The sequence below is a fragment of the Acetomicrobium thermoterrenum DSM 13490 genome (assembly GCF_900107215.1).
In the GTDB taxonomy this organism is placed as follows: domain Bacteria; phylum Synergistota; class Synergistia; order Synergistales; family Acetomicrobiaceae; genus Acetomicrobium; species Acetomicrobium thermoterrenum.
The window spans coordinates 1-57384 of record NZ_FNPD01000006.1 but is presented as its reverse complement, the minus strand read 5'-3'; the positions used below and the strand labels follow the sequence as shown (position 1 = coordinate 57384).

General features: G+C 48.9%; 57 protein-coding genes and 1 pseudogene (1 of these 58 only partly in view). 37 read left to right on the top strand and 21 right to left on the bottom strand.

Features of this window, described 5'->3' with window-relative positions; genetic code table 11:
• From cobS to BLU12_RS05925, 4 genes are all read right to left on the bottom strand, one after another.
• Positions 1-92, bottom strand: the 5' end (the start) of a protein-coding gene (cobS, locus tag BLU12_RS05940; protein ID WP_234945499.1) for an adenosylcobinamide-GDP ribazoletransferase. The gene continues 655 nt to the left of window position 1, outside the view; the window shows 92 of its 747 coding nt (coding positions 1-92); the start codon lies at positions 90-92; its stop codon lies off the left edge, out of view.
• A gap of 114 nt (positions 93-206) precedes the next feature.
• Positions 207-761 (bottom strand): bifunctional adenosylcobinamide kinase/adenosylcobinamide-phosphate guanylyltransferase, encoded by a 555-nt coding sequence (locus tag BLU12_RS05935; protein ID WP_091461332.1) that lies wholly within the window; start codon positions 759-761, stop codon positions 207-209.
• Positions 758-1756, bottom strand: a complete 999-nt coding sequence (cobT, locus tag BLU12_RS05930) for a nicotinate mononucleotide-dependent phosphoribosyltransferase CobT (RefSeq protein ID WP_091461330.1) — start codon at positions 1754-1756, stop codon at positions 758-760. The genes BLU12_RS05935 and cobT overlap by 4 nt, the downstream gene beginning before the upstream one ends.
• A 21-nt stretch (positions 1757-1777) precedes the next feature.
• Positions 1778-2863, bottom strand: a complete 1086-nt coding sequence (locus BLU12_RS05925; RefSeq protein WP_091461329.1) for an HD-GYP domain-containing protein — start codon at positions 2861-2863, stop codon at positions 1778-1780.
• A gap of 195 nt (positions 2864-3058) precedes the next feature.
• Here BLU12_RS05925 and BLU12_RS05920 point away from each other — a divergent pair, with 195 nt between their 5' ends.
• Complete coding sequence (locus BLU12_RS05920; RefSeq protein ID WP_091461327.1) at positions 3059-4027, top strand: threonine ammonia-lyase; 969 nt, start codon at positions 3059-3061, stop codon at positions 4025-4027.
• Between the two features lie 26 nt (positions 4028-4053).
• Here BLU12_RS05920 and BLU12_RS05915 read toward each other — a convergent pair whose 3' ends face one another.
• Positions 4054-7668: a translocation/assembly module TamB domain-containing protein gene (locus BLU12_RS05915; RefSeq protein ID WP_091461325.1), complete on the bottom strand. Its 3615-nt coding sequence runs from the start codon at positions 7666-7668 to the stop codon at positions 4054-4056.
• Between the two features lie 206 nt (positions 7669-7874).
• On the opposite strand from BLU12_RS05915, the gene larE reads away from it, so the two are divergent.
• The 11 genes from larE to BLU12_RS05860 all read left to right on the top strand — a co-directional run bounded on the left by larE (position 7875) and on the right by BLU12_RS05860 (position 19404).
• Positions 7875-8678, top strand: coding sequence for an ATP-dependent sacrificial sulfur transferase LarE (gene larE / locus BLU12_RS05910; RefSeq protein WP_091461324.1), 804 nt, complete (start codon positions 7875-7877; stop codon positions 8676-8678).
• Between the two features lies 1 nt (position 8679).
• Positions 8680-9795 (top strand): nickel pincer cofactor biosynthesis protein LarC, encoded by a 1116-nt coding sequence (larC, locus tag BLU12_RS05905; RefSeq protein WP_091461322.1) that lies wholly within the window; start codon positions 8680-8682, stop codon positions 9793-9795.
• Between the two features lie 408 nt (positions 9796-10203).
• Positions 10204-11811 (top strand): ABC transporter substrate-binding protein, encoded by a 1608-nt coding sequence (locus BLU12_RS05900; RefSeq protein WP_407638649.1) that lies wholly within the window; start codon positions 10204-10206, stop codon positions 11809-11811.
• A 65-nt stretch (positions 11812-11876) separates the two neighbouring features.
• Positions 11877-12803 (top strand): ABC transporter permease, encoded by a 927-nt coding sequence (locus BLU12_RS05895; protein ID WP_091461318.1) that lies wholly within the window; start codon positions 11877-11879, stop codon positions 12801-12803.
• Positions 12804-12815: 12 nt separating this feature from the next.
• Complete coding sequence (locus tag BLU12_RS05890) at positions 12816-13697, top strand: ABC transporter permease (protein ID WP_091461317.1); 882 nt, start codon at positions 12816-12818, stop codon at positions 13695-13697.
• 9 nt (positions 13698-13706) lie between these two features.
• Entirely contained in the window at positions 13707-14693 is a 987-nt protein-coding gene (locus BLU12_RS05885) for an ABC transporter ATP-binding protein (RefSeq protein WP_091461315.1), read from the top strand.
• The gene (locus tag BLU12_RS05880) at positions 14690-15667 is read left to right on the top strand and encodes an ABC transporter ATP-binding protein (protein ID WP_091461313.1); all 978 of its coding nucleotides are present in this window, start codon (positions 14690-14692) and stop codon (positions 15665-15667) included. The genes BLU12_RS05885 and BLU12_RS05880 overlap by 4 nt, the downstream gene beginning before the upstream one ends.
• Before the next feature lie 124 nt (positions 15668-15791).
• Entirely contained in the window at positions 15792-16499 is a 708-nt protein-coding gene (locus BLU12_RS05875; protein WP_091461312.1) for a cytochrome c biogenesis CcdA family protein, read from the top strand.
• Between the two features lie 28 nt (positions 16500-16527).
• Positions 16528-17028, top strand: a complete 501-nt coding sequence (locus BLU12_RS05870) for a TlpA family protein disulfide reductase (protein ID WP_234945498.1) — start codon at positions 16528-16530, stop codon at positions 17026-17028.
• A gap of 91 nt (positions 17029-17119) precedes the next feature.
• Positions 17120-17803: a nitroreductase family protein gene (locus BLU12_RS05865; protein ID WP_091461310.1), complete on the top strand. Its 684-nt coding sequence runs from the start codon at positions 17120-17122 to the stop codon at positions 17801-17803.
• Between the two features lie 17 nt (positions 17804-17820).
• A complete protein-coding gene (locus BLU12_RS05860; RefSeq protein WP_091461308.1) occupies positions 17821-19404 on the top strand; it encodes an MBL fold metallo-hydrolase RNA specificity domain-containing protein in 1584 nt (527 codons plus the stop codon).
• An 81-nt stretch (positions 19405-19485) separates the two neighbouring features.
• Here the strand turns inward: BLU12_RS05860 and BLU12_RS05855 are convergent, their stop codons facing one another.
• From BLU12_RS05855 to BLU12_RS05840, 4 genes are all read right to left on the bottom strand, one after another.
• Positions 19486-22803 carry an AsmA-like C-terminal region-containing protein gene (locus tag BLU12_RS05855; RefSeq protein ID WP_091461306.1) on the bottom strand — a complete coding sequence of 1106 codons (3318 nt, stop codon included), beginning with the start codon at positions 22801-22803 and terminating at the stop codon, positions 19486-19488.
• 35 nt (positions 22804-22838) lie between these two features.
• Entirely contained in the window at positions 22839-23327 is a 489-nt protein-coding gene (locus BLU12_RS05850) for a hypothetical protein (protein ID WP_091461304.1), read from the bottom strand.
• Between the two features lie 91 nt (positions 23328-23418).
• Positions 23419-24246, bottom strand: a complete 828-nt coding sequence (locus tag BLU12_RS05845) for a thermonuclease family protein (protein ID WP_091461302.1) — start codon at positions 24244-24246, stop codon at positions 23419-23421.
• Positions 24247-24253: 7 nt separating this feature from the next.
• Positions 24254-24697: a PPC domain-containing DNA-binding protein gene (locus BLU12_RS05840; protein ID WP_091461301.1), complete on the bottom strand. Its 444-nt coding sequence runs from the start codon at positions 24695-24697 to the stop codon at positions 24254-24256.
• A gap of 142 nt (positions 24698-24839) precedes the next feature.
• Between BLU12_RS05840 and rsmG the strand changes: the two genes are divergently transcribed.
• Genes rsmG through BLU12_RS05815 form a run of 5 tightly spaced genes read left to right on the top strand, consistent with a single transcriptional unit; the run spans position 24840 to position 28232 of the window.
• Positions 24840-25547, top strand: a complete 708-nt coding sequence (gene rsmG / locus BLU12_RS05835) for a 16S rRNA (guanine(527)-N(7))-methyltransferase RsmG (RefSeq protein WP_091461299.1) — start codon at positions 24840-24842, stop codon at positions 25545-25547.
• Positions 25535-26326 (top strand): ParA family protein, encoded by a 792-nt coding sequence (locus BLU12_RS05830; RefSeq protein WP_091461298.1) that lies wholly within the window; start codon positions 25535-25537, stop codon positions 26324-26326. Before rsmG ends, BLU12_RS05830 begins: the two co-directional genes overlap by 13 nt.
• Positions 26302-27171 carry a ParB/RepB/Spo0J family partition protein gene (locus tag BLU12_RS05825; protein ID WP_234945497.1) on the top strand — a complete coding sequence of 290 codons (870 nt, stop codon included), beginning with the start codon at positions 26302-26304 and terminating at the stop codon, positions 27169-27171. The genes BLU12_RS05830 and BLU12_RS05825 overlap by 25 nt, the downstream gene beginning before the upstream one ends.
• Before the next feature lie 6 nt (positions 27172-27177).
• On the top strand, positions 27178-27420 hold the full coding sequence (locus BLU12_RS05820) for a hypothetical protein (RefSeq protein ID WP_009202086.1): 243 nt from the start codon (positions 27178-27180) through the stop codon (positions 27418-27420).
• A 20-nt stretch (positions 27421-27440) separates the two neighbouring features.
• Positions 27441-28232, top strand: a complete 792-nt coding sequence (locus tag BLU12_RS05815) for an SDR family oxidoreductase (RefSeq protein ID WP_091461296.1) — start codon at positions 27441-27443, stop codon at positions 28230-28232.
• 17 nt (positions 28233-28249) lie between these two features.
• Here BLU12_RS05815 and BLU12_RS05810 read toward each other — a convergent pair whose 3' ends face one another.
• The 6 genes from BLU12_RS05810 to BLU12_RS05785 form a co-directional block, all read right to left on the bottom strand.
• Positions 28250-28888, bottom strand: coding sequence for a histidine phosphatase family protein (locus BLU12_RS05810; RefSeq protein ID WP_234945496.1), 639 nt, complete (start codon positions 28886-28888; stop codon positions 28250-28252).
• Positions 28889-28890: 2 nt separating this feature from the next.
• Positions 28891-30525, bottom strand: coding sequence for a phosphoglycerate dehydrogenase (gene serA, locus BLU12_RS05805; protein ID WP_091461293.1), 1635 nt, complete (start codon positions 30523-30525; stop codon positions 28891-28893).
• A 272-nt stretch (positions 30526-30797) separates the two neighbouring features.
• Positions 30798-31616, bottom strand: coding sequence for a metal ABC transporter permease (locus tag BLU12_RS05800; RefSeq protein ID WP_091461292.1), 819 nt, complete (start codon positions 31614-31616; stop codon positions 30798-30800).
• Complete coding sequence (locus BLU12_RS05795) at positions 31609-32382, bottom strand: metal ABC transporter ATP-binding protein (protein ID WP_091461290.1); 774 nt, start codon at positions 32380-32382, stop codon at positions 31609-31611. Before BLU12_RS05795 ends, BLU12_RS05800 begins: the two co-directional genes overlap by 8 nt.
• Positions 32383-32394: 12 nt before the next feature.
• Positions 32395-33291: a metal ABC transporter solute-binding protein, Zn/Mn family gene (locus BLU12_RS05790; RefSeq protein ID WP_091461288.1), complete on the bottom strand. Its 897-nt coding sequence runs from the start codon at positions 33289-33291 to the stop codon at positions 32395-32397.
• Positions 33257-33736, bottom strand: a complete 480-nt coding sequence (locus BLU12_RS05785) for a Fur family transcriptional regulator (protein ID WP_091461286.1) — start codon at positions 33734-33736, stop codon at positions 33257-33259. The genes BLU12_RS05790 and BLU12_RS05785 overlap by 35 nt, the downstream gene beginning before the upstream one ends.
• A 111-nt stretch (positions 33737-33847) precedes the next feature.
• Here BLU12_RS05785 and BLU12_RS05780 point away from each other — a divergent pair, with 111 nt between their 5' ends.
• On the top strand, positions 33848-34930 hold the full coding sequence (locus BLU12_RS05780; protein WP_091461285.1) for an AI-2E family transporter: 1083 nt from the start codon (positions 33848-33850) through the stop codon (positions 34928-34930).
• Between the two features lie 28 nt (positions 34931-34958).
• Here the strand turns inward: BLU12_RS05780 and BLU12_RS05775 are convergent, their stop codons facing one another.
• Together BLU12_RS05775 and BLU12_RS05770 are read right to left on the bottom strand one after the other, a co-directional pair.
• Entirely contained in the window at positions 34959-35939 is a 981-nt protein-coding gene (locus BLU12_RS05775) for an electron transfer flavoprotein subunit alpha/FixB family protein (RefSeq protein WP_091461283.1), read from the bottom strand.
• A complete protein-coding gene (locus BLU12_RS05770; protein ID WP_091461281.1) occupies positions 35936-36718 on the bottom strand; it encodes an electron transfer flavoprotein subunit beta/FixA family protein in 783 nt (260 codons plus the stop codon). Before BLU12_RS05770 ends, BLU12_RS05775 begins: the two co-directional genes overlap by 4 nt.
• 231 nt (positions 36719-36949) lie before the next feature.
• Between BLU12_RS05770 and BLU12_RS05765 the strand changes: the two genes are divergently transcribed.
• The 3 genes from BLU12_RS05765 to BLU12_RS05755 are packed head-to-tail and all read left to right on the top strand — an operon-like array spanning position 36950 to position 38662.
• Positions 36950-37435 carry an HIT family protein gene (locus tag BLU12_RS05765; RefSeq protein WP_200778723.1) on the top strand — a complete coding sequence of 162 codons (486 nt, stop codon included), beginning with the start codon at positions 36950-36952 and terminating at the stop codon, positions 37433-37435.
• Positions 37436-38068, top strand: coding sequence for an IMPACT family protein (locus BLU12_RS05760; RefSeq protein WP_091461278.1), 633 nt, complete (start codon positions 37436-37438; stop codon positions 38066-38068). It begins immediately after the preceding gene.
• A 21-nt stretch (positions 38069-38089) separates the two neighbouring features.
• Positions 38090-38662 (top strand): biotin transporter BioY, encoded by a 573-nt coding sequence (locus BLU12_RS05755; protein WP_091461276.1) that lies wholly within the window; start codon positions 38090-38092, stop codon positions 38660-38662.
• A 1-nt stretch (position 38663) separates the two neighbouring features.
• Here the strand turns inward: BLU12_RS05755 and gpt are convergent, their stop codons facing one another.
• Entirely contained in the window at positions 38664-39152 is a 489-nt protein-coding gene (gene gpt / locus BLU12_RS05750; protein WP_091461275.1) for a xanthine phosphoribosyltransferase, read from the bottom strand.
• A 314-nt stretch (positions 39153-39466) separates the two neighbouring features.
• On the opposite strand from gpt, the gene BLU12_RS05745 reads away from it, so the two are divergent.
• The 7 genes from BLU12_RS05745 (at position 39467) to BLU12_RS05715 (ending at position 47225) form a co-directional block, all read left to right on the top strand.
• Positions 39467-40549, top strand: a complete 1083-nt coding sequence (locus BLU12_RS05745; protein WP_091461273.1) for a BMP family ABC transporter substrate-binding protein — start codon at positions 39467-39469, stop codon at positions 40547-40549.
• Between the two features lie 65 nt (positions 40550-40614).
• Positions 40615-42165 (top strand): ABC transporter ATP-binding protein, encoded by a 1551-nt coding sequence (locus BLU12_RS05740; protein WP_091461272.1) that lies wholly within the window; start codon positions 40615-40617, stop codon positions 42163-42165.
• A complete protein-coding gene (locus tag BLU12_RS05735; protein ID WP_111089559.1) occupies positions 42158-43219 on the top strand; it encodes an ABC transporter permease in 1062 nt (353 codons plus the stop codon). Before BLU12_RS05740 ends, BLU12_RS05735 begins: the two co-directional genes overlap by 8 nt.
• Positions 43220-43225: 6 nt before the next feature.
• On the top strand, positions 43226-44155 hold the full coding sequence (locus BLU12_RS05730) for an ABC transporter permease (RefSeq protein WP_009202104.1): 930 nt from the start codon (positions 43226-43228) through the stop codon (positions 44153-44155).
• Positions 44156-44711: 556 nt separating this feature from the next.
• Complete coding sequence (sfsA, locus tag BLU12_RS05725; RefSeq protein ID WP_091461270.1) at positions 44712-45899, top strand: DNA/RNA nuclease SfsA; 1188 nt, start codon at positions 44712-44714, stop codon at positions 45897-45899.
• Positions 45900-45961: 62 nt separating this feature from the next.
• Positions 45962-46528 (top strand): uracil-DNA glycosylase, encoded by a 567-nt coding sequence (locus BLU12_RS05720; RefSeq protein WP_234945495.1) that lies wholly within the window; start codon positions 45962-45964, stop codon positions 46526-46528.
• A complete protein-coding gene (locus tag BLU12_RS05715; protein ID WP_091461267.1) occupies positions 46521-47225 on the top strand; it encodes a queuosine precursor transporter in 705 nt (234 codons plus the stop codon). Before BLU12_RS05720 ends, BLU12_RS05715 begins: the two co-directional genes overlap by 8 nt.
• Here BLU12_RS05715 and BLU12_RS05710 read toward each other — a convergent pair.
• The gene (locus tag BLU12_RS05710) at positions 47222-47884 is read right to left on the bottom strand and encodes a TenA family protein (protein ID WP_091461265.1); all 663 of its coding nucleotides are present in this window, start codon (positions 47882-47884) and stop codon (positions 47222-47224) included. The two genes, BLU12_RS05715 and BLU12_RS05710, sit on opposite strands and share 4 nt — an antisense overlap.
• A 127-nt stretch (positions 47885-48011) precedes the next feature.
• A complete protein-coding gene (locus BLU12_RS05705; RefSeq protein WP_091461263.1) occupies positions 48012-49289 on the bottom strand; it encodes a Glu/Leu/Phe/Val family dehydrogenase in 1278 nt (425 codons plus the stop codon).
• A 208-nt stretch (positions 49290-49497) separates the two neighbouring features.
• Between BLU12_RS05705 and BLU12_RS05700 the strand changes: the two genes are divergently transcribed.
• Both BLU12_RS05700 and BLU12_RS05695 read left to right on the top strand, forming a co-directional pair.
• Positions 49498-50133, top strand: coding sequence for an HAD family hydrolase (locus tag BLU12_RS05700; RefSeq protein ID WP_234945494.1), 636 nt, complete (start codon positions 49498-49500; stop codon positions 50131-50133).
• Between the two features lie 82 nt (positions 50134-50215).
• On the top strand, positions 50216-51421 hold the full coding sequence (locus BLU12_RS05695; RefSeq protein ID WP_200778722.1) for an FprA family A-type flavoprotein: 1206 nt from the start codon (positions 50216-50218) through the stop codon (positions 51419-51421).
• Between the two features lie 74 nt (positions 51422-51495).
• On the opposite strand, the gene BLU12_RS05690 is transcribed toward BLU12_RS05695, so the two are convergent.
• A complete protein-coding gene (locus BLU12_RS05690) occupies positions 51496-51900 on the bottom strand; it encodes a hypothetical protein (protein ID WP_091461260.1) in 405 nt (134 codons plus the stop codon).
• A 252-nt stretch (positions 51901-52152) separates the two neighbouring features.
• Between BLU12_RS05690 and BLU12_RS05685 the strand changes: the two genes are divergently transcribed.
• From BLU12_RS05685 to BLU12_RS09870, 7 genes and pseudogenes are all read left to right on the top strand, one after another.
• Positions 52153-53835 (top strand): acyl-CoA mutase large subunit family protein, encoded by a 1683-nt coding sequence (locus BLU12_RS05685; RefSeq protein ID WP_091461258.1) that lies wholly within the window; start codon positions 52153-52155, stop codon positions 53833-53835.
• A gap of 19 nt (positions 53836-53854) precedes the next feature.
• Entirely contained in the window at positions 53855-54274 is a 420-nt protein-coding gene (locus BLU12_RS05680) for a cobalamin B12-binding domain-containing protein (RefSeq protein ID WP_091461257.1), read from the top strand.
• 45 nt (positions 54275-54319) lie between these two features.
• Positions 54320-54721, top strand: coding sequence for a methylmalonyl-CoA epimerase (gene mce / locus BLU12_RS05675; RefSeq protein ID WP_091461255.1), 402 nt, complete (start codon positions 54320-54322; stop codon positions 54719-54721).
• Between the two features lie 21 nt (positions 54722-54742).
• Complete coding sequence (locus BLU12_RS05670; protein WP_091461253.1) at positions 54743-56302, top strand: acyl-CoA carboxylase subunit beta; 1560 nt, start codon at positions 54743-54745, stop codon at positions 56300-56302.
• 13 nt (positions 56303-56315) lie between these two features.
• The gene (locus BLU12_RS05665; RefSeq protein WP_091461252.1) at positions 56316-56720 is read left to right on the top strand and encodes an OadG family protein; all 405 of its coding nucleotides are present in this window, start codon (positions 56316-56318) and stop codon (positions 56718-56720) included.
• Between the two features lie 29 nt (positions 56721-56749).
• The gene (locus BLU12_RS05660) at positions 56750-57205 is read left to right on the top strand and encodes a biotin/lipoyl-containing protein (RefSeq protein ID WP_091461250.1); all 456 of its coding nucleotides are present in this window, start codon (positions 56750-56752) and stop codon (positions 57203-57205) included.
• Between the two features lie 22 nt (positions 57206-57227).
• Positions 57228-57384: pseudogene (locus BLU12_RS09870) on the top strand (sodium ion-translocating decarboxylase subunit beta); the annotation flags it as partial.

Genomic DNA, 57384 nt, shown 5'->3' with positions numbered 1-57384 from the left:
TAGGGTGGTTCTTTTTCGGGCAAAAGGATTTTAGGCACGGGAATTCTGCTGAAAAAAGCAAATGAAGCCGCTATCAACTCCAATATGCGCAAGGCCAGCCCCCCTTTTGGAATTTGTGAATTACCTCTACATTATCTTGAAAAGATATTTTATATGCAAAATTTTTTTGCGGCCAGCATCGCTCGTCTTTTGTCAAATCACTGAAGTCAAAAGAGTGGTTTGCCTTTAAGCCACAGGGGCAATCCGGCCATGATCATGGCGACCCTTTCCGCTCGCGAGGCGACAATTTGATTGGCTCTGCCGTGGAGGTCCCGAAATCTTCGTCCCATTAACGAGAGGGGTGTAATTCCGCAACCTAACTCGTTGCTAACTATGACGAATACTTCCGGTCCTCTGACTCCACATAAATCCTCTACATTGGAGAGAAGCTCTCCTTCGGCCCTTTTCCACTCCCCTTCGGAGAGGTTTTCGATATCGTAATTGTCGAATATGAGTTCCGACAGCCACGTGGTGAGACAATCCATCAAAGCGGCCCCTTTGATCGCGTCGGCGAAATCTATGAGATCCTTGGGATTGCCCTCCCAGGTGCTCCATGAGGCAGGCCTTTCTCTTTTGTGAAAAAAGATGCGCCTCCTCATTTCTTCGTCACCCGGTTTTGCGGTGGCCAGAAAGGTGACGGGCCCTTCATATTTCTCCAATATAGCTTTAGCGAAGCTGCTCTTTCCGCTTCTCGCCCCTCCTAGGATAAATATCAGTCTCATTGAAGAGCACCCTTGATTAAGTTGTCGTATAGTTTCTCTATTTTGTCGGTCAACCTATCAAGGGAAAGGCCCAGATAAGTTGCATACCACAGGGCGCCTCCGGCGCCAACGCCCTCCTTTACGTAACCTCTTTCGTAATCCGAAAGCCCTTTGAAGGCTGAGCGGGATAGGTCGACGGGAACGACATGAATTTTGATTCCCAGGCTTTCAGCCAAATCGGCGAAGTTTGCCGTCTTGTCCGTGGCCACGTATTTCGTTGTGGCTATCTCGATTTCCCCATTGTACCCTTCATGCCTCAAGATGGCTGCTACGGCAAGCATTTGAGTTCCGCCTGCAAGGACAACGCGAGACCTGTTAAAGGATCCCATGGCAATCCCTGCTACCGCTGCCTGCATAGGATCTCCCAAAAGAGAGAGGGCATCTAGCCCTTTATGTCGAAGCGAACCTTCGCTTATGCCGTAGACCTCACAACATTTTTTCCAAATCTCTACTTTCAGGTTCGTCGGGTTTTTGGGGCTTGCCGAGGAGACCATGCCGTCGTAGCCCAGGGCCTTAAGAACGAGAAATGCGGAGGTGGTCCCTCCAGGTATGGATTCTCCTATGACCACAAGGGGCTCAATTGCCGATATGTTATGTCCCAAGGTTTTTGCCCAGGAATATATTCTCTTCGCTTCAATTACGGCAGGTCTTTCTAGGGGATTTGCGCCGGGCGTCGACGATATCTCTACATAGGGACAGGCGGGAGGGATGAAGCTTCCTGTCCTTACGACCATAACGGGAAATTGGGCCTCTTCGTAAGCTGCCCTTGTAAGTATTGCAGGTGTGGGATGTCCTTCAGGGTCGACCGGCAGGAAAGAGCTTGTGAGGCATTTTCCCCAATAGACGAGTTCTGCATCGGAAGGCACTGTGTACTTTATGGCTTCGACGTTTTCTCCTGCGGCAGAAAGGCTAGGTATTTTGCTCAATTCGGTGTTGGCAATGCAAAGCAAAAACATTCAGCGATCCCCCTTCGTATGTTATTCTGATGGTTCCTCTACAACTTCATCTATAGATAATATTGAGTTTTCGGACAAGGATATTGTGGTTGGGTTTTTCATAGGCTTTAAATTATTATCGTAAAAGATCTTGACCACGGGATAGGCTACTTTCCCTGGCTCTATCGACGTGACCAATCCAATCTCGCCGGAGTTTAGTTTGACCCAAGTGCCAATCGGATAGGGGGCTACTATATCTAGGAATTTTTCTACCACGAGGGGGTCGAACAACAAGCCGGCTTTTCCCTTTATGTAATAATAGGCTTGATGAGGGAGCATGGATTCTCGATAGGGCCTTTTCGATATCAAAGCATCGTAAACGTTCACTGGGGCTACTATGCGAGAATAGATGTGGATGTCCTCTCCTGCAAGGCCTCGGGGGTAACCCGAGCCGTCCCATTTTTCATGGTGCTGCAGGACGACGGCCCTGGCCGTGGGCCAAACTAACGGGCAATCCTGCAGCAATTCAAAACCTGTTTTGGGGTGTTGTCTTACTATATTTCTCTCTTCCTCCGTCAAAGGCCCTTCTTTGTTCAAGATTGACTTAGGAATTCCGACCTTCCCTATGTCGTGCAGGACCGCGCCCATGCCCAGATTATGAAGCTGGTTTTTGGTCATGTCCAGGCTCTTGCCGATCATGAGAGAGATGGTCATAACTTGGAGGCTATGTTGGAAGGTGTAGGAATCGGCGTTTTTAATGTCAATTAGGTGAACGATCAGGTCATTTTGTCTTGAAATGATTTCCACGATGCCTGAAACTATATCATTCAGAAGTTCCAGGTTCATCTGTGAGGAACGCCTGAGGCTGCTTTGAAGGGCTTGGTCAAAAGCTTTTTTGATGACGTATACTGCCTTTGCCGTATCCTCAGGCGCTATGAGGGGTTTAAGGTCTGTATCTATCCTATCGTCCTTGACGTAAAGAAAGGGAATGCCCCTTCTTTTTATGAGCTCTATCAGGCTATCATTGAGTGTTACATCACTATTAAGCAAGAGGATACCTACATCCGATATAATAGGACGCGCTACTATCATCCCCGGTTTCAGCTTTTCCGTGCTTATTAGCTTCATTGGGCTGAAGTCACCTCTACAAAATATCAATTTTTAAAACGGCGCACCCAAAAGGCCATTTCTGCCTCAAAGAGGACAGGAGCAGACGGTATCCTGCTGCTTTGACATGGAATTATTAATATTATAATATTACCATGAAGTGTTGTAAAAACCTTTATAAAATTAAAGCACACAAAGGAGAATCGTAAAAAAATTATGATATGGCCTGAAATGAGGGACGTATTGAGGGCGGCAAAATTTTTAGAAGGCAAGGCGAGGCGCACTCCAACGGAAGAATCGGCCGATTTGAGCGAGATAGCGGGAGGAAGAGTTTTTCTCAAGTGGGAGAACATGCAACCTTGCGGATCCTTTAAGATCAGAGGATCTCTTAATAAAATGTTTCACATGTCCGAGGGCGAGAGAAAGCGGGGAGTCGTGACCGCTTCAAGCGGCAATCACGCTCAAGGGGTGGCCATGGCTGCCAAAATGCTTGGCGTCAGGGCGGTAGTCTTTGTACCGTCGGTATGTCCTATAACCAAACGAAAGGCTATTAAAAGGTTGGGCGGCGATACAGTAGAGCTTAGGGTGACCGAAGGCCTGTACGACGAAGCGGAGGCGGCTGCAAAGGAGCTGTCGAGAACCGAAGGTTTGACCTATGTCTCTTCCTATGAGGATCATTACATCGTAAGTGGCGCCGGTACCGTGGGGCTTGAGATGTTGTTGGACGAACCTGAGCTCGATATGATCGTTGTGCCGGCAGGGGGCGGCGGTTTAATAACCGGCATCGCTACCGCTGCTAAGGCCCTTTCTCCCCGTATAAGGATCGTCGGAGTTCAATCGGTGGCATCCATGCCCTGGGTTGCATCTTGGCAGTCGGGAAGGGTCGTAGATGTATCCTATTCAGACACATTGGCCGATGGCCTGACGGGCGGAATACCGCAGTCTTTGCTCGATCTTGCCAGGGTTCGCGTTGATGATTTCATTGCCGTAGAAGAAAAGGACATTGCCGGGGCAATCTCTTTCCTTCATAAAAAACACCATCAGGTAGTTGAGGGAGCGGGGGCTATCGGTGTTGCTGCGTTATTATCGGGACGGATATCGGCTGTGGGGCGTAATGTCGGAGTGGTCATATCGGGAGGCAACATCGATCACGAAGTTTTGATGAGAGTCCTGTCCGAAAATTGAGGCTAATCTCGACGTAAAGCGGGATCTTAATGATTTCCCTTGATTTCGTCCGCGCTGGAGAAGGTGCCTTTTTTACTGTTATTCTCTGAGGTGGGGTTGAAAATGCCGTTTAAAAGTCCTTCCAGGATCTGTGAAACGAACTGCTCCCCGAAATCCCCCTCAGAAGGTTTGCCGCTGCCCGTCTGGAAGTTAAAATGGAGGTTGAATCTCCACTCATCTTCGTCATCATCGAATTGGTAATATGATGGGCCTTTGGCCATGAGAGGTTCGTTTACCCTTAGATTTGAGATCGTCAGAGATGGCCAGTTGCCTTTTATGTACAGAGAAACGTCTTTAAAGTCGTTGAGGGAAAATCCGCCGATGAAGCCCTTTAGTAAATTTTGGGCAAGTTCTTGTTCCGTCGGATTTTCAAGTATCGCTACTTCCTTTAAGGCCCTGGTCAGGGCATTTAAAGCTTTGACATTTATATTTCCCGAGCAGAACAGATCGATCATCCCGTCTAAAGTTAGAATACCGTCAATGGAGATATATCGGTACAGGGAATCGTTGGGTTGAGAGGTTATCATGCTTCCCGGCAAAATGTAAAGTGACGGACCGTTGATATAAAAGTCCAGTGAGGCCTTCTGAAAATTCAGGCTATCAAGTCCAATACTTTTCAGCCCGTCGTTTTTTCCAGCAAATCCTACGATTTTACCGTCTGTCACATCTAATTTGCCGTAGCCCGACAGGTTCACCAATCGCGTACCTTCGCCCTTCAAATTGAGTGAAAGGTTTAAGGCGCCATCCGATGAAACTGATTCCGCCAGAAAATTTTGCAAAAATACGTTCAGTGGAGCGTTTTTTATATCTATATCGCTTTGCCACGTTAGGAGCTTTCCAATTTGAGCGAAATAGTTCATATTCAAGGTTCCTCCAAATAGCGAGGCCTTCAAGCCATCGATCCGAAGGGAATCGGAGCTAAAAACAAGGGGAATTTCCACGTCTTGGAACTTTACGTCGAAAAGAGAAAGCTCCTCTGATCGGATATGGCCCCGATAGGTTAAGGCTCCGTCGTATTCGCCGGCAAAACTCATCTTGGCCCTGCCTTTAAGCTTTCCTTTTAGATTTGGCGAAAGCAGTTGGGAAAACATATCTATGGGGACGTTGTCTCCGCCGACGTCGAATTCGAAGGACGGATCGGGCTTGATGTTGCCCTTAGCTTTCCCCTTTATTGTCCAATTTTCACCGCTGGCCTCCGTGACGTCTAATGCAAGATTGACCGTATCGCTTTTAGCCTTGAATTTTACGGTTTCAAAAGTTAAGCCGTTTATTGCTGCCTCTTTGATCACCCCATCTATCTCAATCTGAGGAGAGGTCAACTCACCTTCTATGACCAATTTCCCGCCCGTTATACCCCGAACAAACCAAAGAGAAGGAAAGGGAAGTCCCGAGAGATCGACGGCATTGAAATCTCCCGTTAAATGCAAGCTATTCCCCTCAATTATTCCGCCCAAGGAGACAATGCCATTGCAGAGACCGAAGGAGAGGGACTGCACTTCCATCGAAGAATTCTTTCCGCCCACGGCCAATTTTAGGTCCCTTAGTGGGATGTCTTTTACCGTTATATCCTGGCCGTACATCTCTGCATAGAAATTTAGATCTCCGCTGCGTTCTTCCGCTTTGAAATTTCCTCTTAACATACCATGAATAGGCCATGTTTTCGGCTCGAGGCGCAAATCGGAAATCGTCCCTGAGATGTCCGTAAAAAGCTCGCCCCTTTCATCTTTTATTTTTCCCAGAAACTCCACCTTTCCGCCATTGCACAGGGCCCGCCCCTTTAAGTTTAAGCCGCCTTCAAAGGAAGTTGCCTCGGCGTGCAGGTCTTGTAGCTTCAACAAATCGCCAAAGACTAAAGCAGGTGCGTCGGCCTCTACCGAAAAAATGGCCCCCTCCTTTTCCTTTGAAATGCTCCATTTCACTTCGGTTTTTCCCTTTATCTTTGGATTGATGGAGTCGAATATTCCGCCTAACTCGATATCTCTTGCAATTCCCGATAGGTCAATGTTAGGGCTCGGCGAAAAGAGATCTGAGACAGTCCCCTGCCCTGTCACTTTGCCATCGTAAAGTTTTGCCTGTAAAGACGAGATCTTTAATCCGTCCTTTTTAAGGGTGAATTCCATCTTTAGATCTCTCAAATCGGCGAAGCCTGCTTTGAGTTGATTAGATTTCGCGACCCCTTCTAAGGCCAATTCGTCAGGTTTACCCTGTACTTTGACGGTAATGTCGCATTGGCCCTCGAGGTTCACGTCCGAAAGGGAATTGAAAAGTCGGCCCAACTTACCGATTTCTAACCCTTCGGTAGAGACCAAGGCATCGAGCATCAAGGAGCCGTTATGCAGAGCCGATCCCTCCACAGCGATGGGGATTCCCTGCCAATATCCCCTGCCTTTGAAGGAAACCTCCTTACCGGATATATCTGCGGCAATTTCAGCATCCTTTAAGGTTAACCAAGTGGCGGTAAATTCGTCGGACGTGAAATGAATCCTTCCCGAGAGCTTCTTCGGATGTCCCTCCAGATGCAGGCGGACATCGTCTGCCGTTCCGCCAAAGGATGAAAGCCAGGGAAAACGACCCTGCCACATTTCTGTTGAAGCTTTATCTGAGAATAAGTCTAACTTCAAAATCAAAGGGTTAAAGGCGACTTCTATGTTTCCCGTAACTTCCGTCTCGAAAGACCTATTTTCGAGCAGCTCAAAGTTAAGTTTGCCTTCTTTGTAGATCATGGTGAATGAAGCGCTGTTTAAGGGTATATCGACAATTTCGCCGGAAGGCACGTAAAAACGTCCTTCAACGGCGAAGGAACCGCTATCGTCGTAAGATATAGCCATAGTGCCCGAAAGGAAGCCCCTAGGTTGTGCCGCTTTGAATTTTGGAAATAGGGCCACTATCTCTCCGGCGCCCAACTCCTCGACTTCACCGGTTAGATTGATGCGAGGTGCCAACGTCCCTTCAAGTTTTAGGTTTGTATCATTCACCTTAACATGGCAGTCTTCTAAAATTACCTTTTCGTCGGCCCTCAAAGCCCTGAATTTACCGGAGATTTTTAAGGAATTAATCTCACCGCGAAAGTCGACGTCGATCGAATCGTCATGAGGCTTAAACCTGGCTTGGCTTATGCTGTAGTTTCTTTTTCCTGAGATCTCCACATCTTTCAAGACGATCTCTTCTATCGGTGGAGGGGGCGATGCATTTGTTTCTTTGATTGCAGAGATAACAGTTGCTAATCTCGAAGCTTCATCCTTCGATATATCTATAGAATTTATTTCGATGCTTTTGACGGCGGGTTTCCCTTTGATAAGCGATTTGACGGATGGTTTGATTTCTATAGATTTGGCGAGCAGCAATTCATTGCCGTCCAGGATTATCTCGACGCCGCTACCTACGTATCCGGTGATAGGGTTGCCGGAAAAGGAGACAAAGCGAAGGTCAAGACCTGCGGCATTTTTCAGGGCCTTTTCTATCTCTTCAACGACAAAGGCCGACCCGAAGTCGCCTCCCCTTTTTAAAACCACCGAGGCGACCAATACCAAGGATAAGAGAAAAAGACAGAACAGGAATGCTATGGTTTTGAGCGTTCTTTTTGTCAAAAATTTTTTTGACATTTAAATAAAATCCTTCTAGAATGTCATAGTTTTTTTAAATATTAATTCATGACCCCGAAAAGGGATAAGGGTAATTTTGCCTACCTTTTTCAATCAATGGCTAAATGCATCAACCTAAAGACTGGACCGGCAGACTTTCTACACTTATTATAAGCCAAAATGTATAATAAACTGCGAAGCACTCTACGGCGAAAAGAGGTAATAGGATGTCCAAATGGACAAAGTTGTTGGAATACATAAATAAATACGACAACATCTTGATATTGTTGTCGGGCGGATTGGATAGTTCTTTTTTGGCCTATGCCTGTTCGAAGGCTGAAAGCAATGTCGTGGCAGTGACCTTCTCCTCTCCCTTGATTCCCGACGACGAAGTGGAAGAGGCCAGAAAAGTGGCAGAAACATTCGGGCTTGAACACCATGTGATATATTCAGACGACCTGAGCGTAAGCGAGATCAGGCAAAATCATCTGAGGCGGTGTTATTTCTGCAGAAAAAACAGAGACGCTTCGGTTATGAAATGGCTTGAAAAGTCTGTTTTAAAAGGGTATGTGGTAATGGATGGGGTGACGGAATCGGACACGATGGAATACAGGCCCGGCCTTGAAGCTGCAAAAGAGGATGGTGTGCTTCATCCTCTGAAGGAAGCAGGTTTAAGGAAGGAAGATATCAGAAAGCTTGCCCGTGAATTTGATTTGAAATTTTGGGACAAACCTTCTTCTCCCTGTCTTGCAACGCGTTTTCCCTATTACACAACCTTGTCTGAGGAGGAGATAGGTCAGGTCTCAGGGGCGGAAAAAGAGCTGGCTTCCTTGGGCCTCAGGGAGGTCAGGGTCAGGTGTTATCGTCCGAAAGTTGCAGTGGTTGAGGTATCTCGTGAAGATATGGGAAAGGCTTGGGCAGTCAGGGACGAACTGAGAAGCCTTCTGCAGGGACTTGGCTTTGTAGTCGTTGCACTGGATTTGGAAGGTCACAGAAGCGGCAAGATGGATTCTTTGGCGGGAGGGGTATAAAGTGATAATATTCGAACCTAATTTCTCGGGAGTTAGCGGAGATATGCTTTTGGGAGCGTTGGTTGACCTTGGGGCCGATTTTGCCCTCCTCGAACGGTTTAATGCCGTTGAAGGCGTAAAGGGCCTTTCCGGCGTAGAGATAAGAAAGGAAATAACAAAAAGGGGGAGCATAGAGGCGATAAAGATCAACATATCCCTCGACGAACACTTTCATGGTAGGCACGGGCATGAGATGTTGGAAATTTTAGATCGGACCTCCTATTCTGTTGGAGCTTCCAATTGGGCCAAGGACAGGGCGAAGGAGGCCATACTATGTATTCTTGAGGCAGAGGCCGAAGTGCACGGAGCAGAGGTCGAGGAAGTCCACCTTCATGAAGCGGGAAGTTTTGACACGATCATCGACTGTCTTGGTTTTTTTATGCTCCTTGAAAGTTTGGGAGAAAAAAGAATTGCCTCTACTCCCGTTTGTACGGGAAGCGGAAAAGTTAAAACTTGCCACGGCTTATTACCCGTTCCTGTACCTGCCGTGACGGCGATAGCATCGAAAAGAAGGGTTCCCCTTTTGGGGAGCGATATCGAAGGAGAGCTGGCTACTCCGACGGGCGTTTCCCTTTTGGCGGTATCTGCCACCTTTTACAGAGTCCTTCCTTCTTTCGTTCCTGCCAAAGTAGGATATGGTGCAGGATCTAAAGATTTCGAAGTGGCAAATGTCTTAAGGGCGACCATGGCCGAGGAGGAAGATCTGGAAGAGACGATCCTTATCGAAACATCGCTGGATGATATCACCGGAGAGGAAATCGGATATGCCATTTCTAAGTTGCAGGAGACATCGAAGGAAGTTCATCTTCTGCAGGGATTGGGAAAGAAAAACAGGCCCCTCTTTATCCTGAGGCTTTTGGTCGATGCTGAGAATTTGGATCGAGCTATCGAAGGCCTCTTCGAACATACCACTACCATAGGAGTGAGATATTGGCCGGTTTCAAGGGTTAAAATGAAACGTACGATCGAAGAAGTCCCCCATGAAGGCGGTTTTGTGCGAGTGAAGGTCTCTCGGCACGGGGACCTGCAAAAGGAGAAGATCGATTTTGACGACCTTACGGAAAATGCCGGGAGTTGATTTATTTTAGATAAGTTTAGCATCATTTTTGTTAGATTTATTTATCTATTAATAATTGTTGCTCAACTTGTGATGTTATGATAAATCGTTGCATATTATATTATTCGTTTATTTGAATTAGTAAACCGTCAGTTGTTATAATTATCTAAATGTCTTGACTTTTCTTCCGAGACTCAATTAATATAAATATGCCAAACATAAAAAATTATTCGAACAATCCCAGGATGTTCATGGTATTTTCGGATATCTCGACTTTGGGTTTTTCAAAATTCATAAAAGCATTATACCTTTTAGGCGTGTTTCTTATGTTTTGTCACCACCCTTATTACGTGAGGCTTTAATGCGACAAGCATTAAAATAAACGAAAGGTGGCGAAGAGTTGTGAAGAGACGGTTGGTTTGGTTCGTTATGGTCGTGATACTTCTTTCCCTGGTTTTTGTGGGGCAGAACGCGGCAGTTGCCCAGGAGCCGAAGTATGGTGGCGTGTTGAGGTGGCGTGCGGTAAACGATCCTCCCAAGCTCGATCCGGCGATGGCAACTGACACCAGCTCCTCGAGAAACGTGTACCTAATGTTCGATATGCTGGTAGATAACGATCCCGACGGAAAGAGCATAGTTCCCAGGCTGGCCGAAAGCTGGGAAGCAAGTCCCGACGGAAAGACATGGACCTTTCACTTAAGGAAGGGTGTCAAATTCCACAAAGAATCCCTCGGCAAGCCCACCGAAAACGGCGGACGTGAGGTAACTGCCCACGACTGGAAATATTCCTTCGAGAGGTTGGTTAAGGTCAATTCCCCAAGAGCTTATTTCATCGATATGGTCAAGGGATATCAGGATTTCGTCGACGGCAAGGCCGATGAATGGGTTGGAATCAAGGTAGTTGACGACTACACCTTGCAATTCGAACTGGACTACCCCTTTTCTCCCTTCCTCAGCGTACTGGCCTACAACTCCTTTGTGGTGGTTCCCAAAGAGGATGCCGAGAAGTGGGGCAAGGAGTTCAACTTCCATCCTGTAGGTACGGGAGCGTTCATTCTGGAGCGCTGGGATCACGATCAACGGTTGGTCTACAGGAAAAATCCCGATTACTGGAAAAAGGACGAAGCCGGCAGGCAACTACCCTACCTGGACGGTATCGAGATCGTCATAATACCTGATAACACGATTGCCTACGAGGAGTTCAAGAAGGGAAACATAGACGTCCTGCCTGCGCCTCCGGACGAATATTACGAAGAGATAAAGGCCCAGTACTCCCATCTGCTGCAAGAAAGGCCTGAACTTGGGACTTATTACTACGGATTTAACAACTCCAAACCTCCCTTTAAGGACAATTTGAAACTGAGGCAGGCATTCAACTACGCCGTAGACAGGGAAGCCATAAACGAACTCGTTATACACGGGCGTTATTACCCGGCTAAGGGAATCCTTCCTCCCGGCATACCGGGATACAATCCCAATTTGAGGGGATATGAGTACAATCCTGAAAAGGCAAAGCAGTTATTGGCTGAGGCAGGCTTCCCCGACGGAATAACCGTCGACCTGAACGTCAACAACGACCCCCGCCACACCCTTATATCGGAAGCAATTCAGGCACAACTCAAGAACCTTGGCATCAACATAAACATCAAGGTTCTCGACTGGGGAGTGCATCTGGATCTCTGCGAACGGGGAGAGACTCAGATGTTTAGAATGGGTTGGGTAGCCGATTACGCCGATCCGGATAACTTCCTATACGTATTGCTCCATTCCGAAAACCACGGTTCCAAGGGTAACTATTCCTTTTACAGCAACCCAAAGGTGGATGAAATGTTGGCTGCGGCGCGCGTGGAAACGGATTGGGATAAGCGAATGAAGCTTTATCAGGAGGCAGAACAGATGATAGTTGACGATGCTCCTTGGTTGTTCCTGTTTCACTACACGACGAGCTTGCTGGCTCAGGATTGGCTGAAGAACATGCATCTTCCCGCCTTTGGAGACTACACTACTCCCCTTGAGGTCGTATGGATCGAAAAGTAAATTAATTGACAAATGTGGGCTAGTCGCAACTAGCCCACATTTGATCGAAGATGGGAGGCAAATGTATGTTTTCCTACATCGTGAGAAAAATGCTTTATGCAGTCCCCGTCATATGGGGAGTTGTGACCATAGTATTTATTCTGATGACGATAGTTCCCGGCGATCCTGCCAGGCTGATGATGGGCCAAAGGGGCGATCCCGAAACGCTGGCCCGCATCAGGGCCGACCTGGGGTTAGACCTTCCGATTCATAAGCAGTACACGAGGTTTTTGAAGGACCTGGTAAAGGGCGATTTGGGAGTGTCCTATAGGAACAATGAAAAGGTCGTAGACGCCTTGATGACCCGCTTCGGAGCTACTCTAAAGCTCGCCTTTTGGGCCATGGTCTTGGCGGCCCTTTTGGGAATACTGGCTGGAGTGGTTTCCGCCGTAAAACAATATTCAATATTCGATTATTCGGCCATGTTCATAGCGATATCGGGTATCAGTGCTCCCGTCTTTTGGGTGGGGCTTTTGCTTTTGTTGATCTTTGCCTATACGCTTCATCTAGTACCGGGGGTTGGTTACGTTCCAGGGGATTGGCGTTACTTCATACTTCCTGTGATCACATTGGGAGTAAGGCCGGCCGCCCTCATAGCGAGGCTCACGCGATCCTGTATGCTGGAGGTCTTGACGCAGGACTACATTCGTACGGCCAGGTCAAAGGGATTACGCGAAAGGATTGTAATAATGCGACATGCCTTGAAAAACGCGCTAATTCCCGTCGTTACAATCATAGGTACTCAGGTGGCCGAACTGCTTTCAGGTGCAGTTTTGACCGAGACCATCTTTGCCTGGCCTGGAGTGGGAAGGCTGGCCGTTGAGGCCCTGATAGCCAGAGATTTTCCCATGATTCGGGGCACGGTCATATTTATGGCGGTGATATTTTTGGTAGCCAATTTAATAGTCGACATTTCCTACGGGTTCATAGACCCCAGAATCCGTTACGATTAAGGTGGTTCTAAGATGGCTAAGAAGAGCAGATCCAGCGGTCTTTGGTATGAGGCATGGCTCAGGTTTAAGCGGAACAAGCTGGCGTTGCTGGGGCTTTTTATGGCTGCCTCCGTTATTTTAATTGCCATATTCGCTCCGCTTATAGCTCCCTACGATCCCGTCGAACAGCTCATATGGACGGAGGGTAGAGAGGTGCGGTTGGCTCCCCCCAATGCAAAACATTGGATGGGGACCGACATATACGGTCGTGATATATTAAGCAGGATTATCTTCGGGGCCCGAATTTCGCTGCAGATAGGCATCTTTGCGACCATAGTGTCTCTTCTCATCGGGGTGCCGCTTGGGGCCATAGCAGGATATATGGGAGGATGGGTCGACGACCTCATATCTTGGTTGATCAACGTCGTCTTTGCCTTTCCTTTCCTGCTTTTCGTGCTGGCTGTAATAGCAGTATTTCAAAGTCCTAGCCTGCGGGTCGTTTATATTGCGATAGGTCTGGTTAACTGGGTTGGCATAGCCAGAGTGGTTAGGGCGCAATTCATTTCACTGCGCGACAGGGAGTTCGTCGAAGCGGCCAAGGCCTTGGGGTTGCCCAGAGGGAAGATAATATTTAAACATATCCTTCCGAACGCCCTTGCCCCCGTAATTGTGCAGGCCACGCTTGGCATGGGCAGCATCATAATGACAGAAGCGGGATTGGCCTTCCTGGGCTTTGGCGCTCAACCCCCGACTCCAAGTTGGGGATTGATGATCTCCGAGGGCCAGAAATATCTAAGCATGGGCAAGTGGTGGTGGGCTATTTTCCCCGGGCTGGCGATCATGTATACCGTACTTGCCTTCAACTTCCTCGGAGACGGCTTGCGAGATGCCCTCGACGTAAGGCTCAAAAGGTAGGTGGGGTTGTTGAGCTTATTGGAGATAAAAGATCTTAAGACCTATTTCGATACCGACAGAGGCCTGGTGAAGGCCGTAGAAGGAGTGACCTTCCACATCAATTCGGGCGAGACCTTGGGCGTGGTAGGAGAGTCCGGCTGTGGCAAAAGCGTTACCGCTCTTTCTGTAATGAGGCTTCTTCCAAGGCCCATTGGAAGGATAGCGGGAGGGAACATACTCTTTAAAGGCGAAGACTTAACCAAAGCTTCTGAAGCGAGGATGCGCCAAATAAGGGGCAACAAGATCTCCATGATATTTCAAGAACCGATGACGAGCTTGAACCCCGTTTTGACTATAGGGTTTCAGATTATGGAGCCTTTGATGCTCCACCAGGGAATGGACAGTAAGGAGGCCAAAGAGAAGGCCGTAGAGTTGCTTCAGCTCGTCGGAATTCCCGACCCAAAACAAAGGGTTGACGAATATCCGCATCAGCTTTCGGGAGGACAGCGCCAAAGGGCCATGATAGCCATGGCCTTGGCCTGCAAGCCTGAATTGTTGATAGCGGACGAACCCACTACTGCTTTGGACGTTACGATTCAGGCCCAAATACTAGACCTCATGAACGATCTGCAAAGAGAATTCAATGCGGCCATCATGCTCATTACCCATGATTTGGGCGTCGTTGCCGAGATGGCCCAGCGAGTGGTGGTCATGTATGCCGGTCTTATAGTTGAAGAAGCGCCCGTGGCCTCTCTCTTTTACGAACCTTTGCATCCCTATACACAGGGGTTGCTTGCTTCAATACCGAGAATTGATAAAGACCTCGATAAACTTCACGTAATCCCTGGGTTTGTGCCCAACCCCTTTGAATTTCCCGAGGGATGCCGTTTTCATAACCGTTGCGAAAGGGCCTTTTCGAGGTGCTCGCGGGAAATGCCTCCTCTCTACTCCCTTGGCGACGGGCGTATGGTCAGATGTTTCCTCTACGGTTCCGACTCCGGGGGTGGGGCCAGATGACGCAAGCCTCCCATTTCTTAGAGGTCAAAAACATGAGACAGTATTTTCCCATTCGCAAGGGAGTATTCAAGAGAACGGTAGGTCATGTTCGAGCCGTCGATGACGTATCCTTCTTCATTGACGATCAGGAAACACTGGGGTTGGTCGGCGAATCGGGATGCGGAAAGACTACATTGGGGAGGACCGTGCTCCATTTGCTGAAGCCTACCGAAGGAAAGGCCTTCTTTATGGGACAAGACGTGGAAACAATGCTTAGCGATAACCCGCGCGGCATCAGACAAAAGATGCAGATAATCTTTCAAGATCCCTACGGCAGCTTAAACCCTCGCATGACCGTCAACGAAATTGTGGGCGAGGCCGTGAGGTATTATGGCCTGTGCTCTAAAAGAGAGCTGGACGATTACATATCCGAGGTGTTGTCGAAATGCGGAATGCTCCCAGAGCATCGCTTCAGGTATCCCCATGAGTTTTCCGGCGGGCAACGCCAGAGGATAAGCATTGCTCGAGCTTTAGCTTTGAAGCCAAAGTTCGTAGTCTGCGATGAGCCGGTGTCGGCTCTGGACGTCTCCATCAGGAGCCAAATATTAAATTTGTTGAATGAACTAAAGGAGCAGCTGAAGCTGACCTATCTGTTCATTTCCCACGACTTAGCCGTGGTGAGACATATATCGGATAGAGTCGCCGTAATGTATTTGGGTAAAATAGTCGAGAAGGCGCCAAAGCTTGAGTTCTTTGGCAACCCCTTGCATCCCTATTCCCATGCCCTACTTTCTGCCATACCAGTTCCCGATCCGAAGCGCCAACGTCAGCGCATTATTTTGGAGGGCGACGTGCCTTCGCCTGCCAATCCACCTTCTGGTTGCCGGTTTAATCCAAGGTGTCGTTACGCTATGGAAAGGTGCAAGAAGGAGGAACCCCCATTGGTGGATGTGGGTAACGGCCACTTTGTCGCCTGCTTCTTGCATTCTAAATAGAATACAGCGGGCGCCTTTGTACCTGTCGTTTCAACAGGAGCCGGGAACTTTCGGCTCCTGTTTTTTAAAAAGACGCGGTATTCGATGTTATAATATACATATACGGGTATAGGGGGTCTAAGATATGTCTGAGATATCGCTAACGATCGCTTTCGCTGCAGGATTGCTTTCCTTCCTTTCTCCCTGTCTTTTGCCGATGATTCCCATTTATATCGCCTATTTGGCCGGCGACGCTCTCCCGCTATCGGGTAAAGCCGAGGCAAAGAAGAGCTTTAGGGTCTTTCTTCACGCCCTGTTATTTGTTTTAGGCTTTTCTGTCGTTTTCGTTTCCTTCGGAGCTTCTGCCACGGCATTGGGGAGTTTTCTGATCAAAAACCAAGCTCTCGTTAAGAAAGCGGGAGCGACGATAATAGTCATATTTGGGCTTTATATGATTGGACTGTTTGATATAGCATTTCTTGAGCGGGAGCGCCGATTGAAGGCCGGATCGGGAGGTCATTCCTGGATAAGGGCTCTTCTTGCGGGGATGGCCTTTTCAGCCGGATGGACGCCCTGCGTCGGTCCCATCTTGGCGTCGATACTGGTCATGGCAAGCGGCAGTTCAACTGTAAGGGACGGAATGCTCCTTCTTTTTGCCTATTCCATGGGATTGGGGCTGCCTTTTTTAGCTGTAGCCCTATTCATGGAGTGGTTCGAGCGCTTTATACAAGCTAACGCAAGTAAGTTGGAATACGTTAAAAAAGTAGCTGGAGCCGTTCTTATAGCGGTCGGGCTTTTAATGTACTTCGATCTTTTCTCGAGATTCGCATATCTATGGACCCCTCCTATGTAAATTTCGAATAAAGGTGAGGTGTTGTTAAGTGAAAACGAAGAAAACCTTAATATTGACAATATCTTTAGCTTTCTTGGTCATCTTTGCTTTTGACATTTCACCCCTTTTGGCCATGGAAAGGGGTGAAACCGCGCCGGATTTCGAAGCGGTGGACTTCGACGGAAGGCAGGTCAAACTCTCCGATTTCAAAGGCAAACCCCTTTTATTGAATTTTTGGGCCACCTGGTGCCCTCCCTGTCTCAAGGAGTTGCCCGAATTTCAGCGATTTTTCGACGAACATGGCGAAGATGTGAATATCGTAGCCGTCAATTTGACTACCTCGGAAAGGTCCATACTTCACGTTAAAAATTTTGTTCTCGAAAATAAGCTCGCCTTTCCTGTCTATCTTGATGAAGATGGATTGGCGGCTCAAGCATATCTTGTGAGGTACATTCCCACAAGTTACTTCTTGGACGAAAATTTGAAGATTCTCGAAGTGCATGTTGGCCCGCTGACGTATGAACAAATAAAAGATAAATTCGGTTTATAGCTTATCTTATACAAACTGTGAAACTGGGTGTCGATGCAGGATATGTTATACTTTCTATGAGAAATAGCTTGAAAGAGGAGATGATGAATTGATGAAGGGGTTGCTTCCCGAGATAGAAAGTTGGGCTAGCATAAGAAGGTATGATCCCCGTCCAATTCCAGATGATGTTTTAATGAGAATTCTAGATGCGGCAAGACGAGCGCCCAGCTGGGCAAATGTACAGCCCTGGCATTTTATCGTCGTGCGGGAAAAGACGATGAAGTCGAAATTGCGCCGGTTGGCGGTGGGCCAGCGTTTCCTAGAGACAGCCGACAGCGTCGTCCTTTGTTTAGGCGAGCGAAGCGCCTGGTCAGAAGAGCAGAGGGTAAGGCAGATGAAGGCCCTATCTCAAGCCCTGGGACAGAGCTTTGACGAGGAAAGGGCCAAGAAATCCCTTAATGATCCTGCATACAACCCTCTTTTAAGAGGCGAGGAAATATTGGTTGCAAGGCTATACGAGCAGTTGTCTCTGGCCATTGCTTTCATGATACTCCAGGCCAAACACGAAGGCGTGGGAAGCTGCATAGTCGGAGCCTTCGCAAATGAGGTTACGGCTGTGAACGAGGAACTTTACGAGGAAGTTCGCCGCGATCTGGAGATCCCGCAAGATGCCATGATTTTAACCCTCGTAACATTAGGATATCCTGCCGAAAATCCCAAACCCAGGCCACGGAAATCCTTTGAAGGTGTCGTGTCCCTGGAAAAATACGGGAACCCCTTCCCGGCATCTCTCTGAGAAGGGAGGGATCTTTATTGCGACTGGGTATTTATGGTGCTGCAGGAGAAGTAACGGGGTCCAATTATTTACTCGAACACGACGGGAAAAGGGTGTTGATCGATTGCGGTATCTTTCAGGGGCGGGACGAGGACAGGAAAAACAGCGAGCCCTTCCCCTTCGATGCCTCCACGGTGGATGCTCTTTTGTTGACCCATGCCCATCTGGATCATTCTGGACGCGTTCCCCTTCTCGTGAAGAGAGGATTTCGAGGAAAAATTTACGCAACTACTCCGACCCTCGAGCTGTGCGAAATATTGTGGAGGGATTCGGCCCGTTTGATGAAGGAGGAGGCGGATTGGAAGAGCAGAAAAAACAGGCGAAAGGGGCTTCCGCCCGTATATCCTCTGTTTTCGGAAAAGGAGATAGAAAGGGCATTGGAAATGTTCGTACCCGTCTCCTACGATGACGTCATCGAGGCGGCGTCTGATATCAAGGTGCGCTTTCGCGACGCCGGACACATTTTAGGAAGTGCCATCATCGAAATTTGGGCCGGTAAAGACAGCATTAAACTGGTCTTTTCAGGCGATCTTGGCCAGCAGGTTACCGTCCTGGACAGGAATCCGGCCGTCATTGAGGACGCCGATTACGTGATAATAGAGTCCACTTACGGAGACCGAAATCACAAAAGCCTGGATGAGACGAGGGAGGAGTTCGCCTCAGTCATAGCGGAATGTTTGAGGGACCGCTCCAAGGTCTTGATTCCTACTTTCGTTGTGGACAGAGTGCAAAGAATACTCTACGAACTCAACATCCTTCAGGAAATGGGCATATTGAAGGACAATGTGCCCATTTACTTCGACTCCCCCATGGGCGTCAAGACTACGGAGATATATAGGAAATATTCTTCCCTCCTTTCGGCGGAAATACAGGACAGACTCTTCAAAAATCAGGACCCCTTCGCCCCCATGGGTTTGAAGGAGGTCACCTCTCCCGAGGAGTCGAAAAAAATCAACGACGTATCTTTCGCCATTGTCTTGGCGGGAAGCGGCATGGCTAACGGAGGTCGGATTGTCCATCATTTGAAACATAATCTGTGGAACCCAAAGGCTCACGTGATATTTGCAGGATATCAGGCGGCCGGTACTCTGGGGCGCAAGATCATAGATGGAGCGAGGTTCGTCAAGGTCGCCGGCGAGGAGGTGGCCGTGAAGTGCAAGTTTCATACGATAGGTGGCTTTTCTGCCCATGCCGACAAGGACGACCTCCTTACCTGGGCGTCCAACTTCAAGACGAATCCGACTTTCATAGTTACCCATGGAGAAGAGAGGTCATCTAATTCTTTGGCGGATGAGTTGAGAAAATTGGGCAGTCAAGCCCTTGTGCCTCAAAGGGGATATGAGATGTCCCTTGATCGTGGACGTTCCACCGTCGAAAAGAGGGTCGAAATTCCGGCGGAAAGACCTCCCGTTGAAGTGCAGTCTATCTTAAGGGACATGGATCTCTTGCTGGCTAACATTAACGAAGCCCTTAAAGAGGAGGAAGTTGCGGAAGAGATCGGACCTCTCCTTATGTCGGCCAAATTGTTACTGGAGATAGCAAGCCAAAGGGTCGTTCGTTAACATCTTTATGGACTGTTTGAGAATATCAAAAAAGGACCATCGCTAAAAATGCGATGGTCCTTTTTTCGTCGTCGTTTGCCTTTAGTTATCCTTATTGAATATCCTTTCAAGTATCGTCTTTTTGATCACATCTTCGGGACTCGATTGACTCGATTGTGTATCCGTCTGGTCTTGAGTTAGGCCTTGCGGCGTCTCTTCCGTGACGGGTTTAGAAACCTCCAGATTGGATATCTTCGGAGACTTAAAAGTGCCCGTGACGTTAAAGCTGACGTCCCTGAAGTCCGTCGTCTGAGAGCCCTGCAGCAAGCCGCCTAAGAACCCCTCGAGAGTTGACTTGAGCGATTCCCCTCCGGAAAGAATGCCGCCCTTTATGCCGCCCACCAGGGCGTTAATGGCCTGTACGTTCAAATTGCCGTAACATGAGAGATTGAGGTTGCCGTTGTATTTAATCATGCCGTCGGCACCAAAGTAGGTATACATCGGATCTCCCTTGGGGGCATAAGCCTGAGTCCCCGGAAGGAGGGTTAACGCCATGGTATCCAAGACGAACCTTCCCTGAATCGACTTGTAGTCTATGGTGCTTTTACCGTATGCTGCTGCAATGACCTTAACCATTTTGAAATCGGACACTTTGCCGCTTCCGACATTAAAGGAACCATTGCCTTCCAGATTCTTGCCCAGCGTGCCGCTGCCGTTAAACTGTAGCCCCGCCTTTCCGGTGATGTGTCCCTCCATGGGAAAGAGATCATGAATGAGCGGATCCAAGTTTGCCTCGGAAACGCTTAGGGACGTCGTCCATTTCAAATTAGACAAAGTGATGGATCCTTTGCCCGATGCGCTCCCTTCGTAAAAGCGGGCTTTCATGTCTTGGCTTGTTATTGTGCCATCCTTCATGACGAAGGGGACTTTTATGTCACTGGCTTTAAGCCCGTAGACGCCGGCTTCCGGAGATGTGATTTCTCCGTCGCCCTTAAGGCCTTTGTCGTCGTAGGAAATCGTCGCCCTAAGGTTTACGAGACCCTGCATATTCAGTTTATTTGCCTCGTCCAATTTCTTGGATATTTCCTTCAGGTCGAGGTTGTTTCCCTGCACGTCAAAGTTTAGACTTAACGCTTTATCATAAGCGATTATTCCGCTGCCTGTTAGCGCCCCTCCGCCAGCCCTGGCGTTGAAGGATTTGATTTTCAGGGAGTTCCACGGGCCTTCCGCGTCTAAAGCTGCATCGGTTAACGTGAAGCCGGCCACGGTTATCTCGGGCGACGAAGCCTTGGCTGCGATTATGACGTCCGGCAGCAAGCCGTCTGCTTTCGCCTCAAAATCGACCAAGCCCTCTATCGGCAAAGTCAACCCAAGGTTTTGCAGGTTTGACAGTCTGGCGCCCTTCGCTGAGGCCGTCAAAGATAGGGCAGGTTGTTTATCCTTGATGGCAATTTGGCCCGTGGCATTGAAGTTTCCGCCCAGAAGCAGGCCCTTGATCTCGGTCAAGTTGATCTTGTTAGCCTCACCTTTTATGGAAGCTGACAGGTCATTTATCAACGGGAAGGCCGTCGTCCCTACCGAAGAGGCCTTTATTTGAGCCGAAATTCCGGACAAAGGGTCTTTAGCCAAAGGTTTCAAAGAAGTTGAACCGGTGATGCCTTTTGCTGCTATGCCGGAGAAGGTTATCCTGTTTGAATTAAAATCCAGAGAGAGATCTGGAGAGCTCAAAGGTCCAACTATATGCCATTCCGATGAAACGGTGCCTGCCAACTCATACTGCTCGAGCTTGGGAACGAGTTGTCCCATGCTGGTCAAATTCAATCCCTCAACTTTTCCTTTTATGTCCAGAGTTGGGGCCTTTGTCACGTTCACGATCTTCCCTGCGCCGTGGAATTTAGCTCCTTGCCATAATGCGGAAAAGCTCTTGATGTCCAGGGCGTTTTCTTTAAATTCGAAATTCACGGTGGGAGACTTTATCTCCTGGTCTAAAAGCGTGATGACATCAGACCATACTTTGCCCGAAGTCGAAAGGGAAGCAACGTCCTTGAGAGAACCCTTGATCTGCACTTCTCCCGAGGCATTTCCCTTTGCTGGCAGATCCTTTAGGGATGGCACAAGGGTTTTTATCTTATCGATGGAAGCTTTTTGGCAGGACACGACCATGCTAACAAAAGGACCCGCCGGAAGATCTACATAACCCGTCGCCTTAAGAGGCATTTCGTTCCATCGGGAAGTTGCGTCGATATCTATCCTTTTCCCTTTATCGATGTTCGCCTTAATATTGATAGCCTGAAGGGGTTGATTCATGACTGAAAGTTTTGACGCGGAAAGAGCGACCTTTCCCGATAACTCCATGGCCATTCCGGAGATATCAGCCTTGACGCTGTCCACAGTGCCGGATACCTTTCCCGCCAGTTGGGGAAATTCCTTCGACAGGAGGCCAACGTCGAGGTTTTTGCCCTCCAAAGAGAGGTTTATGTGTGGCGGCAATGTCCTGAGAATCATGGTCAGGGTTCCGTGGACGTTGCCGTTTAAGACGTCAGCATCTATGTTTCTGAAGTCGAGGGTATTTTCCTCGTAACGCCAGTCGGACCTCGCCCGTTCGACGGATATGCCGACGATCGTACCCTTTTCGAAGCTCAAATCGCCCTCGCCGCGAATGTCGGGCAGCTTCCCCGATAACTTGATGGTGCCGCCGAAGGCCCCGGCCAGCTTTTGTTTCTCGAGGGGAGGCCAAAGAAGTTTCAACTCCTCTACCTGTATATTTCCGGCCCTTCCTTCGATATTGAGCTCGGGCATTATCTCGCCGCTAAAGGAGATCTCACCCTGGGCGATCTTAAGGTTCATCTCATCTATTGCGACGCCTTCCTTTAGCGATATGACTGCATCTCCCCTCGCGGGCAGCCCGTTGTATGAAGCATCGATTTTTGCCTTGATGGTGGTCGCCTCGGGCTTTACCTCGATGCTCCTCAAGTCTATAACTCCGAAGGGGCCCTTTACCGTGCTGGACTTAACTTCTATTGTCTCTAAAGGCAAACCCTCCCCCGCACCTGATGGTTTAAAGTTCTTTACCAGCTCGAGCGTTCTCTCGAAATCGATTAAGGCTTCGTTCACAACCAGGGAATCGAGATAGACCTTCCCGCCTATCAGCGCGAACAAGCTTGGCTTGACATCCAGCTGTTTTATGGAAAGGACTTCCTCTCCTTCCTTCGAGAGCGCGACATCCCTCAATTTGTAACCCCTTATGGGGTTGCCCGAAACGTTCCCAAGGGCCAAGTCGGCTCCAATGGCATCCTTCGCGGCCTGGGGAGCCATTTCTCGGATCATGCCCGTGCCGACGTCGATATTTGCGATGACCAGCAGAAGGATCACTATTATCGCTGCAACGCCTATCAAAATGTGTTTCTTTTGCACTTTCACCTTCAATCACCACCTAACAATTGCAACAGGCCCATTTAGAAAGCAACGTTTTTAACGGAGACCATTATCTTTTTGTTCTTTTGGACTTTCACTTTGGGGCCGTTGAGCTTTTCTCCCTTATTGCCCACTATCTCCTTGACCTTCTTGGGTTGATCGTCGGGATCGAATATCGCCTTAAGGGACAGAAATTTTATCCATCCACCGTTTTTCCATTCCTTCGGAAGGTCGATCATTACGAAGAATTTACCCGGGGTTATCTGGACTTTTACATCGTGGTCCTTTCCCTTGTCGTCGTCCAGCTTAGGGATCGATAGCTTTATTTGCAGGGTGGACCCTGGGGGCAGGTCCGTATCCCCGCGAATGTGCAATTTGTGTCCCTTAAGAGAGATCTCATCGATGTCGAGTTTGCTGAAAAACTGGTCGGCGTAGAGATTTGTAACGGATGTAAGGAAAAAAGAAATGAGCACAAAAGACGATAGAATGAAAAGAAGGCCCTTCCTTTTAGGTAATATTTGTTTAAACATGGTTCACCGCCTCCATAATAATATTTTACCATAATTTTTCACTCTTAATTTGTATCTTATCACTATAAATCGTAAAACCAGAACCGCTCTTTTACTTACTCGGCTCTTTCGCCTTTACCTCGATTTCTATTTGAGATGTATCGGAGATGATCATCTCGGCGCCGTTGTAGGAGGCCGTTACTTTGCCGATCGCCCTTATCTTCCTGCCTACGATGAAATCTTTTGCTCCAAGAAGGTGTTCATTGTTATCGTATATAACCAGTTGACATCTGCTTTCCCTTTCATACAGCAGCCATCGGGAGCCCGATTTTTTGGCCTCCTCGACTCTCATGACAAGCGTTATATAACGGCCTGCAATATATGGCAGTGCCGCGTAGACCTGGTCGGGAGTGTAAACCCTCTTCCGGGCGATCTTCCAAAGCCCGACGTCTCTGTCTTTTGCCCTTTTCGCGGCCTCCGAAATCCTGTCGAGATATTTCCCGTTTGGTGGTATGAAATAGGGGAGAGCCAAACCTTCCTCGACAAGCATCTCGTTTACCATCTTTTCTTCTCCCTTTTCCTCTATCCATGCGTAGGCTAGCAGCCTTCCGTACCTGTCTCTTTTTTCTGCGTCCGGCTCAAACTTTACCTTTCTGCCGGCTACCAGTGAAGCGTTGAAAGCTTTGGCTTCTCTTCCTAGCTCTTCCTCTCCGCGGCTGGGATGATGAAGCTCCGGGGTATCTATGAGCAGGTATCTTACGGTTTCTTTTTCGCCCGATTCCGTCACCGCTACAACAGTATCGCCATCGATGACATTGATTACCAGAGCTTCCTTTTCTCCTAAATTGACCGAAAAGAGGTAAAGACATATTAAAAAAGCGGCAAGAAGCGCCTTTCGAATCAAGCGCTTCTTGCCCTTCGGCGAAACCAAGCTCTTCATGGTCTTGTTATTTCTTGCGCTCGGGGAAGAGCCTGAGCAATCCCTCTCCCTCTCTCAGCCGCTTCAAATTTATATTTGTCGGCAGTAGGAATACCAGTTCGTTCGTCTGGTGCACTGTAGCCTTGAACAAATGCCCCCCCGCAGTCGTCAAATCCGAAGATCCTAACACCGCATGGAGGTGTAAGAATATTTTTCCTTCCTCCGTCTCGTTTACGGAACCCGTGAGCGAAAGAAGCTCCATCGGCTCTTCGAAGGATTTTTTTATGTACTCTTCCCCGCTAAACCAGCCCAACTCTACGTCTCTCATCATTCCTACGGAAGAGACTAAAACGGCTGATTTAATGTCCTCTTTTTTGAATAGGGACAGAAGCGTTTCAAAAAAATCATCGCCGTCTCTCAGGCGGACTATAAGATAATTATCGTTTCTGGCGTAGATAATTTTATCGGACATGTCGATCTCCCCTTTCCCTTCGTCTTCTATTCCTCGATAATTTTGTCACGCTATAATAATGATAACATAAATTACGGAGGCATCGCAAAAAGATCGCTTGTTGTTAGGGCTTTGGAAAATAGTATATCATCGATAGGAGGTGATGGAAGATTTGAAAGTTATGACGAAAGAAGTAGCATCGGACATCTTAGAGGGCATAATAAATGCTAACAGAGATAAATTGATGGACTATGCAAAGCTTCTGGGATTGGCAAACAGCCGTGCCCGTTTGACGGGGCCTGCCGACCCAAAGTGCATATTCGACGAACATATCGTGGACTGTCTCGCGGCCCTACCGCTTATTCCTTTCAATGTCCGAATAGTGGACATCGGGACGGGAGGGGGATTGCCGGGGCTCGTCTGGGCTGTCTGCAGAAGCGACGTATTCGTCGATCTCCTGGACAGCGTCAGGAAAAAATGTCTCGTCCTGGAGGAAATGGTTCGCAGCTTAAACCTAGAAAATGTCAGGGTCCATTGCTCCAGGGCGGAGGAATTCGCATCTTTAAATAACGGTCTCTACGATTTGGCTGCTGCCCGCGCCGTCTCCCATCTGGGCATCCTTCTCGAATATTTTTCCCCCCTCGTCAGAAGGGGCGGCAGCTGCATGGCCTTCAAGGGGCCAAAGGGATTTGAGGAGCTGGAAGAATTCGAGGGAAAAGAGGAGAAATTGGGGTGGTCGGGGCTTGAGATATGGAGCTATGAGGTGGCGGGCAAGAAGCTTTATTTATTTACATGGAAGAAGGTAAAGGACGCACAAATAAGCGTTCCGAGAAGGGTTGGCATCCCCGAGAGAAGGCCATGGTGGAGGTGAGCTTTTTGCGTATTATAGCCGTAGCAAATCAAAAGGGAGGTGTGGGCAAGACTACCTCCTGCGTGAACCTGGCGGCAGCCCTGGGAGACAGAGGAAGAAGGGTGCTCGTAGTGGATCTTGACCCTCAGGGGCACAGTACCAGCGGATTGGGGATCGATAAGGGAAAGTTGTCTCTAAGCGTGTATGACGTGTTGATCAACGACTCGTCTCCCGATGAGGCGATCTCTTCGACGCCGTGGAAGGGGGTTTACCTCTTGCCGGCCAGGCTGGAATTGGCGGGGGCGGAGGTCGAGCTGGTGGGACTTTTGAGCAGAGAGACCAGATTGGCTAGGGCCTTATCGAAGCTTAAGGATTTTGACCTGATCCTGATAGATTGCCCGCCCTCCTTAGGGCTTTTAACCGTGAACGCGCTGGTTGCTGCCGAAACGGTGGTAGTCCCCATACAATGCGAGTATTACGCACTGGAGGGGCTGTCTCAGCTCGTAGGAACCGTCGAACTGGTGCGACGCCACCTCAACGAAAGGTTGCATATCGGGGGTGTCATCCTGACCATGTACGACAGCCGCACAAATCTCTCTAAAGAGGTGGCGGAGGAAGTGCGAAAGCGTTTTCTGGATGCCGTGTTCGAGACGACAATTCCGCGAAACGTTCGGCTTTCGGAAGCGCCAAGTTACGGTCAACCTGTAATTTACTACGACCCCCAGTGCATTGGTACCAAGGCCTATATTGCATTGGCCGAGGAGGTGGAAAAAAGGTGGCTAAATCCAAGAAAGCTTTAGGAAAGGGGTTAGAAGCGCTCATAGGATCCCCCTTCGAGGATAAAATAACGATCCCTTCAAAGGATCGGGGGGTTTTGCCCATAGACGAAATTAAACCCTCTTCTCTTCAGCCGAGACAGAGCATGAGCGACGAGGGCTTGACGTCTCTGGCCGAGTCCATCAAAGAACACGGCATTTTACAGCCCCTGATAGTCAGGCGTGCGGGGGAAGGTTACGAAGTTGTGGCCGGCGAAAGGCGCTGGAAAGCTGCGAAGATCGCGGGACTTAAGGAAGTTCCCGTTGTAATAGTCGATTTGGATGATGCTCAGTCACTCGAGGTGGCGCTCGTAGAAAATCTCCAAAGGGAGGATCTGTCGCCCATCGAAGTGGCCAAGTCCCTTTCGGAGATGATAAAAAGGTTTGAGATGACACATGAGGAGGTGGCCTCCCGCCTGGGATGGAGTCGCCCCCTCGTGTCGAACAAGCTACGTTTACTTGACTTGCCTGTAGAGGTGCAGAAGCTGCTCGAGGAGGGAAAGATATCGGAAGGCCATGCAAGAGCCCTTTCGGGATTGTCCTCCGGAGATGACCAAATAGTCCTTGCCCGAAAGTGCGTGGCCCATTCCTGGTCGGTGAGAAGGCTTGAGGATGAGATAAGCAGGCTTAAGGCCTCGGGCGATGCAAGAAGTAAGAAGACCTCTACTGTTGAACTGCCCCTTGGCAAAAGCCACGGCCTTAAAGTAGTCGTAAAGAAAAGTCAAGACGAAAGCAGGTTGATCATAGGAGGTTTGGACGACAAGAGAGTCAAAAGGCTTGTAAAGTTTCTCGAGGAAAACATTGATTCGCTGTTCGATCGGGGCGTATAATTTAAAATGAATTTTAAATTAAATTTCGAAGATATAGCGATTTTCGCAAAGGTTGTCTCTGCCGCCCTTTTGATCGTAGGGTTCGTTTTGTTGGGTTACTACTTGGGCTTATATTTTGAGGATAGATATGGACTGGGCAGGTCGATACCCCTTTGGGGTGCCCTTTTGGGCGCAGTCCTCGGGTTATTACAGTGTTGGAACATGATAAAGTCCATTGCGGATAAGCTTAAAAACGATAGAAGGGAATAATTAGAAGGGGGGCTAATCGCATGAACATGGGGCTTGAAGGAAAGGTAGCATTGGTCCTGGCCTCCAGTTCCGGCTTGGGAAAGGCCATTGCAACGGAGCTTGCGAGTGAAGGAGCGAATGTAGTAATTTCCTCCACGAACGAAGAGAAGTTGAAGGTTGCAAAGAAGGATATAAAAGAAAGCACTGGAAAAGAGCCTCTGCATTTCGTCTGCGACGTAACCAAATCCGGCGATATAGAAAAGCTTATCAGCTTTGTCGTTCAAAAGTATGGCACCATTCATATCCTGGTGAACAACGCCGGCGGACCTCCTCCGGGAAAGTTCGAAGATTTTCCTGACGATGCCTGGCAAAGGGCTTTCGAGCTGACCCTCCTGAGCTTTGTCAGGACGACTAGACTTGTATTGCCCTACATGAAAAAAATGCGCTGGGGCAGGATACTCAATTCCACCTCATCTTCCGTCAGGGAGGCAATTGATAATTTAATACTTTCAAACACATTCCGCCTCGGCGTTGTGGGTATGACGAAGACCTTGGCCCGCGAAGTGGCACCCTATAACATATTGGTCAACGTTATCGGCCCAGGAAGGTTCAAAACGGATCGCATAGAGCAGCTGGATAAAGCAGCGGCAGAGCGCCAAAACCTCTCGCTTGAGGAAGTTCGCTCTGCCATGTTGAGACAAATTCCCATGGGCAGGTATGGCGATCCCCGGGAATATGGCCGTCTGGCCGTGTTTCTCTGTTCCGAGGCCAACAGCTACATCACGGGGCAGACGATTATCGCTGATGGAGGGATGCTCAAGGCTGTGCCCTAAGGAATCTGTAAAACCATTTACACCGATTTTTGTTCTGGCCAGGTCCAGCCTTGTTCTAAGTGGCATACATCGTCGAGGAGCAAGATGACTGCCTTACCCTTATCGTCTTCCTCCACTATGGATACGCTGCAGTTCGAGAACTTGAAACTCCAGTACTTCGAGAGAGGAAGCTCGAGCCAATGGCAGAGAAGACATTTGATCACGGCGTCATGGGTCATTATAATAGCCTGCTCTTCTCCGCTTTCCCTTATTTTGGTCAAAACCCTTAAAGCCCGTTCCTGAACGTCCCTCAGGCTTTCGCCATCGGGCATGACGACCTTATCGGGCTCTTTGTGCCACATCTCAAAGGATTCTGGATAAAGACGTTTTACCTCTTCCACATGAAGGCGTTCCCATTTGCCGTGATCTATCTCCATCAGGCCTTTTTCTGTTAGTATCTCATATCCGCCCCTTTCGGCCAGGAGTTTTGCCGTTTGCAATGCCCTCTTTAGGGGACTGCACCATATCCTTGCCTTTCCGATCCGGGAAGCGAGGTTAGCCGTAAGCTCGGCTTGAAGCAGGCCCTTTTCGCTTAAAGGCGTGTCCTGCTTCCCCTGAAATACGTCCTTGGCGTTCCAGGTCGTTTCTCCGTGTCTCATGAGGTAGTATCGCAACATCTTCACTCTCCTTTGAGGTTTATCAGATGGGCCCAGATTAAATCTGCATCTTTTTGGATCTTTTCCATTGCCTCTTTTGGAATGCTGCTGTCAAGTTGAAGGGCAGCGATGGCAAGTCCGCTCCCGTTTTTCCTTCCCAGGGCAAAGTTTGCGATGTTTACTCCGTAATCTCCCAGCAATGTGCCTATCTTTCCTATGACCCCAGGCCTGTCGTGGTTGGAAAAAAGCAGCACCCACCCCTCGGGAACGAAATCTATCTCGTAATCGTCTACGCCTACTATTCGCTTTTTGCCCTCCTCCGTCACCGTTCCCGCCATAGAAAAGGTCTTATTTTGGGATTTGACTTCGATGGCAAGTACATTTTTATACGTCCTTGCCTCTCGCCTGCTCTCGAAGACGCTTATACCATGTTCTTTTGCGAGAAGAGGCGCCGACATGGCGTTCACTTCAGGGCCCAGCCTTACCTCGAGAAGCCCCTTAAGAGCCGCTGCCGTGAAGGGCATATATCTGTAGGGTACTTCAAAGGGCAAGCTTATCTCGACCTCTTCAAATAAGGGTCCGGCCATGGCCACGGTGATTTCATCAACGTGTTCCTTGATGACACAAGCCGCTATCATGCCCATCCTTCTGGCAAGCGACAGAAACTCCCTTTCCTGAAGGGTCATCTTGTTTTCCATATAGGGGAGGTTTACGGCATTTTCGTAGGGTTCGCCCGATAGCGCTTTTATGAGGTTTTTCACCACGATCTCGGCGACGGCTCTTTGGGCCTCCCTGGTGTTTGCTCCTATATGGGGTGTTACGACGACCTTCTCTATTAAGGCGGGGTCGAAAAGGGGGCTTTCCTTTGCCGGTTCTACGACGTGGACGTCGAAAGCAGCCCCGGCCAACCTGTCTTCCTTGAGCGCCTTCGCACAGGCTCCTTCGTCTACGATCCCTCCTCTGGCACAATTTATCAGATATGCTCCTCTTTTGATAGATTTCAGAGTTTCTTCGTTGATTATGTTTCTGGTCTCGTGCGTGAGGGGCACGTGAAGGGTTACAAAATCTGCGAGGGATAAAGCTCCCCTTAGATCGTCCAGACGTTTAACTCCGAGGTTTTCGGCCTTTTTCGGATTTATGTATGGATCGTAACAAAATATCTCCATTCCCAACGCCTTTGCCCGCGTTGCGACTGAGGAGCCTATCCTCCCCAGGCCAACTATCAAAAGGGTCTTTCCGTAAAGTTGCGTCCCGAGAAACTTCTCCCTCTTCCACTCTCCCGACAGCAGTGAATTGTTCGCCTGCGGGATTTTTCTTGCGATCGAAAATATCATCCCCATGGTAAGCTCCGTGGCGGCAAGAGTATTACCCGTGGGCGAGTTGAGCACTATAATCCCCCTCTTGCTCGCAGCGCCTAAATCGATATTGTCTACTCCCACTCCGACTCTGGCTACCACTTTTAACTTTTTGCCTGCTTCCAGCAGCTTTTTGTCCACGGCAGTTCCGCTCCTGGTGATCAGGGCGTCGATGTCTTTGACGGCATCGCAAAGCTCCTCCTGCGACATGTTCAACCGAAGGATTGCCTCGATGTTAGGTGCCTCATAGAGTTCCTTCAAGCCCTCTTCGTGAATATGTTCTGTTATTAAGACTTTAAACATGAATTCCCCCCCTTTTAGAAATATAAAAATGGGCCGGAAGGTGTCGCCTCCGGCCCATTTTGTAGCTTATAAAGTAAAAATTACGAGATTCTACGAGCTTTCATGCGGCCAAAAGCAACACTCTTGCCAATCCTGGTTTCGGGACCAGGATCGAGAGTTGCTACCGTTGCCGCATGACATGGAAAATATTATTTTTTTAGGCATCATAATATTGCCTCACCACTTCGTCGAACCTTAAATTTTGTTTTTTATAATACTCGTGAGAAAAGTTGTCAAGCCCCCCTTGGCTTTTTTCTGAACTTTAAATAGACCTCTGCGGCAAGATAACCGATGGCGGCAATGATTATTATCGCTGCGCCCGACGTTAGATCGAGGGCGTAAGCTGCCGCCAGGCCCGAAACGGAAAAGAACATGCTCAAGAGAAAGGACGTGGCCATCATCCCCGCCAAGGACCGGCAAAACTTTTCTGCTATGTAGGGAGGGATGGAAAGAAGGGCTATTACGAGAATCAGTCCAACGATCCTTATTGTAAGCACCACGGAGAAGGACACCAATACTATAACCGTGAAATGAAGGACGTCCACCGGCACTCCTCTCGTTCGGGCGTAGTCTTCATCGTAGGAATAGGCCAGTAAATGCCCGTAAAAGAGTGGTACAAAAGCACAAAGCGCCAGGCTCAGTATTGCCATGTACAATATGTCTTCTTTAGCGACCATGAGTATGCTGCCAAATAGATAGCTCATCAGGTCTGCCCCGTACCCCGGGGTGAGGTCCGAAAATATCACCCCTGTAGCCATACCCACGGCCCATATGATGCTGATCACCGTATCGGCCCTGGAGGCCATCCTCAAAGTCGTCCAAGCCATGAAAATAGAGGAGGCAAGGGCAAAACCGATTGCTCCAAGCTGGGGCGAAAAGCCGAAATACAATGCCATTCCTATGCCCCCGTAGGCCGCATGAGCTACCCCTCCCGCCATGGATACCAGTTTTTTGCTGACTACAATCGTTCCCATGATCCCGCATATGATGCTTGCCAGGATAGCAGCAGCCAGTGCGTTTCTCATGAACTCGTATTGGAGGGCCTCAAGCATCGCGATCACCGTCGTGTTTGGCCAGTACTCTGTGGGGAATGCCGTGGGCTACCAGCTCCACGGGGCAGGATCCGTAGGCCATCTGGAGCATCTCAGAAGTTATCTCCTTTGAACCGTGATAATAGACCGTGCCGTTGACGCAAGCCACGGCTGTGGCATAGCTCGATATCACGGTCATATCATGACTTACGAGTACTATGGTTATCTTTTCGTTCAGCTCCCTCAATCTGTCGTATAGTATCCTCTGCGCTTCGACATCAACGCTTGCCGTGGGTTCGTCTAGCAGCAATATCCTTGGTTGAGAGACCAGTGCCCGGGCGATTAACACGCGCTGTCTCTGTCCCTGCGAAAGCTCTCTCATCCTGGCGTTGGCATATTTGTCCATGCCCATGATTTCAAGTGCTTCCTCGGCGGCCCTTCTGTCCTCTTTCGTGTAAAGGAATTTCAAACCCCGCAACCTTCCCATTAGCACCACGTCGATGACACTGACGGGAAAATCCAGATTTATATTTGTGTTTTGGGGGACGTAACCCAACAGGTGCGAAGCCTCTCTTGGCGTGTATTCGCCAAAAAGGATGATCTTTCCCCTTTGAGGGGAGCAAAGCCCCAGCATCAGCTTTAGAAGCGTGGTCTTTCCCCCTCCGTTTGGACCGATAATGATCAGAAATTCCCTTGTCGGCACTGAAAAGGAAACCTGCCGGAGCACGAAGGAACCGTTGTATGAAAACCAGACGTCTTCGAAATAGATATCCTGTGGGCCTGTCATCTTGAAACCTGCCTAGAGAGCCTCGCAGAGAATTTCGACCATGGACCTTAAGCTTTCGTCCCATTTCTTGGAGAGGGGGTCAATCTCAACGATCTTTGCTCCTATGGCGTCAGCAATGATTTTAGCGCTTCTTTTCGAATGCTGAGGAGAGACGAAGAGCACTTTAATTCCTTCTTTTTTGGCATCTTCGATTAAACGGGACAGTTGAGCACCCTTGGGTTCCTTGCCTTCCTGTTCCACGGGAACTTGAATTAAACCGTAATCTCTCGCAAAATAACTCCATGCAGGGTGAAAGACCAGAAATTTCATCCCCCTTGCTGACTTTGACCTTTCCCATAACTCCTCGTCCAGTTTTGTTATGCTTCTCAGCAGTTCCAGATAATTTTTCCTGTAGATTTCTACTTCTTCTGGGTTTGCGGAAACGAGCTCCCTGTAGATATTTTCCGCTATCTTAAAAGCGTTTAAAGGTGAGGTCCAAATGTGAGGGTCGAAGCCATCCTCCCCTTCATGGCCTTTATGTGCTGCATCTGCTATATATGAAATTCCATAGCCGGTGTTGGTTATTGTCAGATTAGGGTTCGTGGCCTTTATCTTCGTCAAAAGGTTCCTCTCAAAGGGAAAGTTCGTGGAAAAATATAACCTTGCCTTTGAAAGGTCCGCCATTTGTTTCGGTTTTGGCTCATATACGTGAGGATCGTCGCCGGGATTTATGAGCGATTCCACCCTTATCGTCTCCCCCCCTATTTTTTCGACAAAATATGCAATAGGTGGCACCGAAACGAAGGCTATTCTTCCATTATCTGCAAATGTATCTGCAAATGCAGATGTGTTTTTGCCCAAAAACAACGATACGCTTAAAAAAAGCAAAAGTATCTTAATCAGACTTCTGTGTCCTATCGTCCTGCCCATCCTTAGAATGTCCTCCTTTGCTACATTGTGCACATAAGCCCTCTACCGTAAGGAGCAGAAACTGAGGCTCGAAGCCAATTTTTTCGAGATTTCCTATACCCTTCGAGTCCAGCTTCATCGTTTTAAGGCAAAATAATCGCCCGCATTTCCTGCAATAAAAGTGGGGGTGTTCAAAGCCGCAGTTATCGATCATCCCGTAGTATCGACAATTGCCGGTCTCGGCCACGCATTTGAGCAAGCCTGCTCTTTCAAAGGTCTTAATCGTCCGATAAACGGTGGCAAGGTCCACCCTTTCCCTGAATTTATCTTCAGCAAGCATTCGATGCAATTCCCCTGCCGTGAAATGGCAATTGCACTCCTTAATTTTTAGAAAAATTGCAACTCTCTGTTTCGTTGCTGCCAGGCCCTTGCTCCTTAAAATTTCACTTGCTGTATTTTCATTCATGAAAAATATTTTATGTCATTTGCAAATAATTTGCAAAGAACCAATTAATTTCCGATAGTGCTTACGGAAGTTGATTATAATAATGGAGTAAATATGAAGGAGGTTTCGCCGATGTCCGAACACGATCGCCATAGGCCAAGAAAATCCGGGGATAGAACATTCGTTATAAATTGGTACAGCTTCCAAACTTTACTGATGCTACTGAGTTTTCTCTGTATTGTGGCCGGAGGTGCCGTTTTGCGCGCGGCCAGAAGCGTTGTCATGCCTCTGGTCATTGCATGGCTACTTTCTTTTATATTTAAACCGGCGCTGTTGAAACTTGAAAAGAAGAAAATACCTCGAGGTTTGGCCGTCTCACTGATCCTAACGCTATTTTTTGTCATTTGTCTATTGGCCTTCGCATTGCTTTACAGGAGGATACTGCCCTTTGTCAATGCCTTTCCGAATTATTATGGCCGCTTAATGAATATAGTTCAGGAGATAGGCCAAAAAACCGACCTGCCTACGGATCTTTTGATGGAATTCGACCTCGGAAGGCGACTTACCCCGTTGCTTTTTGCCCTTCCCGGTACAGTTATCTCCTTGATCAGCAATTTTTTTCTTATAGTAGTTTTTTTGGTGTTCATATTGTTCGGCACCCCGGCGTCCACGGAGAGGCTAAGGCGCGCCTTTTCTTTAACCATGGCAGAGCGGGTTCAACAGATAATAAATTCAATTTCATATCAGATCGGTCGATACTTGCTCACGGCAGTCGTCATAAGCGCATCGACGGGCGTAGCCGTATGGCTTGCTCTCTCAGTCATAGGTGTCGATTTTTCCGTCAACTGGGGAGTGTTGGCCTTTGTGCTTAACTTTATACCCTACGTCGGGTCATTGATTGCTTCCATTCCTCCCATATTGGTGGCTTTAGTGCAGTTTTACCCCGACATAAAACCTGCGATAACTACGGCCATTGTCCTCTTGGTCATACAGATGAGCATAGGGAATTTTCTTGCACCCAAAGTAGTGGGGGACGCCCTCAACATCAATCCCATCGTCGTACTCCTGTCGCTCCTTTTTTGGGGCTGGCTCTGGGGAGGAGTCGGTGCGGTTTTAGCCGTTCCTATAGCAGTAGTTATTAAAATCACCTGCGAAAACGTGCCCATATTACGCCCAGTTGCAATTCTAATGGAATCAAGGCGCACAAAAAAATAAGGCAGCCTCGAGGGCTGCCCGCTGTAATTTACCGTCTTTTAAGTTTTTCTATCATTTTGGGTATTATCTCGTAAATATCGCCGATGATCCCCATATCGGCGTATCTGAAAATGGGGGCCGACGGGTCGCTGTTTATGGCCACTATCATTTCGGAGTCCCTCATTCCGGCTAGATGCTGCGGACTTCCCGAGATGCCACAGGCGATATAAAGTTTTGGCTTTACCGTATTGCCGCTAAAACCTACTTGATGTTCCTTCCCTATCCATCCTTCGTCCACGAGAGGCCTGCTCGATCCTACGACTCCTCCCAAAAGCTTCGCGAGCTCCTCTAACATTTTGAAGTCCTCCGCCCTTTTGAGTCCCCTTCCGCCCGATACTATGACTTCAGCGTCGGGAAGGTTGATGCCCTCGATAACTCTTTCGTCAATTACCTCCCAGGAGGGGTCATTAGGCAGCGGCGTCATCTTCACGATAATGCCCTCTCTTTTTTCGTCCCTTTTGGCGCGCTGCATGACCTTGTATCGAACCGTTGACATGCTGGGAGAGGTTTTGGTCTTTATGTGGGCCAATATATTTCCCGTGAAGGCCGGCCTTATCTGGATAAAGGCCCCGTCTTCGTCTATGGAAAGATTCGTGCAATCTGCCGTCAGGCCGGTTCCCAAGGAGGCGGCAACCCGCGGAGCAAGGGACCTTCCTATATGGGTCGACCCAAAGAGGATGGCGTAGGGATTTATCTCCTTTGCCAAAGCTACGATATTCGTCTTATATAAAATCGGGTCGTAACTATACAAAGATGAGTCTTCGAAGAGATAGACCTTTTTTGCACCATAATAAATTAATTCCTGCGCTTCGCCTTGTACGTCCCTTCCCATAAGCACCGATGAGACCATGAGGGGAAGGCGATTGCTCAATTCAATGGCCTTGCCCAGAAGCTCAATTGTGACGGGGTGAACTCTGCCTCTGCGTTGCTCGGCAAAGACCAGTATTTCTCTTTTAATATTAGCGGTCATATCAAATCCCTCGATTCCAACATGATCATGATCTCCTTCAATCCGCTTTCGGGGTCTTTGTATATTTTGCAATCCCTCTGCCCTTCCTCGGGCACCTCTATCTTGTATACCCATGTAGGTGATCCGTTAAAACCCAGGCGACCTTCGTCGGCTTCGATCCCCTCGGCATCCATCTTCTTTACCTGGGTCTTTCGGGCATTGAGCTTTTCCCTAAACCCAGGAAGGCGTGGGGTGTTTATATCCTTGGTGACGGAGACGAGCAATGGAGGGCTGGCTTCCACCTCATATATAATGTCCTCAAGCTCCACTCTTGCCTTGAATTTCCCATCTTCGTAATCCAACTTAGACGTATAGGGAAGGTATGATATGCCAAGCCACTCCGATACCTCGCCTCCCACCTGTCCCGTGTCGCCATCCACGGTCTTTTCTCCGCAGATCACTATGTCGAAGTCGCCTGTGGACTTAATCGCCTGAGACAGGGCATAAGAGGTCGCCAAGGTGTCAGAGCCTGCAAACTTCTTGTCCGTGAGCAAAATGGCCTCGTCGACGCCCCTGGCTATGGTGTCTTTGAGGGTTTGCTCTACATCACTCGGGCCCATGGATATGGCCGTTATCCTCCCTCCGTGACGCTCTTTAAGCCTTACGGCCTCCTCTATGGCGTTGAGGTCGAAGGGGTTGATCTCCTGTGGTGCCGAACTTCTGTCCACCACTCCCCTGGCTGCGTCGAACTTCACCCTTTCTATGTCGGGCACGACCTTTGTCAGCACAATTATATTCATGGTTTGCTACCTCCAATTTTTCGCGATAACCTGTAAATTGTCACATATTATAGCACAATGTCATGTTTTCATAACTCATTAGTTAAGTCTTTGAAATACTCCTTTGGATCGCTGGGCCCGATATTCCACGATCATGTTATAATCCAGGCGGAGCCATATATCATGTGGACCTCAAAAATGTTTCACGTGAAACATTTTTGAGGTGAAACGGAAAGGATGGAGGGAATTGCGATGGATGTTCTCCATGCACCATGGCGAATGAAATATATAGACAAATCGAACAAGGAAAAGATAGATTGCATATTTTGCGAGTTCATAAAAGAAAGGGAAGACGAAAAAAGGCTAATATTATACAGAGGCAAAAAAGCCTTCATAATGTTTAACGCCTTCCCTTATAACCCGGGGCACCTAATGGTGGCGCCCTATCACCATACGGGCAATTACGACGAATTAAATCAGGAGGAGATATTGGAGATAAACCTCCTCGTCCAAAAGTGCTTAAAAGCTCTTAAAAAAACTATGGATCCCCATGGATTCAACATCGGAATAAACATGGGAAAAGTCGCAGGAGCCGGTTTCGAGGACCACGTTCACGTGCACATAGTCCCCAGGTGGGAGGGTGACACTAATTTCATGCCCGTTGTCGGAGAGACAAAGGTGATACCGGAAGCCCTGGATGTCACCTACAGGAAGCTAAAGGAGGCGTGGGAGGAATAGTTGAAGGAAGATCAAGTTTACCTGGAACCCAAAAAAGGAGCCGCGGTAGAGCTTGTTATAAAGAGGTCTCGCTTCATCGGTCATCTTGAAATAGCGCGCTCGACCGAAGATGCAAGGAGATTCATAAGGACCATATCGAAGGAGCACGCAAATGCCACCCACAATTGCTGGGCCTACAGGGTAGGTGTAGATCTTCTTCGTGAGCACTATTCCGATGCAGGGGAACCTTCGGGAACGGCCGGCAAGCCTATATTGGGGGAGATCGCCCGGGCTGGCCTCACCAATACGGCGATAGTAGTGACTAGGTACTTCGGCGGGGTCAAGCTGGGTGTGAGGGGGCTCATAGAAGCTTACAGCCTATCTGCAAAAGAAGCGATTAAAGCAGCGGGAACGGTCAAAAGAATTAAAAGCAGAAAAATAAAAATAGAGGTGCCCTACGACAAACAAGGCCTAATTTACTCCAGGTTTAGATCCATGGGGGTGGAGGAGTCGATGTGGGAAGCCCGTTATGGGGAGAGGGTGCTTCTTTTCGGTCACATTCCCCTTTCTCTCGTGAAGGAGGCCGAGGAAATGCTAATCAGTTATGCGGGGCAGGGTTGGGTAGTTAGATGGGAATGGGATATCGACCGATAATTTCTGGAGGTGAAAGCCCCTATGTCCAATTCTGAAATTAAATATATAATCCTGGCGGGATTGTTCGTCTGTCTGACGGCAGCGGGAGCATGGATTAGAATTCCCTTTCCTCTCGTTCCTCTGACTCTACAGGTATTTTTCGTTCTCCTTTCCGGGATGTGTTTGGGGCCGAAGTGGGGTGCCATGTCTCAGGTCGTATATATAGGCATGGGTTTGATGGGGTTGCCCGTCTTTGCCGGCACGAGCGGGCCTCATATCTTCTTTTCTCCTACCTTCGGCTATTTGATAGGCTTCATAGTCGCTTCCTACTTGGCCGGAAGCGTTTCTAAGGGGAGTGCAAAACTTCCTCGTTATCTTTTAGGGTCATTTCTTGGCGTGGGCGCGATATATTTTTGTGGGGTTACGGGTCTTTACCTGAATTTAAACTACGTGGTGGGGAAGGATATATCATTGCTGGGCGCCCTTAAAATCGGAGTGCTGCCTTTTTTGGCGGCCGACACGCTAAAGGCAGCTGCGGCTACCATACTTGCCTACAGGATCGTTCCGCAGCTCAAGACAATTGAGCCTCGAGTTGGGTTGGAGACAAAACGTTGATCTATGGCTTTTGTTGGATCAGAGGTTCGATGAACTGAATCTCCGAATCCCAGGGAAACAGAATCCAGGTGTCCTGGCTGACTTCCGTCACGTAAGTATCAACGTAAGGCCTTCCATCCGGCTTGGCATAGACGGTGGCAAAGTGGGCATGGGGAAGCATTTGCCTCACGATCCTCGCTGTTTTTCCCGTGTCCACTAAATCGTCGATTATGAGCGCGTTCTCGCCATTCAGCCCCTCTATACTTTTTATGATCTTCAATTCTCCCTGTTCCTTTAATGTGTAGCTTGAGACGCATACGGTATCCACATAGTGAATATCCAACTCCCTGGCAATTATCGCAGCAGGAACCAAGCCGCCCCGCACGACGGCAATTATCTTATCCCACCTCTGTCCTGTATCTATCAAGCGCCAAGCCAAGGCCCTACTATCCTTGTGCAGTTGGTCCCACGATACTGGGTAGGTCCTTCTGTAACGATCTTTGCCGGTCATTTTGCATCTCCTCTTCTTTGTTATTGATATTATTGCGATTTGAAGTGTCCTGGTCCTTTTAGTGAGGTTATATTTTAGCATTAATTTTCCATTTGAAAAAGTGATATCCTTTGCGATGTCATGTTTGTATATATTATTAAGTCAGCGTATTAGGAGATATTATATGCCGATTGCGTGGCTAGTTTGATAGAGAGCGTCATTGATGAAGTTATGCTATAGTTTTGTTAAAGTTTTTCCTTAATTGAAGAGCGTTGGAAAAGAAGGTAAAATTTTATGTGAAGGTTTTTAAATTTTAATTGGGAGGTTGATGTGAAATGAGGAAGATGGCTCTTATTGTCGCTCTCTTAACGCTCTGTATTTTTAGTACCGCTGCCATGTCCTTCGAAGCCGTCCCTGCAGATAAGCTCAAGGCTGCCTGGCTTTACAACGGTCCCATAGGCGATGGCGGATGGACCTACATGCACGATCTTGGAAGGCTCGATGTGGAAAAGGCCTTTCCCGCTGTGACTACCATGTATGTTGAATCCGTTCCGGAGGGACCCGATTCGGTCAGGGCAATGGAGAACTTCATAAGAAACGGAGCAAAGGTGATCTTCGCCACCTCCTTTGGATACATGGATTATGTGCAGGAAGCGGCGAAACGCCACCCTGACGTCATTTTCATGCACTGTTCGGGCTTTAAGATGGCTGATAACGTGGGCATATATTTCGGCAGAATGTACCAGGCAAGATATTTGTCCGGTTTGGTTGCCGGCAGCATGACTAAGAAAAACGTGATCGGTTTCGTTGCAGCTCATCCCATCCCCGAGGTGATCAGGGGATTAAATGCCTTTACCTTGGGCGCCCGCAGAGCCAACCCCGACGTTAAGGTGAAGGTGGTGTGGCTATTTTCCTGGATCGACCCCGGAAAGGAGAAGGAAGCAGCCAAGGCTCTGGTCGATGCTGGAGCTGACGTGCTTGCAATGCACGCCAACACCGGGTCCGTACCTCAGGCTGCGGAAGAGGCCGGGGTTTACGTCGTAGGTTACAACAACGATATGTCCCAATATGCTCCCACAAAGCACCTTACGGCGCCCGTCTGGAATTGGGGAGTGGTTTATAAATACACCATCGAAAAGGTGATCAACGGCACCTGGGAGCCGGAAGACATATGGTGGGGTTTGGATAAAGGCATGGTGGCGTTGGCTCCCTACGCCAAAGATGTTCCCGACGCCGTTAAAGACCTGGTGGAAGGAGAAAGACAACGCATTGCGTCCGGCGAGTGGGATGTGTTCGAAGGGCCCATTAAAGACAACAAGGGGAATTTGATCGTTAAAGAAGGCCAAAAACTTACCGATCAGGACCTCTTGTCGATGAATTGGCTGGTCGAGGGCGTAGAAGGAGAATTGCCCAAATAAACTGCAAAGAGCACGCAAGCAAATGCTTGCGTGCTCTTTTTTTACCGATTGGGCGGAGGTTAAGTATGGCTGAAAAAGTTCTTGTAAATATGCGTGGAATAACAAAAACCTTTTACGACATAAAGGCAAACGATGATGTGGATTTTGACTTGAAGGCAGGCGAGGTCCACGCCCTGCTTGGGGAAAATGGTGCCGGAAAAAGCACGCTCATGAGCATATTGTGCGGTTTGTACCAACCTGACGAGGGCACGATCGAGCTGGAGGGTCGTGAGGTGGTGTTTCGTTCGCCCAAAGATGCAATAGCCCAGGGCATAGGCATAGTGCATCAACACTTCATGCTGGTGCCAAGCCTCACCGTTTGGGAAAACATGGCCCTTGGCAGCGCCGAGAGGGATTTTATAGTAAAAGAAAACGCTACATGTGCCAGGATAAGGGAGCTGTCGGCCAGATACGGCCTTGACGTGGATCCTTTGTCTCCGGTATGGCAACTTTCCATAGGCGAACAACAGCGGGTTGCTATCCTGCGGATGCTTTTTCATAAAGCCAAAATACTGATATTGGATGAGCCCACCTCTGTGCTGACTCCGCAAGAGACCGAAAAATTGTTCGAGACAGTTAAGCATATGAAAGAAGAGGGTTTTGGCATAGTTTTCATATCCCATAAGCTGAAGGAAGTGTTTGAGATCTCCGACAGAATAACTGTCTTGAGGCGCGGCAGAGTTGTTGGTACTTTGCCCGCCCGCGAAGTTACGGCCGAAAAGCTGGCGGAGATGATGGTAGGAAGCGGTGGGGTAGGGGAGATAAAAGTCGGCGTAAGCCGTAAGCCCCCGGGCAAGCCTATTCTCATCGCAGAAGAGATTAGGGTCAGAAACGACAAAGGTCTTGTCGCGGTCGATGGCGTTTCGTTGACCTTAAGAGAAAACCAGATACTTGGCATCGCAGGCGTCAGCGGAAACGGACAGGGCGAATTGGCCGAGGCCCTGGCAGGCATGAGACACATAGAAAGAGGAAGCCTGTATTTTACAGTGGAAGATGTAACTTCTACGTCGGCGAGGCGCATGGTAGATCTAGGAGTTAAATATATACCCTCCGACAGGAAGGGCGTTGGACTGGTCCCTAATATGAACGTCGCAGAAAACGTGGCACTGAGAAAGTATTGGCGTCCTCCCTACAAGAGAGGTTTTTTCATCGATTGGGATGAAGTATACCAGGACTCAGGATACCTCATCGAAAGTTACGACATCCTCACTCCTGGCATTGACGTTGCAGTCAGGATGCTCTCGGGAGGGAATCAGCAAAAGCTCATATTGGCCAGGGAGTTATCGGACAACATGAAGGTCGTGATTGCGATGCACCCCACCTGGGGGCTCGACGTAAAGGCCACTGCATTCGTTAGAGAAAAGTTGCTTGCAGCTAAGGAGGAGGGTGGAGCAGTTTTGCTTATATCCGAAGATCTGGACGAACTTCTCATGCTGAGCGACCTGTTGGCGGTTATGTATAGGGGCAGACTGATGGGAACTATCGAGGCCCCCGATAGAAGCCACATAGAAAAAATAGGGCTTATGATGGCAGGAATAGCCTCGGATGGACAGGGGGGCAAAAAAGAGCATGATTAAAATTGAAAAGAGATTTTACATATCCAAAGGACAGGAGCTTTATATAATACTTGCCTCCATTATTTTAGCCCTTCTAAGCGGAGCCCTGATGCTTGGACTTATGGGCGTAAATCCCTGGGAAGCCTACGGAATGATGCTCAAAGGCTCTTTAAGCGACTTTTACGGAATCAGCGAAACACTTGCGAAGACGATACCTCTTGTCATGTGTTCCCTGGCCGTTGGCCTCGCCTTTACCATGGTGGTATGGAATATAGGTGCCGAAGGGCAATTCGTCATGGGTGCATTGGCTTGCACGGCCTTCGTGAGGTACTTTTACACCGACAGCGCCATAGTCATGTTAGCCTCCATGGCCGTTGCCTCGTCCCTGGCCGGAGGGTTCTGGGGGGCTTTCGCGGGATTCTTAAAGGCGCGCTGGAACGTAAACGAAATTATCACGACTTTGATGATGAACTATATTGCCATCCTTTTGTTGCAGTACTTCGTCTACGGCTCCTGGCGCGATCCGACGAGTTTGGGCTTTCCCATGACCCCTGTTTTTCCGGAGAGCGCACGCCTTCCTCAGTTTTTTGCCTCCAGAGTCCACGCCGGCCTGTTTTTTGCCCTTATTGTCGCCCTGATCCTCTGGATTGTCGTTAGAAAGGGCGTATGGGGGTATGAGATAAGGGTTAGCGGCCAGAACCCCAGGGCAGCGGATTACGCGGGCATCAAGTCAGCCAGAAATGTAATTTTAGTCATGTTTCTGTCCGGAGCCATAGCTGGACTGGCCGGTATGGCCGAGATGGCTGGCTTGCACCGCAGATTACAACCCGGTTTTGCCGTAGGGTATGGCTACACGGCGATAATTATCGCATGGCTTGCTAGGCTTCATCCCTTCACGATTATTTTCGTCTCCTTCTTTTTCGGAGCGCTCTTCGTTGGCGGAGAGAATCTCCAAATAGCCATGCGTCTCCCGCTTTCGACGGTTCAGATACTACAGGGTTTGATACTCTTTTTCCTTCTCGGCGGGGAGTTTTTCAGAAGCTACCGAATTAGCCTGACCTTCAAAAAGAGGTGATCTGCGGTGGAATTGATCGTTCCAATCCTTGCTGCTGCCGTAAGAAGTGGTACGCCAATTCTGTATGCCACTTTAGGAGAGATAATAACCGAGAAGTCCGGCGTTTTGAACCTGGGGCTCGAGGGCATCATGCTGATCGGCGCATACACCGGCTTCATAGTTACCTTTAATACGGGATCGCCCCTTTGGGGTTTGGTGGCGGCCTTTTTAGTCGGAGTGGCCGTAAACGTGATTCATGCATTTTTGTGCATCAGCTTAAGGGCAAATCAGGTCATATGCGGGCTTGCCATGACCATGTTCGGAACGGGGATGAGCTCGCTTTTGGGTAGAAGCTACGTGGGTCAGACCATTTCGGGACTCAGGGCCATGCCCCTACCGGGGCTGTCTTCTTTGCCCGTTGTGGGGCCTGTTTTTTTCAATCAGGACCCCATGGTTTACATGTCCTATTTTCTCGTCTTCCTCGTTTGGTTTTTGATCTTTAAGACAAAATTTGGACTGAAGATGAGGGCCGTGGGCGACAGCCCTCTTTCCGCAGAGGCGGCAGGAATATCAGTGTCCGCAGTTAGATATCTTTCGACGCTTCTGGGCGGAGGATTTGTCTCCCTTGGAGGCGCCTACCTTTCCGTTGTCTATAGCCACATGTGGGTGGAGCTCATGACGGCGGGAAGGGGTTGGATAGCGGTCGCGCTCGTAATTTTCGCTATATGGCACCCCTTCAGGGCTGCCCTTGGGTCTTACCTCTTCGGTGGAGTAGAGGCGCTTCAAATGAGAATTCAAGCAGGAGGTACGTCCATTCCGGCCCCCCTCCTGATGATGCTTCCCTACATATTGACCATAACGGTATTGGTTATGATATCTGTCTTAAAGGGCAGAGGAAGGTTCCTGGGTTCTCCAAGCGCCTTGGGGCTTCCCTTCTACAGAGAAGAAAGAGAATAAGAGATAAATATCCCCTCACAGAAGGGTCGACAGGCCTTTCTGTGAGGGGTGCATAAGACAAGTTGCGGTTCTCTCCCGCAAAGGTCTTCGCTTGTGGACATGCGCCCTATAAAAAAAATAGCAGTATTTTCCCTATAAAGGTCAATATAAGTCAACCATTTATTACCCTTAAGGAATGTCTTTCTTCGGGAAACTCTTCAGGGATTCTTCAATATCCTCTGCTACATCCTCATATAGCAGGTGTAAGGTCGAAAGTATTGTCATTTTAGTGCATCAGCTGCGACTTTAATTGATCATCCCCAGGCATTTGGCTGAATGCTCCTTAGGGTGTTTTATACGACCCCCAGTTTGCCCGTCCTTCATAAACTATAGATGGGGCAATTTATTTTGTCATGCCCCGGGCGATTGGGTGAGGTTGCACAGTAGCATGTGAAAAAAGTTTATGCTAATTTTGGGCGTCAGTTTTGCAACATAAAGCGTAAGAAATAACTGATCAATATTGATCTATTGGGACGATGGTAAAATGAACTTGCTTCTATTTGACTGAAGGACGAAGGTGAGGGGCACGAAACACGAAGCTTTAAACTATAAGATTTCTGATGGCCCTCTGATCTTGGGCCATTTTCTAAGGAGAAAGAATCGTTTCGTAGTTCAGGTGGAAATCGAAGGCGCTGCGACCTTTGCCTACCTCCCAAATCCCGGAAGACTTTGGGAGATCCTTTTGCCCGGCGTTTTGCTCCTTCTTGCTCCTTCTAAGGGAGAGCTGCCCTTTGTGGTTATGGCTGCAAAACGCCGGGGTGATTGGGTGTTGCTGCACACTCATGTAGTAAACGACGTTGTAGATTGGATGATACGCCACGATCTCGTCCCGGATTTGTCAGGTGCGAAAATTTTGGAGAGGGAAGTGGCTGTCAATAAAAGCCGTATTGACTTTCTTCTTGAAAGATGCGGGAGAAAGATCTTCCTCGAGGTAAAGTCTTGCACACTCTTTGGCAGCTATGTCGCCGCCTTCCCCGATGCCGTTACGGCAAGGGGTAAGAGGCACATAGAAGAGCTTGCCTTGCTTGCGAAGGACGGCTATGAGGTCGCGCTTTTATTTTTGGTTAATTCCTTACGGCCGAAGTTTTTCCTTCCCGATTACCATACCGACTTGGCCTTTTCGGAGGCTCTGGCGGAAAATCGCCATGCGGTCGACGTCATGCCCCTGGGGGTGCGTTGGAGTGAGGAAATGAAGATGGGCGATTTGCCGGCGAAATTGCCCGTTCCCTGGGGTTTAATAGAGGAAGAAATGGCTGATAGGGGCGCCTACTTATCTATCTTTGAAGTCGACGGCTTCAGGGAAATAGATATAGGCGCTTTGGGAAGGGTACAACTGCGCCCAGGTTTTTACGTCTATGCGGGTTCGGGAAAGAAAAACCTGACTGCTCGTATAAACCGTCATTTGCGAAGGCGGAAGGTGCTTCATTGGCATGTAGATTATTTACGGGAAGTTTCCGAGAGCGTTTTGAACCTACCCATAAGAACCGCCGATGATATCGAATGCTATTTGGCAGCCTCCATGAATGAAATTGCCAACGACATCGTTTCGAATTTCGGTTGCAGTGACTGTCGGTGCGATTCCCACCTCTTTTATTTTTCCTCCGACCCGTTGAAAAGGTCGGATTTCATGGATAGATTGTTGTATTTTCGCTTTGACAGGCTTTGGGATAAAATAAATACTCGGCAATGGGAAGAGTGCAAGTAGAAGCTTGTAAGTATTTAGCCCATTCGTGAGATATGGATATGAAGCTTTTGGAGTCTCAAATAATGAATTGCGAGAGGTGCGATTTGGCTTTAAAGCGAAAAAGGGCGATCCCCGGAGAGGGTCCTTTGGGAGCAAGGGTGTTTTTGCTGGGGCAGGCTCCCTTTGACGCGGAAGAGATGAACGGGAGGCCCTTTTGGGGGGTGACAGGGGCTTTCCTGCGTTATTTTCTCGGGAGGGCAGGAGTGAATTTTTACGAATGCTGGAGGACGAATTTGCTGAAATGCCCTTTGCCAAGGTACGGAAGGCCAAAGTGGAGGCAGATCGACGCCTGCCTTCCCTACTTGAAGGAAGAGATAGAATGCGTAAGGCCAAAAGTTATAGTTCCCCTGGGCAAATGGGCTTTAAAAGGTCTGTTTGCCCTCTTTGGCCTGCCGAGGCCTGAGAAAAATTCCTCGATCCCTTCGATGTTTGGGAAACCTTTAGGCGTGGGGGAGTACGTCCTTTTTCCCTTGCCTCATCCGGCATCTTTGGTGTACAGATCGGCGCTGTGGGGACAGACGGTGCAGATGTTCGATCTCTTCGGGTTATTTTTTCAAACGATAAGGGGAGGCGATTTGCCCGATGAATGAGGCAATCTGGTTTTTAATGCTGACTTTTTGCACATCCTTTATATTGATATCCTATAGGATCTTTGGGAAGTACGGGCTATATGCCTGGGTGGTCATGTCGGTCGTTTTGGCCAACATTCAGGTCATGAAACTCGTCACTCTTTTTGGCATGACAGCTACGCTCGGGAATATTTTGTACGGTACTTCTTTTTTGGCCACCGACATATTGAGCGAAAATTACGGCAAGAGGGAAGCCACTTTGGCCGTTCATCTGGGCTTTTTCACGCTCTTTATGATGGTCGTGGTGATGCAAATGGCCCTTCTGTTTGTCCCCAACCCGAACGATCTGGCCCATGACGCCTTAAAGGGGATTTTTGGTTTGACCCCAAAAGTTGCAGGTGCCTCCTTTTGCGCATACGCCCTTGCGCAATACCATGATGTCTGGTTGTTTCATTTGTTGAAGAAATTGACGGGCGACAAATATCTTTGGTTCAGAAACAACGTCAGCACGATGATCTCTCAGGCCATAGATACGGCAATATTTGCCGTCGTGGCATTTTACGGGGTATATCCTGCAAAGGTCCTCCTGTCGATCATATTAAGCACTTACGTAATAAAGTGGATAGTGGCCTTGAGCGACACATGGTGTATATACCTGGCAAAGAGATGGTTTTGCCAGGGAAAGGTTGGCGGCGAAGCAAAATACGTGACGGACTAAAGCTGCCTTTCCCCGCCGCCCTTCGACGCCTCATATTTCCACGCTGCGTCGAAGAAGTCATATTCGCATATCATTGCATATCGGTAAGCCTTTCTTGCTTCGGAGACGTTTGTAGCGTAAAGATCTATTAGGCGCTCCGTCTCCCTTGCCAGGCTCTCGAAGGAATCGCTGGAGTAGGTTCTTATCCAGTCGATAAAGGGATTTTCCTCGTTTTTTGCATATTCTTGCAGGTTTTGCCCGATCCATGCGTAGAGGCGGTTGCAGGGAGTGGTCGCTGCCGCTATGAGGCCGACGTCGCATCCCCATGCAGTGGAAAGCAAAAAATCGGTGTACATGCGTGTTGGTTTGCTCGCAACGACGCTGTCCACGTCGGCTCCAAGGGAACTCTCAAATCCTTTATGAAGCTTCATTTCGTTCAAAGCGCCCTCGGCCAACTTATGAAAGGAGACCATTCCCAGCGTATCTGGCGCCTTAGCCGCGGCAAGGCAAAAAGCCTTTGCGAAGGCGTGAAGATAGAAATAATCCTGCCCCACGTACCAGTTGAACTTCTCCCTCGTCAATTTTCCCGAGGCGATGCCCTGCACAAAGGGGTGGTTGAGGCATGAGACGGCTATATCGCGGTTTTCTTCCCAAAGGATCTCCGAAAGGCTTTTCCCCATTGTCATCCCCCTCTTTTTGAAATGTGTTAAAATTTCAGGCTCCGCCGTCGTAGACCTTTAATGAAAGCCCAAAAACAGCGAAGCCTGTTTTATTGCTATGTTAAGCTAAATTTTAGCCTATTCTTTTTTATAGAAATACCCCTCTCATCTTAACGGCATCGGCTACGCGCTTTATGGCGACCATGAAAGCGGCTCGACGCATCTCGACCTTCTTTTCCTTGGAGTATTCCCATACCCTCTGGAAGTTAGACCTCATTATTGAAGTCAGCCTCTGATTGTATTCCTCTTCGCTCCAGAAAAATCCAGCGAGGTTCTGGCACCATTCGAAGTAGGACCCTATGACGCCGCCGCTGTTGGCAAGGAAGTCGGGCACAATGTAAATGCCTTTCGGCCTCAATATTTCGTCTGCCTCTGGAGTAAGTGGGCCGTTGGCTCCTTCGACGATGTGTTTCGCTTTGACCTTGTCGGCGTTGGATTTGTTGATGGCTCCCTCCATGGCGCAGGGGAGCAAGACGTCTACGTCCAAATAGAGGAGGTCGGTTGGATCGCTTTTTTCGAGCCCGGGTTGAGTATACCCCTCTAGCAACCTCTTAGGATTCTTTTGTGTGTGCTCCATGGCCTTATTTACATCGATTCCGTCTTTGCAGTAATAGGTTCCGGTAATGTCACAAATGGCAACGACTTTGACGCCGGCATCGTGCAAGAACTTGGCGGTGAAGCTGCCTACGTTGCCGAAGCCCTGTACGGCTACACTGGTGTCTTTGGGGTCCTTTCCGAGGACTCGGAGAAGTTCGATAGCGCAAGTAGCCACGCCAAGTCCGGTGGCAGCGTTTCTGCCCTTGGAACCCCACAGGGGGACGGGCTTTCCCGTGAATACGGCCGGTTCAAGCTGGCCTCTGATCTTGCTAATGGTGTCCATGAACCATACCATTTCCTGTGCTCCCGTGTTTACGTCCGGCGCAGGGACGTCCGTCCACGCGCCTACGAAGGGCTCTATCCTGGCTGCGAAGGTTCTGGTAATCCTCTCTTTCTCCTTCAGGGAAAGCTCAAGGGGCTCGCAGCAAACTCCGCCTTTGCCTCCGCCGTAGGGAATGCCCGCGAGGGAACATTTCCAAGTCATCATGAAGGCCAGAGCCTCCGTCTCGTCAATAGAGACCTGGGGATGGAAGCGAATGCCGCCCTTTGCCGGTCCCAGAGCACTTGAATGGACTACCCGATAGCCGTCGAAAACCCTTACGGATCCGTCGTCCATTTCCACAGGTATGGACACGCAAACCCTTCTCTCGGAACGGCTCAGTATTTCGACCAAATCGTCCTCCAGTCCCATCTCTTCAGCTGCATTATAGAAGTTCTCAAGGGCAGTGGAGAGAAGAACATCCTGCGAGGTGCGCCTTTTTACGGCCATTATTGACCCCTCCTATTGTATTGTGTAATTATATGAACACTAATGGGCGCGATGCCCATTGTATCCCGTATTGTTATTACATTGGATTTCATAGATGGTAATGTTTTCACTATCACATCTTCGAAGATCCCAAAAATGCCATCTATGCATGCGATAATATCGAATCTATTATAACTTATATCATACAAAAACCAAGAGGTGTTCAAATTTGCGTAATAATAAAAAATATTCTGTCGTTATGTTCGATTTTGGAGGCGTAATAGCTGAAGAGGGATTTGTTCAGGGCATGAAGGCTATTGCGGAAAAGCACGGCCTTGATCCTTCTTTTGTGGAGAAGACAGCCACAGCCATACTTTATGATTCGGGATATCTCTGTGGCAAATCGACTGAAGAAGCCTTTTGGGAGTCCTTCAAAAGGAAGTTCGACCTGAACGAATCGGTTCAAGACTTGAGAAATGAGGTTTTAAGCAGGTTTGTTTTGAGGCCCTGGATGCTGAAGCTAATTCGTACGTTGCACGACCTAGGTTACGCCACGGTCCTGCTGACAGACCAGACCAACTGGATTGAGGAAATTAACGAGAAGGCCTCCTTTTATGACATCTTCGACTATGTATTCAACAGTTATCGCTTGGGGAAAAGCAAACATGATGGTACTATATTTCAAGACGTGTTAAATACGCTTCACGAGGACCCGGGAAGCATAATTTTTGTAGATGATAAAGAAGAAAATGTGACTCTGGCAAAAAAATTGGGCATCGTGGGCATTTTATATAAAAACAAAGCCGAGCTTTTAAGGGATTTATGTCTTCTTTTGCCAGAGCTTTCGCGGACGTCCTTCGATTAAAAAGGACGATAAAGACAGGGTCGCCTTGAAAGTTCAAGGCCCGAGTAAATCTCAGTAAATCTCAATGAAAGGGGGATTTTCTATGAACGACGCAATAGAAGTCACAAAGGGCATTTATTGGGTGGGAGTAAACGATAAAGAGACAGATCTCTTTGAAGCGCTTTGGCCCCTTCCAAGGGGAGTTGCCTATAACTCCTACCTGGTAATAGGAGAAAAAATTGCCCTCATAGATACCGTCAAGGCTTTTTATCTCACAGATTTAGTGAGCAAGATAAGGCGCTTGCTCGGGGAAGACAGGCCCATAGACTATTTAGTGGTAAACCACATGGAGCCTGATCACTCGGGTTCCATAAAAATCCTCAAGAAGCTGTATCCCGACTTGAAGATCATTTGTAACGCCCAGACCGTTAAGATGCTGGAGAACTTCTACGCCGTCACCGAGGGGGTTATTCAAATAAAGGATGGGGAAGAGCTGGACCTGGGCGGCCACGTGCTCAAATTCTTTTTGACTCCCATGGTACATTGGCCGGAGACCATGATGACCTACGACAGGACTACTGAGACGTTGTTTTCCTGCGATGCCTTCGGCGGGTTCGGTTGCCTCGAGGGAGGGATCTTCGACGATGAAGTCGATATGTCTTATTACGAGGGAGAGATACTCAGATATTTTTCCAATATAGTGGGTCGTTATTCCGACCAGGTTCAGGCCGCTATATCGAAGTTGAGCGGAACGGATATAAGAGTCGTTGCTCCTTCTCACGGTCCCATACACAGGAGCAAACCCGAGCATATAATTAGCCTTTACGACAGGTGGAGTCGCCACGAAACGGAATGCGGTGCCGTCGTAGTATACGGATCGATGTACGGGAATACGGCAAAGCTGGCTCAGGCATCTGCCAGGGCCATGGCCAAAGAGGGCATCGAACATATCGTAGTTCACGACGCGTCAAGGGACCACGTTTCCTTCATTATCAGAGACATTTGGAGATATAAGGGGCTTATCATTGCCTCCTGCACCTACAATACCATGCCCTTTCCTCCTATAGCGGATCTCATGGCTCATCTAGAAAATAAAAAAATGAGAAACAGGTTGCTCGGCATAATGGGAAATTACACCTGGAGCCCCGGCATTTTGAAGAAACTTGAAGATTTTGCCAAAAACTCGGGCAAATGGGAGCTGCTCGATCCCGAGATAGTCATACAATCCTCGTCTAAGGACGAAGATTACGTCAGGGCCGAGGAGCTTGGCAAAGCTATGGCAGAGCGCCTCAAGGAATGCGCCGGATAAAAAACTTGCCGGATCATTAAAATACGCTCAACTTCATGAAGTTGAGCGTATTTACTTTGGACTAAAAAAGACGCTTAAGCAATCCTGTGGCAGCTTTCAATCTTCCTTTTTTTCTCCTGTTTGCCGTATTTTTCGGCTGCATACCTGATCCGTCGGGATTCTTTGTCCTTCCCCTTGCCGTCTTTTAGGTGTTTTTCGAACTCCAGCAACAACCGCTCTCTTTCGGATAGCCTGTCGCTGCTCTCCGATTCACTCTCGAGCTCAAGGCGCTCCATATCGACCAACGCCTGAATGTCCCTCGGATCGACATCTAGCTCTTCTGCCAATGCTTTCACGTTAAGCCTGAGGTCAGGGTTGTCTCTTATGTAGTTTCTCGCATCCATGTAAAGCTTATCAAGGCGTTTCATGCAACTTGGGCAAACCTTGGGTCCTGCGCTGACGAACCCCTTCCCGCAAAGAAAGCATTCAATCATAGGCATATTAATCCCTCATCGCTAAATTATAGCAAAAGATATATCGATGGTCACTTGTCTTTATAGAGTCCAAGAAGTGTGGACTTATAGATCCCGCTATGATAGCATCGTTTTTGCAGGGTTGCGTAGAAGAGGCGCAAACAGTAGTTTGAATTGTCTTAATATTTCCTAAATGTTGCAATGCATAAAAATGTGCGAAATAATAAGTACAAATGTGCAAATTACTAAAAGGCGGAATTTCTTGGGAGGGTGAACTTAATGTTCAAAGAGGAAGAACTGGAAAAGATATCAGAAGCTCGCCTTAAATATGAAGAAGAGGTCAAAAAGACAGTTCAGAAGTACCCAGAGCGTAAAAGCACCTTTACGACGGGAGGCGGGGTTCCCGTAGAAAGGTTATATACCCCGGAAAACATAAAGGACCTCGACTACACAGAAGATTTGGGTTTTCCCGGCGATTACCCCTACACCAGAGGCGTTCAGCCGACCATGTACAGAGGGCGTTTCTGGACGATGCGCCAGTACGCGGGATATGCCTCAGCCGAAGAGTCGAATGAAAGATACAAATACCTATTGCAGCAGGGACAGACGGGGCTTTCGGTGGCCTTTGACCTGCCCACCCAGATTGGCTACGATTCGGACCACCCCATGGCTCAGGGGGAAGTGGGCAAGGTTGGCGTTGCAATAGACAGCCTGGAGGACATGGAAATTCTCTTCGACGGCATCCCTCTTGACAAGGTCTCCACATCGATGACTATAAATGCTCCGGCATCAATCCTGCTTGCCATGTATATAGCTGTCGGCGAAAAGCAGAACGTCCCGGCGGACAAATTGTCGGGAACCATTCAAAACGACATATTAAAGGAATATATCGCAAGGGGAACTTATATATTTCCTCCAAAGCCCTCCATGCGATTGATCACGGACATATTTGAGTTTTGCAGCAAACACGTCCCGAAATGGAACACCATATCTATTTCAGGATATCATATCAGAGAAGCGGGATCCACGGCAGTTCAGGAAGTTGCCTTTACTCTTGCAGACGGGATAGCCTACGTAGAGGCCGCCGTCAAGAAGGGGTTGGATCCAAACGTATTTGGGCGCCGGCTGTCCTTTTTCTTCAACTCTCATAACGACTTCCTCGAAGAGATAGCCAAGTTCCGGGCCGCCAGGAGGCTCTGGGCAAAGATCATGAAAGAAAGGTTTGGAGTCACCAATCCGAACGCGCAAAAACTTCGTTTCCACACTCAGACGGCGGGATGCACACTAACCGCTCAACAGCCGGAAAACAACATAATACGGGTGACAATTCAGGCCTTGGCTGCAGTTTTGGGAGGCACACAGTCGCTTCACACCAACAGCTTCGACGAGGCCCTGGCGTTGCCCACGGAAGAAAGCGTCCGAATAGCCCTTCGCACTCAGCAGATCATCGCCTACGAGTCCGGGGTGACGAACACGGTCGATCCCCTGGCCGGAAGTTACTACCTAGAGTGGCTTACAAACGAGATAGAAAGAAGGGCTCAGGAGTACATAGATAAGATAGACGAAATGGGAGGTATGCTCGTTGCCATTGAAAAGGGTTACGTACAGCAGCAGATTCAGGATTCGGCATACGCCTACCAAAGGGCTATCGAAAAGGGAGAGCAAATAGTAGTTGGAGTAAATAAATTCCAAATAGAAGAAAAGGGGACATCTCGCAAGATCTTGAGGGTAGATCCTTCCATGGCCGAAAAGCAAATCGCAAGGCTTAAAGCTTTGAAGGAAAGCAGGGACAACGTAAAGGTCAAAGAAGCATTGGAAGAAATCAGGAAGACTGCTAATGACGAATCGGCGAACCTTATGCCCAAGATATTGGAGGCCGTGAAAGTCTACGCAACCTTAGGAGAGATCTGCGACGTATTGCGGGAAGAGTTTGGCGAATACAGAGAAAGCATAATCCTCTAAATGTATGGAGGCAGGGACGATGGACGAGAGGAAGATACGCGTAATAGTAGCAAAGCCCGGTCTTGACGGGCATGACAGAGGGGCCAAGGTCGTAGCCAGGGCCCTTAGGGATGCGGGAATGGAAGTTATTTATACCGGTTTAAGGCAAACGCCTGAGCAGATAGTTGCCACAGCAATCCAGGAAGACGCCGATGCAATTGGGTTGAGCATATTATCGGGCGCTCACGAACACTATTTCAGGGAAGTAATAGAGCTTTTAAAGAAAAGAGGGGCGGAAGACATTATAGTCTTCGGCGGCGGCGTTATCCCCGACGACGATGTGCCGGTTCTAAAGCAGATGGGAGTTAAGGCCGTTTTCGGACCGGGAACCCCGACGCCCAAGGTCATAAAGTGGCTTCAAGAGGCGGTCCAGGAAAGAAGAGCAAAAGAGCATGTATGACGGGTACCTTTAAAGATGTAGAGAAGGGAGCGTGAGCAGGCGAAAATGAAGACCGTAGGTGTAGATCATATTGGAATAGCAGTCAAATCTATAGATGAAGCATTGAAGTTCTGGGAGGAGACCTTGGGCATCAAATGCACGGGTCGGGAAGAGGTGGCAGAGCAGAAGGTTGTAACTGCCTTCTTGCCCTTAGGCGGTACGGAGATTGAGCTTTTAGAACCCACTTCCCCCGAGAGTCCCATCTCCAAGTTCATCGAAAGCAGAGGCGAAGGGATCCATCATTTGGCCCTTAAAGTAGAGGACATCGAGGCAGCCTTGAAAGAGCTCAAGGATAAGGGTATTCGGCTCATCGACGAAAAGCCCCGCTGTGGGGCAGGGGAAGCAAAGATAGCTTTCGTTCACCCAAAGGCTGCCGGTGGCGTTTTGCTCGAGATTTCCGAGCGTTAAATGTGTGGGGAGGACATGATAATGGCCGATAAGACGATAGATCAATTGTGCGAAGAGCTTTTGGCGAGAAAGGAAAGGGCGCGTTTGCCGGAGGGAAAGGAAGCTGTAGAAAAACAGCATAAAAGAGGCAAATTGACGGCCAGGGAAAGGATAGATAAACTGCTCGACCCCGGTTCTTTCGTCGAGCTTGACGAGCACGTCGAGCATCGTTGCTCTCTCTTCGGGCTGGAGAATCGAAAAATCCCCGGCGACGGGGTCGTGACGGGCTATGGAACTGTCGAAGGTCGTCTTGTATACGTCTTCAGCCAGGACTTTACCGTAATGGGCGGTTCCTTGGGAGAGATGCACGCGAAGAAAATTTGCAAGGTCCTGGACATGGCGCTTCTCAACGGCGCTCCCGTCGTTGGAATTAACGACTCAGGCGGTGCGCGCATTCAGGAGGGAGTGGACTCCCTCTCCGGTTACGGCAATATATTTTTCAGAAATGTGAAAGCTAGCGGCATAGTCCCTCAGATATCCATAATAGCGGGCCCCAGTGCGGGAGGTGCCGTTTACAGCCCTGCCCTGATGGATTTCGTGTTTATGGTGGACAAGATTGGGATCATGCACATAACCGGCCCTGCAGTCATCAAAGCAGTCACGGGTGAGGACGTCACCAGCGAAGAGATTGGCGGAGCGATGACCCACAACCAAAAATCCGGTGTGGCCCACTTCTTTGCAGCCAACGAGGATGACTGCTTTCTCCAGGTGAGGAAGTTGTTGAGCTTCTTGCCGAGCAATAACATGGAAGAGCCGCCCTTCGCAGATACCGGCGATGATCCCGAGAGGATTGACATGCGCCTGAGAGAGCTGGTTCCCACCAATCCCAATAAAGGATACGATGTTAAAGACGTCATAGGTTGCATCGTCGATAATGGGGATTTCTTCGAAGTGCAACCCTATTGGGCGCAAAACATAGTGACAGGTTTTGCTAGAGTGGGAGGCAGGGTTATCGGCATCATAGCCAATCAGGCACGCCACCTAGCAGGATGTCTCGATATAGACGCCTCGGATAAGGCCAGTCGTTTCATCAGGATATGCGATGCCTACAACATTCCCGTCGTCAACTTTGTAGACGTTCCCGGTTATCTGCCGGGCAAAACTCAGGAGTTGGGCGGGATCATACGCCACGGAGCCAAGATGCTCTACGCCTATTCCGAAGCCACCGTGCCGAAGATAACCGTTATCCTGAGAAAGGCCTACGGAGGTTCTTACCTTGGCATGTGCAGCAAGGACCTGGGCGCCGATGTGGTATTGGCATGGCCCCAGGCTGAAATTGCCGTAATGGGTGCCGAGGGTGCTGCCAACATAGTCTTTAAGAGGGAAATAGATCAGGCAGAAGATAAGGAGGCCGTAAGGCGTCAGAAGATCGAAGAATACCGGGAAGCCTTTGCGAATCCCTATGTAGCTGCATCGCGAGGGTTCGTGGATCGCGTTATATTGCCCGAGGAGACTCGCAGGGAAATTTATCAGGCGTTGCTGCTTTCTGAGACGAAGAGGGAGCTTCGACCCAAACGCAAACATGGCATAATGCCGAACTAAGGTGGTGTGACAGATGATCTCCGTTTTTGAGCAAGGCTTTCGCGGAGGGCTCATCCTTTCGATTATAGCCTTTAGCGTGGTCTTCTTGGTGTTAGGGGGTTTGACCCTTATTATAGTTGCCATCAAGTTAGTTGGAGGGGCGGAAGGGAAAAAGAAGGACGCGATCCCTCCGTCCGGTGGCGAGACAACTCCGGTGGAGACGGTTTCCCCACCGCCTGCCGAAGAAGTCCTTTATGGTGAAGCGACGCGAGGAGAAGGCTCCGGCATTAACGAAGAGGAAGTAGCAGCCATAACGGCAGCTGTCGCTGCCTTCGGCGCTGCGCCCTTCACGGTCAAGTCGATAAAAAGAATAACGCCTCCCAAGATCAGCCTTTGGCGGAAAGCCTCTTTCTACGAAAGTCTTGAAGGTATGGAATAAAATCAATAAATTCTAGGAGGAAGCGCGAAATGCAGAAAAAATACAAGATAATTATAAACGGCAGAGAATACGAGGTGGTAGTTGAAGAACTCGAAGGATCGGTCGGCGCAAATTATTCTCAAAATTTTGCACCCCTTCCGCAGGTTTCACCTGCTCAGGTTCCCATGCAGCAGGCTGCTCCCGCACCCATGCCTGCTCCCCAGGCGCCGGCCCCGAGCAAGCCGGCTCCTGCTCCCAAGCCCTCCCCTGCGGCTCCTGCGCCTTCCGCAGGCGGAACGGTCGTATCGGCGCCGATGCCGGGTAAAATACTGAAAGTTCTCGTTCAACCGGGCGCTCAGGTCAAAAATGGCCAGAACATAATGGTCTTGGAAGCCATGAAGATGGAAAATGAGATTTTGGCCCCCTCGGACGGCGTGGTCAGGGAAGTGAAAGTCAAAGAAGGTGACAACGTAAACACCGGCGATACGCTGGCCGTCATCGTATAGCCCTTTAAGGAGGCTTCAAGCTATGGAAATATATCTCAATGCTTTGTTTGGCATCTTCAGCCAATCCGGTTTTGCTGGGTTGTCGTGGGGCAACCTGGTGATGATCGGTGTTGCATCCATCCTCCTTTATCTGGCGATAGGAAAGGGTTTCGAGCCGTTGCTTTTGGTTCCCATATCTA

Bases quoted from the DNA above. Each gene is read 5' to 3' on its own strand.
- BLU12_RS05765 (WP_200778723.1), top strand. From the start codon at position 36,950: ATGGATGTTCTCCATGCACCATGGCGAATGAAATATATAGACAAATCG.
- BLU12_RS05895 (WP_091461318.1), top strand. From the start codon at position 11,877: ATGTTTTCCTACATCGTGAGAAAAATGCTTTATGCAGTCCCCGTCATA.
- BLU12_RS05685 (WP_091461258.1), top strand. From the start codon at position 52,153: ATGTTCAAAGAGGAAGAACTGGAAAAGATATCAGAAGCTCGCCTTAAA.
- BLU12_RS05850 (WP_091461304.1), bottom strand. From the start codon at position 23,327: ATGTTTAAACAAATATTACCTAAAAGGAAGGGCCTTCTTTTCATTCTA.
- mce (WP_091461255.1), top strand. From the start codon at position 54,320: ATGAAGACCGTAGGTGTAGATCATATTGGAATAGCAGTCAAATCTATA.
- BLU12_RS05900 (WP_407638649.1), top strand. From the start codon at position 10,204: ATGGTCGTGATACTTCTTTCCCTGGTTTTTGTGGGGCAGAACGCGGCA.
- BLU12_RS05710 (WP_091461265.1), bottom strand. From the start codon at position 47,884: ATGGGGAAAAGCCTTTCGGAGATCCTTTGGGAAGAAAACCGCGATATA.
- BLU12_RS05845 (WP_091461302.1), bottom strand. From the start codon at position 24,246: ATGAAGAGCTTGGTTTCGCCGAAGGGCAAGAAGCGCTTGATTCGAAAG.
- BLU12_RS05695 (WP_200778722.1), top strand. From the start codon at position 50,216: ATGAACGACGCAATAGAAGTCACAAAGGGCATTTATTGGGTGGGAGTA.
- rsmG (WP_091461299.1), top strand. From the start codon at position 24,840: ATGGAAGATTTGAAAGTTATGACGAAAGAAGTAGCATCGGACATCTTA.
- BLU12_RS05820 (WP_009202086.1), top strand. From the start codon at position 27,178: ATGAATTTTAAATTAAATTTCGAAGATATAGCGATTTTCGCAAAGGTT.
- cobT (WP_091461330.1), bottom strand. From the start codon at position 1,756: ATGTTTTTGCTTTGCATTGCCAACACCGAATTGAGCAAAATACCTAGC.
- BLU12_RS05920 (WP_091461327.1), top strand. From the start codon at position 3,059: ATGATATGGCCTGAAATGAGGGACGTATTGAGGGCGGCAAAATTTTTA.
- BLU12_RS05880 (WP_091461313.1), top strand. From the start codon at position 14,690: ATGACGCAAGCCTCCCATTTCTTAGAGGTCAAAAACATGAGACAGTAT.
- BLU12_RS05785 (WP_091461286.1), bottom strand. From the start codon at position 33,736: ATGAATGAAAATACAGCAAGTGAAATTTTAAGGAGCAAGGGCCTGGCA.
- BLU12_RS05815 (WP_091461296.1), top strand. From the start codon at position 27,441: ATGAACATGGGGCTTGAAGGAAAGGTAGCATTGGTCCTGGCCTCCAGT.
- BLU12_RS05830 (WP_091461298.1), top strand. From the start codon at position 25,535: ATGGTGGAGGTGAGCTTTTTGCGTATTATAGCCGTAGCAAATCAAAAG.
- BLU12_RS05755 (WP_091461276.1), top strand. From the start codon at position 38,090: ATGTCCAATTCTGAAATTAAATATATAATCCTGGCGGGATTGTTCGTC.
- serA (WP_091461293.1), bottom strand. From the start codon at position 30,525: ATGTTTAAAGTCTTAATAACAGAACATATTCACGAAGAGGGCTTGAAG.
- BLU12_RS05670 (WP_091461253.1), top strand. From the start codon at position 54,743: ATGGCCGATAAGACGATAGATCAATTGTGCGAAGAGCTTTTGGCGAGA.
- BLU12_RS05660 (WP_091461250.1), top strand. From the start codon at position 56,750: ATGCAGAAAAAATACAAGATAATTATAAACGGCAGAGAATACGAGGTG.
- BLU12_RS05740 (WP_091461272.1), top strand. From the start codon at position 40,615: ATGGCTGAAAAAGTTCTTGTAAATATGCGTGGAATAACAAAAACCTTT.
- BLU12_RS05795 (WP_091461290.1), bottom strand. From the start codon at position 32,382: ATGACAGGCCCACAGGATATCTATTTCGAAGACGTCTGGTTTTCATAC.
- gpt (WP_091461275.1), bottom strand. From the start codon at position 39,152: ATGACCGGCAAAGATCGTTACAGAAGGACCTACCCAGTATCGTGGGAC.
- BLU12_RS05935 (WP_091461332.1), bottom strand. From the start codon at position 761: ATGAGACTGATATTTATCCTAGGAGGGGCGAGAAGCGGAAAGAGCAGC.
- BLU12_RS05800 (WP_091461292.1), bottom strand. From the start codon at position 31,616: ATGCTTGAGGCCCTCCAATACGAGTTCATGAGAAACGCACTGGCTGCT.
- BLU12_RS05780 (WP_091461285.1), top strand. From the start codon at position 33,848: ATGTCCGAACACGATCGCCATAGGCCAAGAAAATCCGGGGATAGAACA.
- larE (WP_091461324.1), top strand. From the start codon at position 7,875: ATGTCCAAATGGACAAAGTTGTTGGAATACATAAATAAATACGACAAC.
- BLU12_RS05680 (WP_091461257.1), top strand. From the start codon at position 53,855: ATGGACGAGAGGAAGATACGCGTAATAGTAGCAAAGCCCGGTCTTGAC.
- BLU12_RS05735 (WP_111089559.1), top strand. From the start codon at position 42,158: ATGATTAAAATTGAAAAGAGATTTTACATATCCAAAGGACAGGAGCTT.
- BLU12_RS05715 (WP_091461267.1), top strand. From the start codon at position 46,521: ATGAATGAGGCAATCTGGTTTTTAATGCTGACTTTTTGCACATCCTTT.
- BLU12_RS05720 (WP_234945495.1), top strand. From the start codon at position 45,962: ATGAATTGCGAGAGGTGCGATTTGGCTTTAAAGCGAAAAAGGGCGATC.
- BLU12_RS05790 (WP_091461288.1), bottom strand. From the start codon at position 33,291: ATGGGCAGGACGATAGGACACAGAAGTCTGATTAAGATACTTTTGCTT.
- BLU12_RS05665 (WP_091461252.1), top strand. From the start codon at position 56,316: ATGATCTCCGTTTTTGAGCAAGGCTTTCGCGGAGGGCTCATCCTTTCG.
- BLU12_RS05890 (WP_091461317.1), top strand. From the start codon at position 12,816: ATGGCTAAGAAGAGCAGATCCAGCGGTCTTTGGTATGAGGCATGGCTC.
- BLU12_RS05775 (WP_091461283.1), bottom strand. From the start codon at position 35,939: ATGACCGCTAATATTAAAAGAGAAATACTGGTCTTTGCCGAGCAACGC.
- BLU12_RS05705 (WP_091461263.1), bottom strand. From the start codon at position 49,289: ATGGCCGTAAAAAGGCGCACCTCGCAGGATGTTCTTCTCTCCACTGCC.
- BLU12_RS05745 (WP_091461273.1), top strand. From the start codon at position 39,467: ATGAGGAAGATGGCTCTTATTGTCGCTCTCTTAACGCTCTGTATTTTT.
- BLU12_RS05875 (WP_091461312.1), top strand. From the start codon at position 15,792: ATGTCTGAGATATCGCTAACGATCGCTTTCGCTGCAGGATTGCTTTCC.
- BLU12_RS05915 (WP_091461325.1), bottom strand. From the start codon at position 7,668: ATGTCAAAAAAATTTTTGACAAAAAGAACGCTCAAAACCATAGCATTC.
- BLU12_RS05810 (WP_234945496.1), bottom strand. From the start codon at position 28,888: ATGTTGCGATACTACCTCATGAGACACGGAGAAACGACCTGGAACGCC.
- BLU12_RS05840 (WP_091461301.1), bottom strand. From the start codon at position 24,697: ATGTCCGATAAAATTATCTACGCCAGAAACGATAATTATCTTATAGTC.
- BLU12_RS05770 (WP_091461281.1), bottom strand. From the start codon at position 36,718: ATGAATATAATTGTGCTGACAAAGGTCGTGCCCGACATAGAAAGGGTG.
- BLU12_RS05865 (WP_091461310.1), top strand. From the start codon at position 17,120: ATGAAGGGGTTGCTTCCCGAGATAGAAAGTTGGGCTAGCATAAGAAGG.
- BLU12_RS05925 (WP_091461329.1), bottom strand. From the start codon at position 2,863: ATGAAGCTAATAAGCACGGAAAAGCTGAAACCGGGGATGATAGTAGCG.
- BLU12_RS05690 (WP_091461260.1), bottom strand. From the start codon at position 51,900: ATGCCTATGATTGAATGCTTTCTTTGCGGGAAGGGGTTCGTCAGCGCA.